61 protein-coding genes and 1 tRNA gene (2 of these 62 only partly in view) are annotated in these 54,980 nt (G+C 59.9%); 27 read left to right on the top strand and 35 right to left on the bottom strand.

Annotated elements, in window-relative coordinates; translation table 11 throughout:
• Positions 1–419: the final stretch of a dienelactone hydrolase family protein gene (locus CV013_RS10905; RefSeq protein ID WP_102155574.1), read on the top strand. The gene continues 484 nt to the left of window position 1, outside the view; 419 of the gene's 903 nt are visible here — the last part of the coding sequence; its start codon lies off the left edge, out of view; its stop codon occupies positions 417–419.
• Positions 420–432: 13 nt separating this feature from the next.
• Here CV013_RS10905 and CV013_RS10900 read toward each other — a convergent pair whose 3' ends face one another.
• From CV013_RS10900 to CV013_RS15715, 11 genes are all read right to left on the bottom strand, one after another.
• A complete protein-coding gene (locus CV013_RS10900) occupies positions 433–780 on the bottom strand; it encodes a YbaN family protein (RefSeq protein WP_102155572.1) in 348 nt (115 codons plus the stop codon).
• 1 nt (position 781) lies between these two features.
• Positions 782–1,189, bottom strand: coding sequence for a SufE family protein (locus CV013_RS10895; protein WP_102155570.1), 408 nt, complete (start codon positions 1,187–1,189; stop codon positions 782–784).
• 127 nt (positions 1,190–1,316) lie between these two features.
• Positions 1,317–1,493, bottom strand: a complete 177-nt coding sequence (locus CV013_RS15720) for a hypothetical protein (RefSeq protein ID WP_190276486.1) — start codon at positions 1,491–1,493, stop codon at positions 1,317–1,319.
• Positions 1,490–1,738 (bottom strand): hypothetical protein, encoded by a 249-nt coding sequence (locus CV013_RS10890; RefSeq protein WP_102155952.1) that lies wholly within the window; start codon positions 1,736–1,738, stop codon positions 1,490–1,492. Before CV013_RS10890 ends, CV013_RS15720 begins: the two co-directional genes overlap by 4 nt.
• Positions 1,739–1,764: 26 nt before the next feature.
• Positions 1,765–2,031, bottom strand: a complete 267-nt coding sequence (locus CV013_RS10885) for a hypothetical protein (RefSeq protein ID WP_102155566.1) — start codon at positions 2,029–2,031, stop codon at positions 1,765–1,767.
• Positions 2,028–2,354, bottom strand: a complete 327-nt coding sequence (locus tag CV013_RS10880; RefSeq protein WP_190276510.1) for a hypothetical protein — start codon at positions 2,352–2,354, stop codon at positions 2,028–2,030. Before CV013_RS10880 ends, CV013_RS10885 begins: the two co-directional genes overlap by 4 nt.
• On the bottom strand, positions 2,354–2,674 hold the full coding sequence (locus CV013_RS10875) for a hypothetical protein (protein ID WP_102155564.1): 321 nt from the start codon (positions 2,672–2,674) through the stop codon (positions 2,354–2,356). The genes CV013_RS10880 and CV013_RS10875 overlap by 1 nt, the downstream gene beginning before the upstream one ends.
• A 28-nt stretch (positions 2,675–2,702) precedes the next feature.
• The gene (gene pspC / locus CV013_RS10870) at positions 2,703–3,083 is read right to left on the bottom strand and encodes an envelope stress response membrane protein PspC (protein ID WP_102155562.1); all 381 of its coding nucleotides are present in this window, start codon (positions 3,081–3,083) and stop codon (positions 2,703–2,705) included.
• The gene (gene pspB, locus CV013_RS10865) at positions 3,080–3,382 is read right to left on the bottom strand and encodes an envelope stress response membrane protein PspB (RefSeq protein WP_190276487.1); all 303 of its coding nucleotides are present in this window, start codon (positions 3,380–3,382) and stop codon (positions 3,080–3,082) included. Before pspB ends, pspC begins: the two co-directional genes overlap by 4 nt.
• Before the next feature lie 3 nt (positions 3,383–3,385).
• Complete coding sequence (gene pspA, locus CV013_RS10860; protein ID WP_411848718.1) at positions 3,386–4,297, bottom strand: phage shock protein PspA; 912 nt, start codon at positions 4,295–4,297, stop codon at positions 3,386–3,388.
• The gene (locus tag CV013_RS15715; RefSeq protein WP_190276489.1) at positions 4,294–4,446 is read right to left on the bottom strand and encodes a hypothetical protein; all 153 of its coding nucleotides are present in this window, start codon (positions 4,444–4,446) and stop codon (positions 4,294–4,296) included. Before CV013_RS15715 ends, pspA begins: the two co-directional genes overlap by 4 nt.
• Before the next feature lie 152 nt (positions 4,447–4,598).
• On the opposite strand from CV013_RS15715, the gene pspF reads away from it, so the two are divergent.
• From pspF to CV013_RS10790, 14 genes are all read left to right on the top strand, one after another.
• Positions 4,599–5,624 carry a phage shock protein operon transcriptional activator gene (gene pspF / locus CV013_RS10855; RefSeq protein WP_102155558.1) on the top strand — a complete coding sequence of 342 codons (1,026 nt, stop codon included), beginning with the start codon at positions 4,599–4,601 and terminating at the stop codon, positions 5,622–5,624.
• A 171-nt stretch (positions 5,625–5,795) separates the two neighbouring features.
• Entirely contained in the window at positions 5,796–6,356 is a 561-nt protein-coding gene (gene rimP / locus CV013_RS10850) for a ribosome maturation protein RimP (RefSeq protein ID WP_102155555.1), read from the top strand.
• A 10-nt stretch (positions 6,357–6,366) separates the two neighbouring features.
• The gene (gene nusA / locus CV013_RS10845) at positions 6,367–8,031 is read left to right on the top strand and encodes a transcription termination factor NusA (RefSeq protein WP_102155553.1); all 1,665 of its coding nucleotides are present in this window, start codon (positions 6,367–6,369) and stop codon (positions 8,029–8,031) included.
• Positions 8,012–8,755 carry a DUF448 domain-containing protein gene (locus tag CV013_RS10840; protein WP_102155551.1) on the top strand — a complete coding sequence of 248 codons (744 nt, stop codon included), beginning with the start codon at positions 8,012–8,014 and terminating at the stop codon, positions 8,753–8,755. The genes nusA and CV013_RS10840 overlap by 20 nt, the downstream gene beginning before the upstream one ends.
• Before the next feature lie 23 nt (positions 8,756–8,778).
• Positions 8,779–11,340: a translation initiation factor IF-2 gene (gene infB / locus CV013_RS10835; protein WP_102155948.1), complete on the top strand. Its 2,562-nt coding sequence runs from the start codon at positions 8,779–8,781 to the stop codon at positions 11,338–11,340.
• A gap of 68 nt (positions 11,341–11,408) precedes the next feature.
• Positions 11,409–11,804 carry a 30S ribosome-binding factor RbfA gene (gene rbfA, locus CV013_RS10830; protein WP_102155549.1) on the top strand — a complete coding sequence of 132 codons (396 nt, stop codon included), beginning with the start codon at positions 11,409–11,411 and terminating at the stop codon, positions 11,802–11,804.
• Positions 11,805–11,928: 124 nt separating this feature from the next.
• Positions 11,929–12,507: a thymidine kinase gene (locus tag CV013_RS10825; protein WP_102155547.1), complete on the top strand. Its 579-nt coding sequence runs from the start codon at positions 11,929–11,931 to the stop codon at positions 12,505–12,507.
• On the top strand, positions 12,500–13,060 hold the full coding sequence (locus CV013_RS10820) for a GNAT family N-acetyltransferase (RefSeq protein ID WP_223805217.1): 561 nt from the start codon (positions 12,500–12,502) through the stop codon (positions 13,058–13,060). Before CV013_RS10825 ends, CV013_RS10820 begins: the two co-directional genes overlap by 8 nt.
• 31 nt (positions 13,061–13,091) lie before the next feature.
• Complete coding sequence (locus tag CV013_RS10815; protein ID WP_102155544.1) at positions 13,092–13,775, top strand: site-2 protease family protein; 684 nt, start codon at positions 13,092–13,094, stop codon at positions 13,773–13,775.
• A gap of 138 nt (positions 13,776–13,913) precedes the next feature.
• Entirely contained in the window at positions 13,914–14,330 is a 417-nt protein-coding gene (locus CV013_RS10810; protein WP_223805218.1) for a DUF6491 family protein, read from the top strand.
• Positions 14,331–14,384: 54 nt separating this feature from the next.
• On the top strand, positions 14,385–15,383 hold the full coding sequence (truB, locus tag CV013_RS10805; RefSeq protein ID WP_102155542.1) for a tRNA pseudouridine(55) synthase TruB: 999 nt from the start codon (positions 14,385–14,387) through the stop codon (positions 15,381–15,383).
• A 5-nt stretch (positions 15,384–15,388) separates the two neighbouring features.
• Positions 15,389–15,658, top strand: coding sequence for a 30S ribosomal protein S15 (gene rpsO / locus CV013_RS10800; RefSeq protein ID WP_102155540.1), 270 nt, complete (start codon positions 15,389–15,391; stop codon positions 15,656–15,658).
• A gap of 205 nt (positions 15,659–15,863) precedes the next feature.
• Positions 15,864–18,125: a polyribonucleotide nucleotidyltransferase gene (gene pnp / locus CV013_RS10795; protein ID WP_102155538.1), complete on the top strand. Its 2,262-nt coding sequence runs from the start codon at positions 15,864–15,866 to the stop codon at positions 18,123–18,125.
• Positions 18,126–18,241: 116 nt separating this feature from the next.
• On the top strand, positions 18,242–18,925 hold the full coding sequence (locus CV013_RS10790; protein WP_102155537.1) for a spermidine synthase family protein: 684 nt from the start codon (positions 18,242–18,244) through the stop codon (positions 18,923–18,925).
• A gap of 54 nt (positions 18,926–18,979) precedes the next feature.
• Here the strand turns inward: CV013_RS10790 and CV013_RS10785 are convergent, their stop codons facing one another.
• Both CV013_RS10785 and CV013_RS10780 read right to left on the bottom strand, forming a co-directional pair.
• Entirely contained in the window at positions 18,980–19,504 is a 525-nt protein-coding gene (locus tag CV013_RS10785) for a DUF1993 domain-containing protein (protein ID WP_102155535.1), read from the bottom strand.
• Positions 19,505–19,591: 87 nt separating this feature from the next.
• The gene (locus CV013_RS10780) at positions 19,592–20,296 is read right to left on the bottom strand and encodes a GcrA family cell cycle regulator (protein ID WP_102155534.1); all 705 of its coding nucleotides are present in this window, start codon (positions 20,294–20,296) and stop codon (positions 19,592–19,594) included.
• 75 nt (positions 20,297–20,371) lie between these two features.
• Between CV013_RS10780 and CV013_RS10775 the strand changes: the two genes are divergently transcribed.
• Positions 20,372–21,262 (top strand): ABC transporter permease, encoded by an 891-nt coding sequence (locus tag CV013_RS10775; protein WP_102155532.1) that lies wholly within the window; start codon positions 20,372–20,374, stop codon positions 21,260–21,262.
• 22 nt (positions 21,263–21,284) lie between these two features.
• On the opposite strand, the gene hspQ is transcribed toward CV013_RS10775, so the two are convergent.
• Positions 21,285–21,665 carry a heat shock protein HspQ gene (gene hspQ, locus CV013_RS10770; RefSeq protein ID WP_102155527.1) on the bottom strand — a complete coding sequence of 127 codons (381 nt, stop codon included), beginning with the start codon at positions 21,663–21,665 and terminating at the stop codon, positions 21,285–21,287.
• Positions 21,666–21,822: 157 nt separating this feature from the next.
• On the opposite strand from hspQ, the gene CV013_RS10765 reads away from it, so the two are divergent.
• The 3 genes from CV013_RS10765 (at position 21,823) to CV013_RS15710 (ending at position 22,612) form a co-directional block, all read left to right on the top strand.
• A tRNA-Ser gene (locus CV013_RS10765) sits at positions 21,823–21,912 on the top strand.
• Between the two features lie 159 nt (positions 21,913–22,071).
• Positions 22,072–22,467: an Arm DNA-binding domain-containing protein gene (locus CV013_RS16035; protein WP_102155525.1), complete on the top strand. Its 396-nt coding sequence runs from the start codon at positions 22,072–22,074 to the stop codon at positions 22,465–22,467.
• Positions 22,349–22,612 carry a phage integrase central domain-containing protein gene (locus tag CV013_RS15710; RefSeq protein WP_190276512.1) on the top strand — a complete coding sequence of 88 codons (264 nt, stop codon included), beginning with the start codon at positions 22,349–22,351 and terminating at the stop codon, positions 22,610–22,612. The genes CV013_RS16035 and CV013_RS15710 overlap by 119 nt, the downstream gene beginning before the upstream one ends.
• Here CV013_RS15710 and CV013_RS10755 read toward each other — a convergent pair.
• The 12 genes from CV013_RS10755 to CV013_RS10700 form a co-directional block, all read right to left on the bottom strand.
• Positions 22,609–22,902, bottom strand: coding sequence for a hypothetical protein (locus CV013_RS10755; RefSeq protein WP_102155521.1), 294 nt, complete (start codon positions 22,900–22,902; stop codon positions 22,609–22,611). The two genes, CV013_RS15710 and CV013_RS10755, sit on opposite strands and share 4 nt — an antisense overlap.
• A gap of 353 nt (positions 22,903–23,255) precedes the next feature.
• Positions 23,256–24,890 carry a spinster family MFS transporter gene (locus CV013_RS10750; RefSeq protein WP_102155519.1) on the bottom strand — a complete coding sequence of 545 codons (1,635 nt, stop codon included), beginning with the start codon at positions 24,888–24,890 and terminating at the stop codon, positions 23,256–23,258.
• A gap of 244 nt (positions 24,891–25,134) precedes the next feature.
• Positions 25,135–26,319: a dihydrolipoamide acetyltransferase family protein gene (locus tag CV013_RS10745; protein WP_102155518.1), complete on the bottom strand. Its 1,185-nt coding sequence runs from the start codon at positions 26,317–26,319 to the stop codon at positions 25,135–25,137.
• A gap of 21 nt (positions 26,320–26,340) precedes the next feature.
• Positions 26,341–27,321, bottom strand: a complete 981-nt coding sequence (locus CV013_RS10740; RefSeq protein ID WP_102155516.1) for an alpha-ketoacid dehydrogenase subunit beta — start codon at positions 27,319–27,321, stop codon at positions 26,341–26,343.
• Complete coding sequence (locus CV013_RS10735; RefSeq protein ID WP_102155514.1) at positions 27,309–28,328, bottom strand: thiamine pyrophosphate-dependent dehydrogenase E1 component subunit alpha; 1,020 nt, start codon at positions 28,326–28,328, stop codon at positions 27,309–27,311. The genes CV013_RS10740 and CV013_RS10735 overlap by 13 nt, the downstream gene beginning before the upstream one ends.
• Before the next feature lie 173 nt (positions 28,329–28,501).
• The gene (locus tag CV013_RS10730) at positions 28,502–29,464 is read right to left on the bottom strand and encodes a LysR family transcriptional regulator (protein ID WP_102155512.1); all 963 of its coding nucleotides are present in this window, start codon (positions 29,462–29,464) and stop codon (positions 28,502–28,504) included.
• Positions 29,465–29,583: 119 nt separating this feature from the next.
• Positions 29,584–30,861: an alpha/beta hydrolase gene (locus tag CV013_RS10725; protein ID WP_102155510.1), complete on the bottom strand. Its 1,278-nt coding sequence runs from the start codon at positions 30,859–30,861 to the stop codon at positions 29,584–29,586.
• 131 nt (positions 30,862–30,992) lie between these two features.
• Entirely contained in the window at positions 30,993–33,203 is a 2,211-nt protein-coding gene (locus CV013_RS10720; RefSeq protein ID WP_102155508.1) for a TonB-dependent receptor, read from the bottom strand.
• A gap of 416 nt (positions 33,204–33,619) precedes the next feature.
• Positions 33,620–34,741 (bottom strand): CaiB/BaiF CoA transferase family protein, encoded by a 1,122-nt coding sequence (locus tag CV013_RS10715; protein WP_102155506.1) that lies wholly within the window; start codon positions 34,739–34,741, stop codon positions 33,620–33,622.
• A complete protein-coding gene (locus CV013_RS10710; RefSeq protein WP_102155504.1) occupies positions 34,741–35,898 on the bottom strand; it encodes an acyl-CoA dehydrogenase family protein in 1,158 nt (385 codons plus the stop codon). Before CV013_RS10710 ends, CV013_RS10715 begins: the two co-directional genes overlap by 1 nt.
• Before the next feature lie 4 nt (positions 35,899–35,902).
• A complete protein-coding gene (locus CV013_RS10705; RefSeq protein ID WP_102155502.1) occupies positions 35,903–36,244 on the bottom strand; it encodes a hypothetical protein in 342 nt (113 codons plus the stop codon).
• Positions 36,245–36,252: 8 nt separating this feature from the next.
• Complete coding sequence (locus tag CV013_RS10700) at positions 36,253–36,555, bottom strand: hypothetical protein (RefSeq protein ID WP_102155500.1); 303 nt, start codon at positions 36,553–36,555, stop codon at positions 36,253–36,255.
• Between the two features lie 220 nt (positions 36,556–36,775).
• Here CV013_RS10700 and CV013_RS10695 point away from each other — a divergent pair, with 220 nt between their 5' ends.
• The 3 genes from CV013_RS10695 to CV013_RS10685 are packed head-to-tail and all read left to right on the top strand — an operon-like array spanning position 36,776 to position 39,273.
• Positions 36,776–37,729: an HpcH/HpaI aldolase/citrate lyase family protein gene (locus CV013_RS10695; RefSeq protein WP_198591860.1), complete on the top strand. Its 954-nt coding sequence runs from the start codon at positions 36,776–36,778 to the stop codon at positions 37,727–37,729.
• Positions 37,726–38,922, top strand: a complete 1,197-nt coding sequence (locus tag CV013_RS10690) for a CaiB/BaiF CoA transferase family protein (protein ID WP_102155498.1) — start codon at positions 37,726–37,728, stop codon at positions 38,920–38,922. The genes CV013_RS10695 and CV013_RS10690 overlap by 4 nt, the downstream gene beginning before the upstream one ends.
• Positions 38,923–38,976: 54 nt before the next feature.
• Positions 38,977–39,273 (top strand): antibiotic biosynthesis monooxygenase family protein, encoded by a 297-nt coding sequence (locus CV013_RS10685; protein WP_102155496.1) that lies wholly within the window; start codon positions 38,977–38,979, stop codon positions 39,271–39,273.
• Between the two features lie 386 nt (positions 39,274–39,659).
• Here the strand turns inward: CV013_RS10685 and CV013_RS10680 are convergent, their stop codons facing one another.
• The 6 genes from CV013_RS10680 to CV013_RS10655 form a co-directional block, all read right to left on the bottom strand.
• A complete protein-coding gene (locus CV013_RS10680) occupies positions 39,660–40,145 on the bottom strand; it encodes a MarR family winged helix-turn-helix transcriptional regulator (RefSeq protein WP_102155494.1) in 486 nt (161 codons plus the stop codon).
• 7 nt (positions 40,146–40,152) lie between these two features.
• A complete protein-coding gene (locus CV013_RS10675) occupies positions 40,153–40,578 on the bottom strand; it encodes an organic hydroperoxide resistance protein (protein WP_102155492.1) in 426 nt (141 codons plus the stop codon).
• Between the two features lie 566 nt (positions 40,579–41,144).
• Positions 41,145–42,062, bottom strand: a complete 918-nt coding sequence (gene prpB, locus CV013_RS10670) for a methylisocitrate lyase (protein WP_102155491.1) — start codon at positions 42,060–42,062, stop codon at positions 41,145–41,147.
• A gap of 10 nt (positions 42,063–42,072) precedes the next feature.
• On the bottom strand, positions 42,073–43,236 hold the full coding sequence (prpC, locus tag CV013_RS10665; RefSeq protein ID WP_102155489.1) for a bifunctional 2-methylcitrate synthase/citrate synthase: 1,164 nt from the start codon (positions 43,234–43,236) through the stop codon (positions 42,073–42,075).
• An 11-nt stretch (positions 43,237–43,247) separates the two neighbouring features.
• Positions 43,248–44,762 (bottom strand): MmgE/PrpD family protein, encoded by a 1,515-nt coding sequence (locus tag CV013_RS10660; protein ID WP_102155487.1) that lies wholly within the window; start codon positions 44,760–44,762, stop codon positions 43,248–43,250.
• Positions 44,759–45,064, bottom strand: a complete 306-nt coding sequence (locus tag CV013_RS10655; protein ID WP_102155483.1) for a hypothetical protein — start codon at positions 45,062–45,064, stop codon at positions 44,759–44,761. The genes CV013_RS10660 and CV013_RS10655 overlap by 4 nt, the downstream gene beginning before the upstream one ends.
• A gap of 229 nt (positions 45,065–45,293) precedes the next feature.
• On the opposite strand from CV013_RS10655, the gene CV013_RS10650 reads away from it, so the two are divergent.
• On the top strand, positions 45,294–46,673 hold the full coding sequence (locus CV013_RS10650) for a short-chain fatty acyl-CoA regulator family protein (RefSeq protein ID WP_232806597.1): 1,380 nt from the start codon (positions 45,294–45,296) through the stop codon (positions 46,671–46,673).
• A gap of 208 nt (positions 46,674–46,881) precedes the next feature.
• Here CV013_RS10650 and CV013_RS10645 read toward each other — a convergent pair whose 3' ends face one another.
• Positions 46,882–47,733 carry a LysR family transcriptional regulator gene (locus tag CV013_RS10645; protein WP_102155477.1) on the bottom strand — a complete coding sequence of 284 codons (852 nt, stop codon included), beginning with the start codon at positions 47,731–47,733 and terminating at the stop codon, positions 46,882–46,884.
• Positions 47,734–47,828: 95 nt separating this feature from the next.
• Between CV013_RS10645 and CV013_RS10640 the strand changes: the two genes are divergently transcribed.
• The 3 genes from CV013_RS10640 (at position 47,829) to CV013_RS10625 (ending at position 52,783) form a co-directional block, all read left to right on the top strand.
• Positions 47,829–48,998, top strand: coding sequence for an acyl-CoA dehydrogenase family protein (locus CV013_RS10640; RefSeq protein WP_102155475.1), 1,170 nt, complete (start codon positions 47,829–47,831; stop codon positions 48,996–48,998).
• A 258-nt stretch (positions 48,999–49,256) separates the two neighbouring features.
• A complete protein-coding gene (locus CV013_RS10630; RefSeq protein ID WP_102155945.1) occupies positions 49,257–50,864 on the top strand; it encodes a carboxyl transferase domain-containing protein in 1,608 nt (535 codons plus the stop codon).
• Positions 50,865–50,869: 5 nt separating this feature from the next.
• Positions 50,870–52,783 (top strand): acetyl-CoA carboxylase biotin carboxylase subunit, encoded by a 1,914-nt coding sequence (locus CV013_RS10625; protein WP_102155944.1) that lies wholly within the window; start codon positions 50,870–50,872, stop codon positions 52,781–52,783.
• A 10-nt stretch (positions 52,784–52,793) separates the two neighbouring features.
• On the opposite strand, the gene ribB is transcribed toward CV013_RS10625, so the two are convergent.
• Both ribB and CV013_RS10615 read right to left on the bottom strand, forming a co-directional pair.
• Positions 52,794–54,083, bottom strand: a complete 1,290-nt coding sequence (gene ribB / locus CV013_RS10620) for a 3,4-dihydroxy-2-butanone-4-phosphate synthase (protein WP_102155472.1) — start codon at positions 54,081–54,083, stop codon at positions 52,794–52,796.
• A gap of 89 nt (positions 54,084–54,172) precedes the next feature.
• Positions 54,173–54,625 (bottom strand): Lrp/AsnC family transcriptional regulator, encoded by a 453-nt coding sequence (locus CV013_RS10615; protein ID WP_102155943.1) that lies wholly within the window; start codon positions 54,623–54,625, stop codon positions 54,173–54,175.
• Positions 54,626–54,749: 124 nt separating this feature from the next.
• Here CV013_RS10615 and CV013_RS10610 point away from each other — a divergent pair, with 124 nt between their 5' ends.
• On the top strand, positions 54,750–54,980 hold the start of the coding sequence (locus CV013_RS10610) for a thiamine pyrophosphate-dependent enzyme (protein ID WP_102155471.1). Its footprint extends 999 nt past the window's final position; only the first 231 of its 1,230 coding nucleotides appear in the window; its start codon is at positions 54,750–54,752; its stop codon lies beyond the right edge, outside the window.

Here is a 54,980-nt window from a genome sequence, read left to right as displayed (position 1 = left end):
TGGCGTGGCTCGACAGTCAGGGGGCTGTGGATACCGATAAAGGTATCGGTACGCAGGGCTATTGCATGGGCGGCCCCTATACCGTGTGGAGCGCAGCAGCGGTTCCCGGCCGGGTCAAAGCTGCGGCCAGTTTCCACGGCGGGGGGCTGGTGCGCGAAGGAGGCCAGAGCCCGCATGCGATGTTGCAGGATACGCAGGCCGGTTTCCTGTTCGCCATCGCCCAGAACGACGATGCCAAACAACCTGAGGCCAAGACTATCCTGCGCCAGTCTGCCGATGCAGCGGGGCGTTCCGCGGAAATCGAAGTCTATCCTGCCGATCATGGTTGGACCGTGCCGGATTCGCCCGCATACAATCGTGAACAGGCCGAACGGGCATGGGGCAGGTTACTCGCGCTTTATCGCACGGCTCTTGGTTGATCGAAGAAGCGGGTTACTCGTTTCGGGTGGCGATCCAACTGCCGCAAATCACCAGAACAGCGATGGAAATGAAATACCACGGTTCGCCAAGGGTGAAGTAAGTGACCACAGCGCCTGTCGCCATCGCGCCGATGGCCATCGTTTTGGCGCGGCGGCTGATTGCGCGCCGTTCGGTCCAGTCGCGTACTTGCGGCCCCCAAGAGGGGTGATCGAGTATTTTCTTTTCCCACGCGGGGTTGGAACGGGCAAAGAAATAGACCGCCAGTAACAGAAACGGAACAGTCGGCATCAGCGGCAAAGCCGCGCCAATCGCCCCCAGCGCAACTGCGATCAGGCCAAGCGCGAGGTACAGGTGCCGCATATCATCCTGCTGCAATCCGCGCAGCGTGCTCTTTCACCAGCGCGATCATGTTGGGTACGCCTTGCGTGCGATTGGAACTGAGTTGATTTTTCAGATCGAACGGTTCGAGGGCTGCGGTCACATCCATTGCGGCGACTTCGCTTGCGGGCCGATCCTGCACGGCGGAGATAACCAGCGCGACGATACCCTTTGTAATCGCGGCGTTGCTGTCGGCCATGAAATGGAGCCGCGCCGCATCGCCTGTGGGGTAAACCCAGACCTGGGCCGAGCATCCGCGTACCAGTGTGGCATCGGTCTTCAGCGCATCGGGCATCGCTTCCAGTTCACGACCCAGTTCGATCAGCAGACGATAGCGTTCGTCTGCATCGAGGAAATCATATTCTTCGGCAATATCGCTGATTGAACGCATTGGAGTAAGGTAGGGGTGGGCGCGCCGGAAGGAAAGAGCCTTGTGTGGTGTCCCGCACCATCGGCCGGCCGGGCTACACGACGACAGCGATCAACGGGGCGGTTGCACTGTAAGCGTCCGTTCCTTGTCAGCCGCCCAGCCCGCTAGGCCGGGTGAAGGCGTAATAAATTACGTAGAACCAACTCAAAACCCCGTGGATCACCGCCCAGATAATCGATTTGTGCAGGCTCCACGAAATCGCGACGGCCAGTGCGCTGCCAAGGCCGATGCCAGCTTCTGTCGCGCGGGTGGTCGGTTTGCTCATAGATCTACTCCACTGGCAATCGCTTCGAGTTTACGAATTCGTTCTTTAAGGTCCGATAGTTCGATCCGGGCTGCACCCATAGCGCTGCCGCTCTCCGCATCGGAAGCTGGTCGAGAGATGGAAATACCTCGTTCCAGCTCTCGCTCTTTCAACGAAAGCCAGCCCTGCCATCCTTTCAATCCGACGAAAGCGATAATCGCGACGGAAAACAGCATAGCAGTGGAAACGATGATCTGTTCGGTCATTGTCGAAAAGCTCCCGGTGCGGGCGATCAACGGTCGCGCAGGGCCTCGATCTCGTCGGCAACCCGACGGGAATCGAGGGCATTGCTGGAATTGGCATCGGTAGCGATGCGTTCGAGGACGCGGACCCTTTCGCGCAGATCCTCAACCTCGTGGCGTAGTGCGATTTTCTCGGCATCGTTTGTCGGCGTGGCGCTGTCCCGGTGGCCGCGGTGTTCGGTGCTGTAGCGCACGATCCGCATCACCGAGAATGCGATGATTGCCACGATTGCGACAGCAGCGGAAAAGAAGCTCACTGAACCTTCTCCTTGCCATCGCGCAGTCGCTCGATTTCGTGGGTCAGGTGGTAGCTGCTGTCAGTCACGATCTTTTCGACATTGGCGAGCCGGTCTTTGACGGAACCGATTTCGGCCCGCAGCTGCGCGTTTTCCTGCGTCAGCAATTTCACACGCTCGACCGCTTCGCCATCCGTTTTCGGATAAACCGCCTGACCCCATGCTCCATCGAGCGGATAGCCGTTCTTGATCCGCATCCAGGTGGTAGCGACCCAGCCGACAACTCCGGCGACACCCACAATGACAACCAGCGGCGTAATGGTCTGTATCATTTCGAAGCCCATCACACTGCCTCCTTGTCACGATTATGACTGCTGTCGAGTTGCGCTCCGCTGGTGTCATCCACGCGTCGCTGATCGCGCAGCGCTTCGATCTGAGTGGCGACGTCGTATCCCTTTTCGGTCACGATGCGTTCGAGAACCCGCACTCTGTCCTCCAGCGCCTGTACTTTACTGGCGTATTGTGCGGCCTTTTCAGCGGTGGCGTCGGCTGTGGTGTGAACCTGAAGTTCTGCCATCTTGCGTTGGTGTCTGGTCCATATCGCGACGATGGGAATGGATAGCGCGATGATCGGAATGAAAACACCGATTGTACCTGCGTCCATGACTCATAAACTCCTTGTTTCTGTCCGTTCAGCGCAGGCGTTCGATCTCGGCTGACAGGCGCGGATTGCTGGTGACGTAATATGTTTCGACGTCGGCCAGGCGGCGATCGATGTCGCGGAAGCGTGAGCGGATTTCGCGAGCGGTCCGCTTGGGGCTCTGCCGCACGCGCTGCCAGTATTTGGTCTCTTCCTGATCGACGTAGAGATGCGGCGGCTTCTTGCTCAGCAGCATTCCGGTCACGAAATATGCGGGCAAGAGAATGGGGGCGACGGTGAACAGCAGTATGAGGAAACCCAGCCGGACCCACAGCGCATTGACGCCTGTGTAGTCGGCAATTCCGGCACAGACGCCCATCAGCTTGGCATTCTGCTTGTCGCGGTAAAGCGTGGTACGCGGGCTAGTGCTCACAGTTTGGCTCCCTTCTTTTCGGCCATCATGCGTTCGAGTTCGTCGAGCGGCTGGTTGTCGACTGCGCGATCGTGCATCAGCCGGGTGGGTTGGAAATCGGCGTGGTCGCTGGCGACCAATCGCTCGACGGTGTCCATCCGCTCATCAAGCCGTTTGGCGAGGCTGTAGAGCTCTTCCAGCAGCACTTCGTCGTCGGTGGTGATCGTAGCTGCGGTTTTCCACTTGGTGATATAGTGCAGCACGATCCACGGCAGGCCGATGAAGATAGCCACGATCGCCATGGCAGGTTCCAGATCCATTGCTTATTCCCCCTTGTCCTGTGCGCTGTCGTCGCTGCTGCTCATGCCGAGTGCGCGCTTCATTTCTTCCAGTTCGGCGTCGATCTTGTCGCCGCCCGCTAAGGCATTGATTTCATCCGCCAGTGTTGGCTTGCCGTTACCATCGGCGATGCTCAGCGCTTCGGCGCGACCTTCGGCATAATCGACCCGGCGTTCGAGCTGGTCGAACCGGGCAAGCGCTTCGTCTGCCCGTTCGTTGGTCATCAGGCTGCGGAGTTTGACGCGGTTTTCTGCGCTTTCCAGCCGCGCGGCGATGGCCGTCTGGCGGCTGCGGGCTTCGCGCAGGCGGACCTGCAGCTTGTCGATGTCCTGCTCGTAAGCGCGCAGAGCATCGTCGAGCACGGCGATTTCCGCTTTCAACTGCTCGCCCATATCGGCGGCTTTTTTCCTTTCAACCAGCGCGGCACGGGCGAGGTCTTCGCGATCCTTGCTGAGCGCGAGCTGTGCTTTCTCCGCCCAGTCGGCCTGCAACTTGTCGAGTTTGACCGTGTGGCGATGCATTTCCTTCTGATCCGCGATCGTGCGCGCGGCGCTGGCGCGAACTTCGACCAGGGTTTCCTCCATTTCGAGGATAATCATGCGGATCATTTTGGCCGGGTCATCAGCCTTGTCGAGCATGTCGTTGAAGTTGGCCGCGATAATATCTCGTGTGCGGCTGAAGATACCCATGAAGGCGACTCCGTAGTTGGCGATGTCCCGCTGTGCGCGGGAAGACTGGGTAGGGGTTGGGCTCTGGCGCAGGCGTTCGACTTCCTGCTCGATCCGGCTCAGGAAGGGGCGGGCCGGAGCGCCATCGACACGGGCGGATTCGCTCGCGGTCGAAGAGGGGGACGTGCGCTCCGGCCCAAGGGGATCATGAGAAGTGGGGCTGTTCATGCGAGGATCACCGTGTTGACAGGCGTGTCCGCAGCAAAAGCGGGGGTAGCCTGAATCTGACTGCTCAATGCCACGAACGCGGCCATCGTCGCTACGCTGGCGAGTGCGGCCTGGCCCAGCTTGGTGCGAAGGAAACGACGGTCGAACATTGCGGCAAACTCCCTGTTGGTTACGTTCACCTATCAGCAAGGGGTGTGCCAAACTGAATAAATTACGCAATTACAAGTGGTTGATAATTTTCGACGAACGACATGTTGGTTTCAATTGCTAATAATCGGGAATTTACACTATCTCTTGGCAAATGGAGCGGGAAAGTCAGTTTATTGGCCAGTCTGGTGCCTTCCTCGATGCGGTCGAGCGGGCCAGTCGTGCTGCGCCGATGCAGCGCCCGGTGCTGGTGATCGGGGAGCGCGGTACGGGCAAGGAACTGATTGCCGAACGTCTGCATCGTCTCTCCAACCGTTGGGACGAACCGCTTGTCACTATGAACTGCGCGGCTCTGCCGGAAACGCTGATCGAAGCCGAGTTGTTCGGCCACGAAGCGGGGGCTTTCACCGGCGCTACCAGAGCGCGCGCGGGTCGGTTCGAGGAAGCCGACAAGGGGACGTTATTTCTCGACGAACTGGGCACTTTGAGTATGGGCGCGCAGGAGCGGTTGCTGCGTGCGGTCGAATATGGCGAAGTGACCCGCATCGGATCGAGTCGCCCGCTGCGGGTCGATGTGCGAATCGTGGCTGCGACCAATGAGGATTTGCCGGCGCTGGCGGCGCAGGGGAAATTTCGTGCCGATCTGCTCGATCGGTTGAGTTTTGAGGTGATTACCCTGCCACCATTGCGGGTGCGGGAAGGGGACATCGGTGTGCTGGCGGAGTTTTTCGGGCGGCGTATGGCGTCCGAATTGCGATGGACCAACTGGCCCGGTTTTGCCGGGCATGTCTGGGATCAGATGGAGCAATACTCCTGGCCTGGTAATGTCCGCGAATTGCGTAATGTGGTGGAGCGGGCAGTCTATCGCTGGGACGATCCCGAGAGTCCGGTGGGGCATGTGGTGTTCGATCCCTTCGAAAGCCCGTGGAAGCCGCTGAGCGAACGTGCTGCACCAAAGTCGGAAGTTGGCGGGGGTGGGGTGCAATCCGCACCGCGCGCGCCCGATCTTGATGCTGTCGACGATCTGCGCGGCGCTGTGGAAGCGCACGAACGCCAGATTGTGGAGCACGCTCTCGGCCGCAATCGTTGGAACCAGCGCCAGACTGCCAAGGCATTGGGGCTCACGTACGATCAACTGCGTCACTGCATCAAGAAACACGGTCTGAGCGACGGAAGCTGAAGTTCTCCCCCGCGGAGAAAGTGATAACCGCTTGCCTTTTTGGGGACTCGCGCCTATCTCGCCATCCATCCCGACATTGTCGTGACACTGGAGGGCTGGCGCCGACAGGGGCCGGTCGCAAATGCCTTTGGCCATCCAGTTGTCGCAATTGTCGCGTAAAATGGAGATACGATGGCGGATATCGCGCGCCTTGCTGAACTGATCGAACCGGAGGCACAGGCCCTCGGTTTTGAACTCGTGCGCGTTAAGATGATGCCGTCCGAAGCTGGCGATGGCGGCATGGCCCTGCAGATCATGGCGGAAGATCCGGCAACCGGGCAACTGGTGATCGAACAATGCGCCGCGCTCAGCCGCCGCGTGTCGGAACTGCTCGATGCACGGGAAGAAGCCGGGGAGGTGCTGGTAGAAGGCGCGTACCACCTCGAAGTGTCCAGTCCTGGAATCGATCGCCCGCTGACTCGCCCGAAGGATTATGTCCAATGGGCAGGGCACGAGATCAAGATCAGCATGGACAAGGCTTGGGAAGGGCAGCGCAATTTGCGCGGTATTCTGCAGGGTATCGATGGTGAAACGGTCGTGATCGACGATCGTAAGGCCGGTGAAACCAGCCTTCCTTTGCCGATGATCCATTCGGCCAAGCTTGTCCTGACCGATGAACTGATTGCCGCCACCCGCCCGCTGGATACAGCGGGTGCGGACGAAGAAATTATCGAAACTGTCGAAGAAGAGTGAGATCTCGCTGATGTCCAGTTCCATTTCCGCCAACAAGGCCGAACTGCTCGCAATCGCGAATTCCGTTGCCTCGGAAAAGATGATCGACAAGGCCATCGTTATCGAAGCGATGGAAGAAGCGATCCAGAAGAGCGCGCGTAACCGTTATGGTGCGGAAAACGACATTCGCGCCAAGCTCGATCCGATGACCGGCGATCTGCGCTTGTGGCGTGTGGTCGAAGTGGTTGAAGAAGTTGAAGACTACTTCAAGCAGGTTAATCTGGAACAGGCGCAGAAACTGGAGCCGGGCTCGCAACTGGGTGACTTCATTGTCGATCCGCTGCCGCCGGTCGATCTGGGCCGCATCGACGCGCAAAGCGCGAAGCAGGTTATCTTCCAGAAGGTCCGTGATGCTGAGCGTGAACGTCAGTATAACGAATTCAAGGACCGCGCTGGCGAAGTCATCACCGGGGTGATCAAGTCGGTCGAATTCGGGCACGTGATCGTCAATCTCGGTCGCGCCGAAGGTGTCATCCGTCGTGATCAGCAGATCCCCCGCGAGGCTGCTCGTGTTGGCGAACGGGTGCGTGCGCTGATCACTAAGGTGGAGCGCAACAACCGCGGCCCGCAGATTTTCCTCAGTCGCGCGCATCCAGATTTCATGAAGAAGCTGTTCGCGCAGGAAGTGCCTGAAATTTACGATGGCATCATCGAAATCAAGGCAGCCGCGCGCGATCCGGGCAGCCGGGCCAAGATCGGCGTTATCAGCCACGACAGCAGCATCGATCCGGTTGGCGCCTGTGTCGGGATGAAGGGCAGCCGTGTGCAGGCCGTGGTTCAGGAACTGCAGGGCGAAAAAATCGATATTATCCCCTGGAGTGAAGACACTGCGACGTTCGTCGTCAACGGCCTTCAGCCCGCCACCGTCAGCCGTGTCGTTCTCGACGAAGAAGACGGTCGGATCGAAGTTGTCGTGCCCGACGATCAGCTTTCGCTTGCCATCGGTCGCCGCGGGCAGAACGTTCGCCTCGCCAGCCAGCTTACTGGCCACCAGATCGATATCATGACCGAGGAAGAGGCGTCGGAGAAGCGCAGCAAAGAATTTGCCGAGCGTTCCAAGATGTTTGAGGAAGAGCTCGACGTGGACGAAACGCTCAGCCAGCTTCTGGTCGCCGAAGGGTTCTCCGAACTGGAAGAAGTCGCTTACGTTCAGCTCGATGAACTCGCGACCATCGAAGGTTTCGACGAAGAACTGGCGGAAGAGCTGCAGAGCCGCGCGATCGAAGCGCTGGAACGGCACGAGGCTACCGCACGTACCGAACGGCAGGAACTGGGTGTCGAAGATGCTCTGGCTGAAATCCCGCACCTGACCGAAACGATGCTGGTTACGCTCGGCAAGGCCGGGATCAAGACGCTCGACGATCTCGCCGACCTCGCTACGGATGAACTGATCGCCAAGAAACGCGAAGCGCCGCGTCGCCGTCAGTCGAACGATGGCCCCCCGATGCGTCGCGACCGTGGTCGTGCGGATGATAAGGGCGGCGTACTGGGCGAATATGGCCTGAGCGAAGAACAGGGCAACGAAATCATTATGGCTGCCCGCGCCCACTGGTTCGAGGACGAGGAAGAAGCTCCCGCTGCTTCCGCCAACGAACCCGACACTCAGGAGGCCGCCGATGCGGACTCCACCCAATGAGCGCCTGACGCCCGACATCGCTGATGCCGCAGAAGGGCGGGCCGACAAGGCTCTGCCTGAGCGGCGGTGCATCCTCTCTGGGGAGCATGGCCCGCGCGCACGGCTGATCCGTCTGGCTATTTCGCCGGATGGGCTCGTGCTGCCCGATCCGCAGGCCAAGGCGCCAGGCCGCGGTGCATGGATCGGGGTATCCCGTGCCGAATTGGAAGCTGCAATGGCAGTCGGCAAAGGCGGTAGCCGCTTAAAAGGGGCGCTGGCGCGTGCGTTTAAGGGGGCGGCGCTGACACTGCCGGACGATCTGCCGCAGATGATTGCCGATGCGCTGACCCGAAGCCTGCTCGATAGACTGGGCCTCGAAATGCGCGCCGGGCACCTTATCTTGGGTTCTGACCGGATTGCCGAAGGATGCCGCGCCGGGGCAGTGGAGCTATTGCTCCACGCCTGCGATGCCAGCGTCGATGGCAGTCGCAAGCTGGATCAGGCATGGCGCGTCGGGCAAGAGCGTGAAGGCTCTGGGGAAACCGGATTGACCTTGCCACTGGACCGGATGGCGTTGTCTGTGGCATTGGGCCGCGACAATGTCGTTCACATGGCGATTGCCGAACCTGCTGCTGCGGCACGGGTGTCATTGGCGATAGAACGCCTGATGCATTTCCTGGGCGGTAAAGAAACCGCGCCGAATGGCGGAAGGCCGGAAACCTGGCGATCCGTAGCGACTGATTGATTTTGAAGGACGAAACGAGTTTTATGAGCGATAGCAACGACACCCCGCGCACCCGCAAACCGCTTGGCCTCAAGCGGTCTGTGGACGCTGGCGAGGTCAAGCAGACCTTCAGCCACGGCCGCACGAATAAGGTCGCCGTGGAAGTGAAGCGCCGCCGCAAGCTCGTCAAGCCGGGCGAAGAATCGGCCGCTCCGCCTCCTCCGCCGCCGCCTCCCCCACCTGCGGCTGTACAGCCTGCGCCTAAGCCTGCGCCCAAGAAGCCTGCTCCGCCAAAGGAAACGCCGCAGGAACGCGTCGCACGACTGCAGCGCGAGGCCGAGGAAGAGCGGCTGCGTCTGGCCGAAGAAGCCCGCAAACGTGACGAAGAAGAAGCCCGCAAGCGCGAGGAAGAAGAACGTCGCCGGGCTGAGGCCAATCGCGAAGCCGAAGAACAGGCTGAGCGCAAGGCGGCTGAAGAAGCGAAGAAAGCGGCGGAAACTCCTGTCGAACAGGAAGCAAAGTCGGAAGATGCGGGTGAAGAACCTGCGTCGAAATCAACGGAAACATCGGCTGTTGCTGCCACTGCTGCACCTGCGCCACGTCGCTTTACACCCGTCGCCCGGCCTGAGCCCAAGCGACCTGAAAAGGACGTGAAGAAGAAAGACGACAAACGTAATACCCGCAGCAGCACCAGCGACGATCGCGATGGTGACAAACGCCGTTCGGGCAAGCTGACCGTCACCAAGGCGCTGAACGAGGACGAAGGCCGTCGCGCCCGCAGCCTCGCCGCGCTCAAACGTGCTCGCGAACGCGAACGCCGCGCACAAGGTGGCCCGTCTAAGCCGCGCGAAAAGCAGGTGCGCGACGTGATCGTGCCAGAAGCGATTACGGTGCAGGAACTCGCCAATCGCATGGCCGAAAAGGGCGCCGATCTGGTGAAGGCCCTGTTCAACATGGGCATGATGGTCACCGTCAATCAGACGATCGATCAGGATACCGCCGAACTGCTGGTCGAAGAATTCGGCCACAACATCGAACGCGTTTCCGAAAGCGATGTCGATATCAACCGGACCGAAGATCAGGATCCGGAAGAAACGCTGCGTCCGCGCCCGCCGGTTGTCACGATCATGGGGCATGTCGATCACGGCAAAACTTCGCTGCTCGACGCGCTCCGCGGCACCGATGTGGTGAAGGGCGAAGCCGGCGGCATCACTCAGCATATCGGCGCGTATCAGATCACCACCAAGGGCGGCGAGAAGATCACCTTCCTCGACACGCCGGGCCACGCAGCATTTACCGAAATGCGTGCGCGCGGTGCGAATGTGACCGATATCGTTATTCTGGTGGTTGCCGGTGACGACGGGATCATGCCGCAGACGATTGAAGCCATCAATCATACCAAAGCGGCAGGCGTTCCGATGATCGTCGCGATCACCAAGAGCGACGCGGGCGAATACAACGCGCAGAAAATCCGCGAACGCCTGCTCGAACACGAAGTGATTGTCGAAGCGATGAGCGGCGACGTGCAGGATGTGGAGGTTTCCTCTAAAACCGGCGCGGGTCTGGACGAACTGATCGAGAAGATCGCGCTGCAGGCCGAACTGCTCGAACTCAAGGCGCGGCCCGATCGCGATGCCGATGCCACCGTTATCGAAGCGAAGCTCGACAAGGGACGCGGTCCCGTGGCGACCGTTCTGGTCACGCGCGGTACGCTGAAGCGGGGCGATACTTTCGTGGTGGGCACCGAGAGCGGTCGTGTACGCGCGCTGATCGATGACAAGGGCAAGCAGATCAAGGAAGCGGGTCCGTCGATGCCGGTCGAAGTGCTCGGCCTTGGCGGTGTGCCGCAGGCTGGCGATCAGCTCACCGTTGTCGAAAACGAACAGCGCGCCCGTGAAGTGGCCTCTTACCGTCAGGAAAAGGCGACTGAGAAGCGGACAGCTCTGGCTCCGACCAGTTTCGATACGATGTTCAACACGCTGAAATCGAACGTCATCGAATTCCCGCTGGTGGTGAAGGCAGACGTGCAGGGATCGGTCGAAGCGATCGTCAACGCACTGCACAATATCTCGAATGACGAGATTAAGGTGCGCGTGCTGCACGCCGGTGTCGGCGCGATTACTGAAAGCGACGTGACGCTGGCCGCGGCGAGCAAGGCGCCGATCATCGGCTTCAATGTGCGCCCCAATCCGAAAGCGCGTCAGTTGGTCGAACGCGATAAGGTGCGGATGATGTATTACGATGTCATCTATCACCTAACCGAAGAGATCGCGAAGGAAATGGCGGGCGAGCTTGGTCCCGAACGGATCGAACACGTTGTCGGTCGTGCCCAGGTCAAGCAGGTGTTCCCTGCCGGCAAGAAGGACAAGGCCGCTGGTCTGCTGGTGGAAGAAGGCGTCATCCGCAAGGGGCTCCATGCCCGCCTTACGCGTGCCGACGTTATCGTGTCCGCTACGACTATCGCGTCGCTGCGGCGCTTCAAGGACGACGTGGACGAAGTCCGTGCTGGCCTCGAATGCGGCGTCGTTCTGGAAGATACCAACGACATCAAGGCTGGCGATCAGCTCGAAGTGTTCGAGGTGGAGGAACGCGAGCGGGTTCTTTAATCGCGGCTGCCCGTTCAGGGCGGCTGCGTTGCCAATCCCCTCCCCATGCGGGAGGGGGGAGTTGATTTATGAGTCGCCATTCATCCACCCCCGAACAGCAATCGGTCCGCGTCCTCAAGGTTGGGGAGCGCGTTCGCCATATCCTGAGCGAACTGCTCGCGCGGGGTGAAGCGCATGACGATGTACTGACAGCGCACTCTGTTAGCGTGACCGAAGTGCGGATGACGCCGGACTTGCGGAACGCCCATGCCTACGTAAAACCCTTGCTCGGCAAAGATGAAGCCGAAGTGCTGAAGGCCTTGCGGACCAATACGGCGTTCTTCCAACGCGAAGTGGCCAAGAGGCTCGGCTTGAAATTTGCGCCGAAATTGCAGTTCAAGCCGGACGAGAGCTTCGACGAGGCTGACCGGATCGACAGATTGCTGCGCGATCCCAAGGTCGTGCGCGATCTGAGCGAGGATTGATCGCGCCCGTTCGGCAAATGGCCGATGCAATCACCGCCTCCGGGTTGGCAGGCGGTTGAAATCCCCAGCCTTGTTTGGCTCCGGCTTGTCCAGATGTCGCGTTTGGCCTTAGCTCATCGCGCATATGGCCAAACTCTATTTCTACTATGCCAGTATGAACGCCGGGAAGAGCAGCAACTTGTTGCAGGCCGCGTTCAATTATGGCGAACGCGATATGCGCGTGAGCCTCTGGACCGCTGCAATTGATGATCGCCCCGGCTTCGGTGCGATCAGCAGCAGGATCGGCCTGGCCAGCGATGCCCATCGTTTTGACGGAACCACGAACATTGCCGGGCGGGTGGAGGAAGACCATTCCAGAGAACCGCTGCATTGTGTGCTGGTGGATGAGGCACAGTTCCTGACCAAGGCGCAGGTTTGGCAACTCGCGCATCTTGCGGATGAGGTGGGCATTCCCGTGCTGTGCTATGGCTTGCGGACTGACTTTCAGGGTGAATTGTTCCCCGGCTCTGCCGCGCTGCTGGGCGTCGCGGATTCTCTGGTTGAATTGAAGGCGGTGTGTCACTGCGGGCGGAAGGCGACCATGAACTTGCGGGTTGATGCATCTGGCAACGCGGTAAAGTCGGGGGAGCAGACAGAAATCGGGGGCAATGACCGCTACCTTGCGCTTTGCCGCAAACATTTCAGCGAGGCGCGGGGTGAGTGACGGTGAGGAAGTGAATCTGGACGGGCTCTATATCCCGCTCCGTGATGGCGATTTCCGGCTTGATCCACTCAGGGATCATCACCGAGAGCCGCTCCGCAAGGCATGTGCGGAAGATGCCGAGATATGGGATATCTATCCCTACAACTATCTCGGTGATGCGTTCGACGAACAATTCAAAAGAATGCGTAATGGCGGTATCGCGCGCCGGATTTATGCGATCACCGCCAATGGCGAAGTGGTGGGGATGACGGGTTGGATCGCCAGTGGGGAACCGGGCTGGTCGGTGGAAATCGGTAACAGCTACATCGTTCCGCACTTGCGCGGTACGGGAATGAACCGCCGTATCAAGAAACTCATGCTCGACCATGCATTCGCATCGGGTTTGCACCGGGTGGGGTTCAAAGTCGATGCGGTGAACCGCCGATCGCGCGCGGCAGTGCTCAAACTCGGCTGCACAGAAGAAGGGCTGTTGCGCCGCGAGCGCAAAACCTGGACCGGGCGTGTGCGGGACACTGCGATCTTTTCGATTCTGGCTGACGAATGGGCTGGTTGAGTGGCATAAGTCACCCTATCTACCTACTACCATGACCGAAACGCTACAGCTCGCGCTGCTCCTGATTCCCTGTCTCATCGTCGCGATCGTGTTTCACGAAGTCGCGCATGGCTATGTCGCGATGTTGCTCGGCGATCCGACAGCGAAGGAGCAGCGGCGGTTGTCCCTCAATCCCATTCGCCATGTCGATCCGGTGGGCACTCTGTTGGTGCCCGGTGCGCTTGCCCTGTTTGGCGGGCCGGTGTTCGGCTGGGCGAAGCCCGTGCCAGTCAATTTCCGTCGTCTGAACAATCCGCGCCTTGGCATGATGCTGGTCGCTGCAGCAGGCCCCGCGACCAACTTCGCACTTGCCGCGATTGGGGCAGTCGCGTTGGGCCTCTATGCCGGATCGCTGACTGATGCACCCGCGGGGGCGGGCGAATGGTTCGCGTCGATGATGCAGTTGTTCATCATGATTAACGTGTTTCTCGGGTTGTTCAATCTGTTGCCGATCCCCCCATTTGACGGCTCTCATATTGTCGAAGGGTTGCTGCCACGTTCGCTCGCGCGGCAATATGGGCAATTGCGCCAGTTCGGGATGCTGTTGTTCGTGGTGCTGATCGCGGCGACATGGGCTTTCCCTCAGTGGGGGCTGGTTGAGAAAATCATTGGTCCGCCAGTCAACTGGATGATGACGCATTACCTCGCGCTGGCGCAGGCGGTAGCTGGGTTTTGACTTTTAAAGTCTCGCGCCTGATGCAATATTGATTGCATTGAATGCAATCCGGGGCGCGGACCTCAAGAATGGTTGGTGCGTTAATAGACCACTGGATTGCTACGAGACGGAAACCAATCGGCCAAGGAGGCCAGAGTTATGTTTCGCCGAAAATTTGTTCCATTCGCCGCTATCTTTGTCGTTGGGCTCGCTGGCGCCCCTGCGATCGCGCAAACCGATGGTGCCAAAACAGAACCTGTCGCCTCCGTCCCGGCGGAGCAAGAGGCAAAGATACCTTTTGCCAATACCACAGGTGTCCGCGACTGGCGGGCGGATGGCGATTCGACGATATATTTCCAGGACAACCGCCGTCAGTGGTATAAGGCGACGCTGTTCAGCCCGGCGCCCGATCTGCCTTTCGCCACTGCCGTTGGGATCGACACCGGTCCAATGGGTACACTCGACAGGTTCAGCAAAATCCGGATTCGCGGTGAAAGCTATGCGTTGCAGAGCTTCGTGAAGGTTGACGGGCCTCCGCCGAAGAAGACCGATAAGAAAGAAAAGAAGAGCGACTGACCCGGCTCTGACAGCGCGCATGACAGCGCGCATCGTGCAGGCTAGGGGCGGGGAATGGACAGAACATTGCCCGCTCCTAATGGTTGGCTGATACTCGATAAACCGCGCGGGCTCGGCTCGACTCAGGCGGTAGGCGCTGTGAAGCGCAACTTGCGTACGGGCGGCTACGCCAAGACCAAAGTTGGTCATGGCGGCACTCTTGATCCTCTGGCCGAAGGCGTTCTGCCGATCGCGCTGGGAGAAGCGACCAAGCTGGCCGGGCGAATGCTGGATGCCAGCAAAACCTATGAATTCACTATCCAGTTTGGCGAAGAGACCGATACGCTCGACGTGGAAGGGGACGTGATTGCCCGATCCGACCATCGCCCCCCCCTGGCCGCAGTGGCGGCGGTGCTGACGCATTTTACCGGAGATATCGAGCAGGTCCCTCCTGCTTACTCGGCGCTCAAAATCGATGGGAAGCGAGCTTACGATCGGGCGCGGGCAGGCGAAGAGGTGGCAATGAAATCGCGCGTCGTCACCGTGCATTCGCTGGCAATGGCGGGGGGTGGGGATCGCCAACCACCGGAATCGACCTTTGCAACAACTGCGGGCCGACCCGATCCTTACGATCCGGGAATGCCGCTCGAACTGGCGGACAGCGTGACGCTGGTGGCGAATGTTTCGAAGGGCACCTACATCCGTAGCTTGGCACGAGATATCGCACACGCCCTTGGAACGGTGGGGCACGTCACCTATTTACGGCGCATCAAGGCTGGCCCTTTTCATGAGAGTACGGCGATTTCGCTGGACTTGCTCAACGAAATCGGTAAGGGCGCGGCGCTTGAAGATCACCTCCTTCCGTTGGAGGCAGGGCTGGACGGTATCCCGGCCCATGATCTCGATCTGGAAAGTGCACAGGCGGTCCGACAGGGCCGGGTCCTTTTCGGAATGCCCTATCCCGACGGGCTGTTATTGGTGCGACATGGCGGTATGCCGGTTGCGCTGATGGAGGTTTCGCAGGGGGCGGCGAAAGTCGTCAGGGGGTTCAATTTCCCGGATACCGCGGAGTAAGAAAAATGTCGGTTACCGCCGAAAAGAAACAGGAAGTCATCAAGGACAACGCTCGTGATGCGAAAGACACGGGCAGCCCGGAAGTACAGGTCGCGATCCTGACGGAGCGTATTCGCAACCTGACCGAACACTTCAAGGATCACCACAAGGATAACCATTCCCGTCGTGGTCTGCTGATGATGGTCAACAAGCGCCGTAGCCTGCTCGCCTATCTCAAAAAGAAAGATGTCGAGCGGTATAACGCGCTGATCGCGAAGCTGGGCCTTCGCAAATAAGAGTTTCGGAAGCGGCCCCATTGCGGGCCGCTTCTTGTATGTGGGCCGTCGCAAGAGGCGTTCGGCTTACGCAAAAGGGCAAAGGTTGCAATTCGGCGACCATGGCCTTGGGGCCAGATCAGTGCCCCACACCGGACCGGGACGGCTTACCCGGAACTAGAGGCCCCGCGAGGCAATGTGGCACGCGGGTTCAGAAGGAAAATCAATGTTCGACACGAAAACCGTATCGGTGGAGTGGGGCGGAAAGACCCTCACTCTGGAAACCGGCCGTATTGCCCGTCAGGCTGACGGTGCCGTTCTGGCCACTTATGGCGAAACCGTGGTGCTCTGCGCCGTGACCGCCGCCAAGAATGTGAAGGAAGGGCAGGACTTCTTCCCGCTGACCGTTCACTATCAGGAAAAATTCTCTTCCGCCGGGCGCATCCCGGGTGGCTTCTTCAAGCGCGAACGTGGCGCGACGGAGAAGGAAACGCTGACCAGCCGCCTGATCGACCGTCCTGTGCGGCCGTTGTTCCCCGAAGGCTTCTATAACGAAATCAACGTTATCGCTCAGGTCTTCAGCTACGATGGCGAGTGCGAACCCGATGTGCTGGCGATGATCGCTGCATCGGCTGCGCTGACCATTTCAGGCGTGCCGTTCATGGGCCCGATCGGCGCTTGCCGTGTTGGCTATGTCGATGGCGAATACGTTCTCAATCCCAAGCAGAACACCGCACTGGCTGAAGATGGCCGCCTCGATCTTATCGTAGCTGCAACCCAAGACGCGGTGATGATGGTCGAATCCGAAGCGAAGGAACTGACCGAAGAAGAAATGCTCGGTGCGGTGATGTTCGCTCACGACAACATCAAGCCGGTGATCGGTGCGATCATCGATCTCGCTGAGCAGGCTGCTAACGAACCGTGGGAAATCGACGCATCGGACGATACCTCTGCGATCAAGGAAAAGCTGCGCGGCATCGTCGGCGACGATATCGCCGCTGCATACAAGCTGACCGACAAGTCGGCCCGTTCGGATGCACTCAACGCTGCCCGTGCCAAAGCGAAAGACGCGTTCGCAGACGAAGAACCGCAGACGCAGATGGTCGCCAACAAGGCGGTCAAGAAGCTGGAAGCGGAAATCGTTCGCGGTGCGATCATCAAGGATGGCACCCGTATCGACGGTCGTAAGCTCGATCAGGTTCGCCCGATCGAAGCGATGGTTGGCGTTCTGCCGCGCGCCCATGGCTCGTCGCTGTTCACCCGCGGTGAGACGCAGGCGCTGTGTTCGACCACGCTCGGCACCAAAGATGCCGAACAGATGATCGACGGACTCGAAGGCCTGTCTTACGAACGCTTCATGCTGCACTATAACTTCCCGCCGTATTCGGTCGGTGAGGTCGGTCGCTTCGGTGCGCCTTCGCGGCGTGACGTGGGTCATGGCAAGCTGGCATGGCGTGCGCTGCACAACGTGCTGCCCAGCCACGATGATTTTCCGTACACGATCCGCGTTCTGTCGGACATCACCGAATCCAACGGTTCCAGCTCGATGGCGACCGTTTGCGGTGGCTGCCTCAGCATGATGGACGCAGGCGTTCCGATCGAACGTCCGGTGTCGGGTATCGCGATGGGCCTGATCCTCGAAGGTTCGGACTTTGCCGTTCTGTCAGACATTCTGGGTGACGAAGATCACCTGGGCGACATGGACTTCAAGGTTGCCGGAACCGAAGCAGGCATCACCAGCCTGCAGATGGACATCAAGATCGCTGGTATCACCAAGGAAATCATGGAGAAGGCGCTGGAGCAGGCGAAGGCCGGTCGTGCGCACATCCTGGGTGAGATGACCAAGGCGCTGGGCACTGCCCGCACCGACGTGTCCAAGCACGCCCCGCGTATCGAAACGATGCAGATCGACAAGTCGAAGATCCGCGACGTGATCGGCACCGGCGGCAAGGTGATCCGCGAAATCGTGGCCGAAACCGGTGCGAAGGTGGACATCGACGATGAAGGCGTGATCAAAATCTCGTCTTCCGATCTCGATCAGATCGAAGCTGCGAAGAAGTGGATTCAGGGCATCGTTGAAGAGGCTGAAGTCGGCAAGATCTACAACGGCAAAGTCGTCAACATCGTCGATTTCGGGGCGTTCGTGAATTTCATGGGCGGCAAGGACGGTCTCGTCCACGTGTCCGAAATGAAGAACGAACGTGTTGAGAAGCCGACCGACGTCGTGTCCGAAGGGCAGGAAGTGAAGGTCAAGGTCCTCGAAATCGACAACCGCGGCAAAGTCCGTTTGTCGATGCGCGTTGTCGATCAGGAAACCGGCGAAGAGCTGGAAGACACCCGCCCGCCGCGCGAACCGCGCAGCGATCGCGGTGGTGATCGTGGTGGCCGTGGCGGTGATCGCCGTGGTGGTCGCGGTCCACGTGGTGATCGTGGCCCACGTCGCGATGGTGGTGGCGAAGGCCACGTGCCGGATTTCCTCAAGGACTAATCCTGTCGCGCTCCCCCGGATTTCAGGGGGGCAAAGAAATCAAAGGGCCGTGCGGAGCAATCCGTGCGGCCCTTTCTTTTTGACCTGATTGCGATTGCCGTTCACAGCATCGCGCCATGATACCCCGCGAACATATTGCCACGGCGCAAATCCCTGGCGGCGACACGCTCGAACTCGTCCGACATGGGCGCGATTTCATCGTTATGCTCGGCCGGAACGAGCTGATGGGCACGCGGATGCAGTTCAGCGAGGAGCAACTGGCCGAACTGACGCTGGAGCGCCTCCAAACCCCTAATCCGCGCCTTTTGGTAGGAGGCTATGGGCTCGGTTTCACATTGCGCGCGGCTCTGCGTCTGATGGGGCCGCAAGGAAGCGTAACGGTGGCCGAAATCGTGCCCGATATTCTTGACTGGGCGCGGGGACCGATGGTCGAACTGACCGGTGATAGCCTGGCGGATCCGCGTGCAAAGATCGAGCTATGCGATGTCGCGGCGCTGATCGACGATGCCGTGGACGGGACCAGCCCTTCGTATGACGCGATTCTTCTCGATGTCGATAACGGCCCGGATGGCATCGTGCGGGACGGCAACGAACGGCTCTATACCCGCACCGGCATTGGCCGTGCACGGGACGCGCTGGCTCCTGGCGGTGTTCTGGCCGTGTGGTCTGCCGCGCCCGATCACAAATTTGCCCGGCGGTTGAAGGATGCGGGGCTTGATGTCGAAGAGCGTACCGTTCGCGCACGGCCCAATAACAAGGGGCCACGCCATACGATCTGGTTCGCCCGCAAGGGGCTATAGCGCTCCCGATTTCTTGATGAGAACGCTGGTCCCTGTCCTATTCGGCCCGGTTTTCTATCCGCCTAAGCGCATCCGCCCCAGATAATCCTGTTTGCCGATCCGGGCGCCCTTCATCCGCAGAATGCCATATGCGGTCGATGCGTGGAAATAGAAGTTCGGCTGACTGAAGCTAAGCAGGAAATTGTCAGCTGTAAAATCGAGGCGGAATTTGTCCTTTATTGTGAAGACCATCGGTTTGCCGATGAAGCCTTCGAATTCCTCTTCACTCGCCGCCTCCAGGGTTTCGATCGCGGTATCGAGCTTCGCGCGCATCGCATCGAATTCGGTCGGGGAAGGACTCATATCCGGGCTGAACTGGCCTGCGCGCACACCTTCCAAAGCGAGCGCAGTGTGGGTCGCAACGCTTTTGACCTGATAGGCAAAAGGCAGCATATCCTCACGCAAACATGCGCCGACCAGCTCCGCAGGAGCCGTGCCGCTTTCGGCACACCATTCTTCCGCTTTGTCTACGATATGGCGGGTCGCGCCAAGCATTTGCAGGGCACTGGGCACAAATGCGGCATGAAGCGATAGTGGCATGTAAATGTCCTCTCCGGCGAAAATAAAAAAGGCCCGACAGCGGTGTGCCGTCGGGCCTGTCGAATTGGTGTGTTGGCCCACAGTTCTTTACCGCACTCTTGGGCCACCGAAAGGCAGCGGGGGCGGGGGGCGGCGTGCGCCACGCGGCAACTGTGCCTGATAGGCCCGTCCGCAGTGTTCAACGCAGTATGGGAAGCCGGGGTTCACCGCTTCACCGCAGAAATGGAAATCAGGTTCGCCGGGGTGTCCCATCGGCCAGCGGCAGACACGGTCGCTCAGATCGAGCAGGCTGGTCTTGTCCGCGATTTCAGGGCTGGGCTTGGCCGGGACCAGGCGGCGCGGTGGAGCCGGCGGAATGGGTGCCTGCTGATCGCCAGGCCCCTGACGGAGGAAGCCGCCCGGCCCAACCGAGACGATCTTGGGCAAATCCGATGACGGATTGGGCATCGGCTGCGACGGTGCGGAACTGGCTGCCTTTGGTGCAGGGGGCGGGGCTTGCGTCGGCGCAGGTGGCGTGACTGGCTGACGCGGGGCGACAGGTGCCGCGGGCGTTGCCGCCGCTGGTGCAGCCTTCTTCGGTACAGGTTTTGGTGCCGCAGACGTTGGCTTCTTGGCTGCCTTGCTTTCGCTCGCTTTCACGGGGGAAGGCCGCGATTTAAGACCAAGGCGGTGCGCCTTACCGATAACGGCATTGCGGCTGACGCCGCCCAATTCGTCAGCGATCTGGCTAGCGGTCGAGCCGCTCTCCCACATCTTTTTCAATGTCGCGATACGTTCGTCGGTCCAGCTCATCGAATGCCATCAATTCCTGTTCGTGGGCCAGCGCACGCTTGCCAGCCGAAGTGCTTGGCCCTAGTCGCCGTACCCATGCCCGATCAAGTCCATAGTATCGAGTCCGACGCTTCCGCTCTGGTCGAAAACGGCCCCTCTGACAGGGCGCACTTTTCACCGCGTGGGAAGCCGGTCATCCTCGGCATTAACGGGATCGGGCTGTGGAGTCTCTATATTAAGGAGGTTCGCCGGTTTCTCAAGGTCCAGACTCAGACTGTGTGGGCCCCTGCTGTCACGACTTTGCTGTTTTTGGTGATTTTCACTGTCGCGATGGGGCGTTCGGACCGGATGATTCTGGGCGTCAATTTCGCAACCTTCGTCGCCCCCGGGCTGATCGTAATGGGGATGATGCAAAATTCGTTCGCCAACTCCAGCTTCAGCCTGCTGGCAGGTAAGATTCAAGGCACGATCATCGATTTGCTGATGCCGCCGCTTTCATATGGAGAACTGATGGCAGGCATCGTTGCGGCTGCTGTCACCCGTGCTGTGATGGTCGGGCTTGCTGTGGGTTTGGCAATGGCCTTCTATCCCGGCGTCAGCCTAGCGATGGCACATCCGTGGGCGGTGATATGGTTCGGTCTGATGGGTGCCGTAATGCTGGCTCTGCTGGGTCTGGTTACTTCTATCTGGGCGGAAAAGTTCGATCATGCCGCCGCAGTCACCAATTTCGTGATTGCTCCGCTTAGCCTGCTGTCCGGCACGTTTTACGTAATCAGCAATCTTGCCCCTCACTTTCAGACGATCAGTCGCGCCAATCCGTTCTTCTATGTGATTTCCGGATTCCGATTCGGTTTTCTGGGCGAGAGCGACATCGGCAACACCAATACGGCGGTGTTCCATTCTGCTATCGGTCTGGGCATTTTCAATGTGGCGCTCGCGCTGATCGTTTATGCGATTCTGCGGTCAGGCTGGAAGCTAAAAAGCTGACGCTCGCCGATTGGCGCGTTGCTTAGTGCGTCAGCCCACGCCGCATACGATATCGTCCGTCTGCGTAGTCTTCGAAGAGTTCACTTACCTGCGGATGATCGACAGGGCCCCCATCGATGTCAGCCAGCAGGTTTTGCTGGCTGACATAGGCCAGATATGACGATTCGTCGTTCTCTGCTAGCAGGTGATAGTATGGCTGTTCCCTGCGCGGACGAACAGCTTCTGGTATCGATTGATACCATTCTTCCGAGTTGGCGAACACGGGATCAATATCGAACACAACCCCCCGTACATCGAACGTCCGATGCCGCACGACCTGCCCAATGGAAAAGCGCGCACTGGAATGGCGGGGCATTTCGATTGTTCGCCCTGCCTGCAGAGAGAAGAACTGGGTTCGCTCCATATTGCTAGGATATAAGGACGGTATAATCCCACGCAAGCGATGTATTCCGCTGATCCCCTGCAAAGGTGCTCAAGGGGACTTGGCAACTGCCTTTCGCTCAGCTACGCGGCGCCTTCGCTTCGGCCGGGCAATGAGCCCAACCACCGGCATCTTGCGCGGAGAGGTGGCAGAGTGGTCGAATGCGCCGCACTCGAAATGCGGTATACGGGCAACCGTATCGAGGGTTCGAATCCCTCCCTCTCCGCCACCGGCCTCTTTAAGCCGATCCAATCTCATCCAAAAGTGCGCGAAAAGCTTCACAATTCCGCGATTTGCGACTCCTATGCCATCCGAATCCACCTGCCCCTAACCGAACGCAAGTGGGTGTAAATTGGGGGTAACGAATCAGCCTGCATAGGGGTATTGGATGCTGACGGACAAGGCGGTGCGTGCGGCTGCGGCGAAAGACAAGGCATACAATCTGACCGGCAGCCGAGGTCTCCACCTGCACGTAACAGCGAGCGGGCATAAGAGGTGGCGCTACAAATATCGGCTCGAGAAGAAGGAGCGATTGCTCACACTCGGAGCATACTCCGAGGTCTCGCTGGCTGATGCACGCGAGATACGGGACGATGCTAAGAAGATTTTGCGTGAGCCCCCCCCGGCATGGCGCCAAGCGCGGACGCCTGATCGGGAGCGACGATTTGGCAAAGTCTTTCGAAGAGGTAGCTCGCGAATGGCATGCGCTTCAGAACGAACGCTGGAAGCCAGTTCACGCAAACGATGCGATTATCAGCCTGGAGAGCGATGCCTTTCCCGATAATGGGGCGATCCTACGCAAGATCGAAAGCCGCAGCGTGATAGAGACCGCCCGCCGGATCAAGCAGCGCGTGGCTGCGATCTATCGCTATGCAAACGCCGAAGACGCGAAGATTGAAAACCCCGCGGCGATATCAACGATACGCTAAAGCCGCTGCCACTTGCTTGGCGTTATCCTGTCTTGCTTGAGGTTGGCTCCATCCGCACCATGATCTGAGAGATCGATCGCGCCGGTGCCTCGCCTGTAAATCGCCTCGCCGCCCGGTTTCTCGCCTTGACTACACAGCGATCCGGCATGGCTTGTTTCGTTGAATGGGATGACATCACCGGCATTGATTGGGCTGATGCTGATGCGGAGGATGAAGACGCTCTCTGGAAAGTACCAGCCGACAAGATCAAATAGGAGTTGCACCTTCGAAGCGACGAGGCATTCGAACACCCCGTCCCCCTCTCACGACAAGCGGTCGAGACTTTGCGCGCCGTTCGCTGGTAACAGGCCGCTCCCCTTTCATATTCCCGGGCGCACGCTCTGGCCTCAAGCTTATCAGCGAGAATGCCTTCGGCCAGATTACTCCACTGGACCGACCATGTAGCATCTTTGAGGGTGTCTCGATTTGTCTCCGCGGGGCCCTCGAAATTGCTCACCCACTGCTTCACCGTCGGCCATCGTATGTCCGGATGACGTCTCTCCAAAGCTCAGCTTTGCGCTATTCCCGCCCAAGGTAGATGCGCGCCACGCGCAGTATGCACAGGCGTCTCAAATCGTCATCAAGCGGCATGTGACGGGGCACGTCAGGTTTGCTCCTGAATACGGGCTGTATCCCGATCAACGAACCTGAGTGCGATCACAAGGGCAAGGATACCAACCACCGGCATTGTCAGGCCCCATAGCATTCCTCGCCGAAGTGCTTCGGCGCTATCAACACCAGTTGAGGCAATCGCATCGCTCACCAAGCCAATGACATAAGGTCCGAGCGCAGTGCCTATCAGGGAGGTCGCCATGATATAGAATGCAACAGCTGTTCCGCGTACCCGTGGAATCGCGAGATCAGCGGCAGTCGAAACCGCAGGCCCCATCGCCATCGCACCGAACATATAGATAGAAAGTGCGGCAATGTAGGCGATGAGGACGTTGCTTGTCAGGAGCAGGATTGCAGCAGCCAGAACTGCCGATCCAAGTCCTCCTATCATTACGTAGAGTTTGCCGCGTACGCTCTTTAGGCGAAGTCTGTCGGCGAGAATCCCACCCAGGATCAATCCTGTCAGGCCTAAAACCATTCCCCCCAGGCCCAATGTCGTGCCGACCTCCGAGGCTTCGAGGCCAAAAGCACGTTGAAAGTAGGGAACGCACCAAAAGGTTATGACCGTTTTGAACACAATTGCGGAGCCGCCTATGTAAAGGCAAAGGAGCGTTGGACATCGAAATATCGTCTCAAAGGCCTGGCGGTCCCTCAGGGAAAGAACCTGCGTCCAGGTTGAGACGCAATAAAGGCCAATGCCAACCGTAATCCATTGAAGTTTATCACCGGTGAGCCAGGTCGCTCCGATTCCAGCGGCTGTGATCATGAGGGCGATGAGAGTATTGAGCGCAATTGACTTCCAGCCGCCCCCGCGTTTTGCCATGATGAACCAGCTGCAAAACGGGATCATGCTCAACAAGGTTTCCCTAACCTCGGTAGCCAGTTGCGTAGGTGACTCATCATCCGGTTTCTTTTCGGTTTGCGTGTCGAACCGTCCGCGCACAGGTTCTCTCAAAGTCGAGACCAATAGCGCTACTAATACGCCAGGCAGGCCTACTAGCATGAATGTCGCCTGCCAGCCCCGCAGCCCAAACGGCGCCAATGATGGATCTGGCCACGTGGAATTCCAGGCATCGAGAACCATTCCGCCAAGAAAGATCCCGAGGCCCCCACCAACGAAATTTCCGCACTGATAGATAGAAAATACTGTAGTTCGCACCCTTGGTGGAAAATAGTCGTAGAGTAGCGAACCCGCAGCGGGCGTAGCGCTTGCTTCGCCCAATCCGACTCCAAAACGACAGATGGCAAGCGGTGTGAAGCCTCTAGCCATGCCAGAGAGCGCCGTCATAACGCTCCAGAAAGTAACGCCCACCGATATGAGATTCTTGCGGTTCCAGATATCCGCAAGGCGCCCCAGAGGGATTCCGAAGATCGCGTAAAAGACGGCAAACGCTGTCCCGTATAGAAACCCCAGATCAGCGTCCGATATGTTGAGGTCTGCCTTGACGTCTTCGGCGACGATGGCCAGCAGCTGCCTGTCGAGATAATTGAGCAGGTAGACAAAGGTCAGTACGCAAAGGACGTAAACCGCATACTTTCGGTCGCCCGGCCTTTCGGAATCACCGTATTGCTGTGGATCGGGCAGGGGTGCGTCCGTCTCGTTATCTTGCGATGATGTTTGGCGCATAATTCCCGATCTCCGAACTTGCCATTCGAGCTGCCTGAATGGATGCTATTGCCTCAGCAGCAAAGCCAATCGCGCACCGCATGAGAAGTGAATTCAGCGCCATCCTGTTACGGGAGCGAGCGGGTGGACCATGGCGCTGGAACAGCCCGGCGAATAGTCGCACTTGGATTCTTCCTCGGTGACAGCCGGACCCCGGACGCTCGCGGTGCTCCGGTAATCTGCTCTGGCGTGTAGCGAAGTGCGGTCACAGAAGGCCATCCGGCGCCTGCAGTCTAGTCCCAAACGCTGCCAATAGATTGGCGCCGGTCACCCCGTCCACCACTCTGTGATCTGCGGACAGCGTGACGGTCATTTGGCTGACGAACTGGACGCTACCGTCGTCGGCCTCTCGTGGCCGCCGCTCGGAGGCGCCGAGTGCCAGGATCAGTGCCTGGGGAGGATTGATGATCGCCTGGAACCGGCCCACCCCGTGCATGCCGAGGTTCGAGATGCTGGCGACGCCGCCCTCGTAATCGGCGGGCTGGAGTCGGCCTTGCCGCGCCCTCGTGGCAAGATCCTTCAACTCGGCCGAGATCGACGACGGCGTCTTTCCGCCGGCATCGCGTATGACCGGCGTCAGCAGCCCGTCATCCAGAGCGACGGCGACCGCAATGTCTGCGCGTTCGAACTGCAGGATGCTGTCTCCCGCCCACACGACGTTCGCTTCGGGCACCGCGCGCAGCGCCTCTGCCAAGGCCTTGATGGCGAAGGCGGTCACTGTCGGGCACTCGCCGACTTTGCTGCGTAGTTCGTTTCGCAGCTGCTCCAAGGGGCCCAGATCGATTTCCGCTGACATATAGAAGTGAGGGATAGTCTGCTTGGCCTCGGTCAAGCGTCTGGCGATCGTACCGCGCATCGAGCTAATCGTGTGCCGTTGATGCGGCGTGTCGGCATACATCAGGCTTACGTCAGCCGCAGGAACCGCGTTGCTTTTGGCCAATATGTCCGCACCCGTCACAGGCGCGCCGGTGTCGGCGAGCTGCGTGAGATCGATACCCTTCTCGGCGGCCAGTTTCCGGGCGCGCGGTGAAATCTGGGATCGACCGCGGACAGGCGGCGGGGCCGGGTCGCCAGGGACATCCTCGGTGCTCGGAGGCTCTGCGGTTGGAGAAGCTGGGGGAGGGGCGGGGGCCTCGACCGTCTCCGCAGGCTGCTCGTCAGCCCCAGCGAGAATACAGATGATCTCGCCGACAGGCGCGATATCGTCTTCGGCAACGCGAATTTCCGACAATGTGCCGCTCGCCGGCGCTTCTATTTCGAGCGACGTCTTGTCGCTTTCCACCTCGAGCAACGGCTCGCCTGCGGCGACCTCGTCGCCGACGGCTTTGAACCACTGGACGATTTTGCCTTCGGAGACGCTTGCCCCGAGGGACGGCATTACAATATTCATGGTCGCTTCCAGGTTGGAGGATCAGGCAGCAAGCGATTGCCGAACAGCTTCGACGATGCGCTCTACGCTCGGGATCACGAGCGCCTCGAGATGGGGCGGGGTGGAAATTGGCACGTGCGGCGCGGTGATCCGTACCGGCGGGCCGTCCAGGTCGAAGAACGCCTCGTCCGCGATGATCGAAACGATTTCCGCCCCCCAACCCAGCACTCGTGGATTCTCCTCCACAGTGAACACCCGATGGGTGCGCCCGACGGAGGCCAGCAGGGTTCGGGTGTCCAGCGGCATCAGCGAACGCAGGTCGATCACTTCGGCGTCGATGCCGAAGTCGGCTTTGAGTTGTTCCGCTGCCGCTAGCGAACGTGGCACCATCATGCCGACTGCGATGAGGGTGCAGTCGGTGCCGGGACGCAGAATTTTGGCCGTGCCCAGGGTGTCGACGATTTCGCCATCTGGCACCTCGCCTCGCGTGCCGTAGAGACCCTTGTGTTCGAGGAAGATCACCGGATCCGGGTCGCGCACCGCAGCCGCCAGCAGGCCGACAACGTCGGCGGGGGAGGAGGGGGCCACGACCTTCAGCCCCGGGAACTGCATACACCAGTTCTCGACGGACTGGCTGTGCTGCGCGCCGAAGGCAACGCCGCCGCCGTTGGCCATTCGCACCACCAGCGGGCACTTCACCTGGCCGTCGGTCATGTAGCGGGTTTTGCCGAATTCGTTGGCGATGAAGTCGTAGCAGACGGCTACGAAGTCGCCGAACATGATCTCGGCAATCGGTTTGAGTCCGGTCATCGCGGCCCCCATCGCGGACCCGAGGATCGCCTGCTCCGAGATTGGAGTGTCCAGCGCCCGGCGCGGCCCGAACCGCTCCAGGATGCCATCGGTGGCCTTGAAGACGCCGCCGGCCTTGGCCACGTCCTCTCCGAGTAGCACGACGTCCTCGTCACGCGCCATCTCTTGGGCGATGCCACGGGCGACCGCCTCGCGGTAAGTCAGTTGCGCCATGCACAGCTCCCATCTGCCCAAAGGTTGGACATAATTAGGTCGGGCGAGCTGAGCGGAGCCAGCTTGCACGCCTCTGTTGCCTCATTCACCGCATCGCGGGATTGCGCCTCGACTTCCGCAATCCTGTCGTCCTCGATGCCCAGTTCGCGCAGCCGTGCTTTGTAGAGCTTCAGCGGATCGCGTTCCTTCCACAGGTCCAGTTCGCCTGCCGGGCGGTACTTCGCCGGGTCGGCGCGCGAATGCCCCGACTGGCGGTAGGTCATCGCTTCGATGATCGCGGGGCCGCCCCCGGATCGTGCAGTTTCGATGGCCGCCGAAACCGCCCGGAAGACGACATCGGCGTCATTGCCGTCGATGACGATCCTCTCCAGGCCGTAGGATCCGGCCCGATCTGCCGACGGATGCTCGACCGCCGACATTTCGGCGATGCGGCTATATTCCTGGTAAAGATTGTTCTCGCACAGGAAGACCACCGGAAGCTTCCACAGTGCCGCCAGGTTCAGCGCCTCGTGAAAGGCGCCGATATTCGATGCACCGTCCCCGTAAACGCAGACGGTGACGTCGTCCTGGCCTTTGTAGCGGGCGCGCCATGCTGCACCGCAAGCTAAGACCAGATGGCTTCCAATGACCGCGAAAGACCCCATCACTCCATGCTCGACCGAGGTCAGGTGCATTGAGCCTGCCTTGCCGCGCATGAGACCGTTGTCCCTGCCCATGATCTCGCCCAGCACCTTGTCAGCGGGCGCGCCGCGCGCCAGCACGTGACCATGCCCGCGATAGGTGCAGAACATCAGATCGCCGTCTCGCATAGCCGCACTGGTTCCTGCCGAGACAGCCTCCTGCCCAATCATCAGGTGAGTGGTGCCCGTAATTAGGTTCTCGAGGTAGAGTCCCTGCACCCGCTCCTCAAAGAGGCGGATAAGCACCTGCATGCGGTACATTTCCAGACGACGGACCTCGCCAATGTCGTCGTTAGCCCTGTCGGGCGAGCCTTCCTCACCCTTCATGACGTAACGTCCCTGGGGCTGGCCGAGCAGCCAGCCTCCGCTTGTAGCCGCGTACCGGAGGAGTGCCTCAGGTACGCCGCGCGTTGTTCGCTTCTGATCATTGGTCGATCATCGCCAGCGCCGACCGCGAGGTCTATTGCTTTGTCGGGAAACGACCTTTCCCGGCTCGGTGGTCAGGCGGCGGACCGGCGCAGCGTGCTCTCCAGCAGATGATCGATCAGCAGTTGGCCAGCGGCGGTGAGCTTCTCGTTGCGGCGAACGCAGATCATCAAGCGGCGGCGGGCCCAATCTTCCGAAAGGGCGCGTACCTCGATCTTCAACTCTTTGACATAAGGCCAGGCGTAGGACGACGGGACCAGGGCGACGCCCAGCCCGGCCGCTACCATGGCGCGAGCATTTTCGTAGCTGTTGGTGTGGACTCGTTCGTTGAGAACGACCCCATGTTTGCGTGCCTGCTCATCTAGCAGGTCGTGAAAGTTGTTGGCGCAACGCATGGCGACGATCGGATGCTCGCAGATGTCCGCGAGCGAAAGTGCGCTCTTCTCGCAGAGGACATGCCCTCTGGGCAATATCACCCGGAGCTCATCCTCTCTCCAGGGGATGAGTTCGAGTTTCTCGGGCAGTGGGGAAGCAAAGGACGTGATCACGCCAACATCCGCCTCACCGATCCGTACCGCGTTCAATGTCTCGTCCAGAGTGCATTCGTCGACCCGAACGTCGACACCGGGGTTTGCCTCAAGGAAGTCGGCCAGCATCGTTCCAAGCATGCTGGAAGCCGCCCACATGTGGCACAGGCGGACATAGCCGCTTTCGCCGCCCCTCTGGGCGTCGAGATCTCTCGCCAGCGATTGCAGCTCTGCGAAGATCGTAACCACATGTTCGGCCAAGGCGTGGCCGGCGGACGTGAGTTTCATCCCCCGGTCACGGCGATCGAACAGGACTACTCCCGTGCGCGCCTCCATTTCGGAGATGCGGCGGCTGACGGCGGAGAGCGCGATGTTCTCGCGTTCTGCCGCCCGAACCAGACTGCCTTCGCTCACGATCGAGAGGAAGACCCGCAGGGTCACCAAGTCCAACCCGAGCGATGTCCAGTTCCGCGGATTCCGGCTAACCAATTGCTTGCTTCTACAAGCCATTATCGACACTCCCTCTCCTTGGGGCGCCGATGACCGCTGTTCCCGCGTCTAACGCCAGCCCGTCCGGTACTTTATAAACTCCATGCGGAATAGCAATGCCACCTGGGCTGACCCGTAGGTCAGACCGGGAAGCGGGCTTGTAGCCATTCGATGATCTTATCCATGCCTTCCCAGTTGCGCCCGGTACCGGGAGCGTCGGGTAAGAACATGCCAAAGTGCCCAGTGTGGCGAACGAGGTGCAACGTCTTGTCGGCTGCGCCGCCCGCCTCGATAATGGCCTTGGCGTGACTCATCCGCGTGCCGCAGTCGCCCGCATAATGGACGAACAGCGTCGGCACCTTTACCTTCGCCAGGTTATGCGCCGTCTTCGCATTGCTCGTATTCGCGCTCCAGGTGCTCAGCCATGCACGCGGCGTGAGATAGCGCCCGAACCCTTCGCTCCCGTAGTTTTCAAGATCGGGGCGATCGCTGAAGTAAGAATGGACCGGCCGATCATCAGGGTCGATGGTCAGGTCGACATAAGCAGGATCTGCCGCCGTCCTGTAGATGATCATATGGGTTTCAGTGTTGGCCTGGCGGATGAGGTCGAGGGGCGCCTCGGGCCCTAACTTCGCAACCAGAGCCGCCGCCTCACGCTGGCGATTGACCAGGCTGCGAGCCTTGGCGTCGATGCGCCTGACCCGTGCCTTCTGGGCGGCGCGATAGCGAGCGAGGAACTCCTGGCTGTAGACCGAGGGAGTTGGCGGAATAGCGAAACCATTGGCTGGGTTGTACATATCCAGATCCGGATCGCTGGCGAGGGGATCGTCCTCGTCGATGACCGCTGCATCGATCATCTGTTCCATGCACAGCCCCTCGCCGAGATGACCGGCGATGATGGTGATGCCGTCGATTTCCGGGAGATCGTATTTGTTCAGATCCAAGGGGTCGCCGGCGGGCGTCTCGGTGAGGCGTTCACCCGGCTCGGCCGAGGCCTGGGCCTGGTAGAAGGCTGCCAGCGAGGCACCGCCGCTGGCGCCCAGCAGGATGACGGTTTCGCAGCCCTGTTCCTTGAGGAACCGGACCCCGGCCGCCAGATCAAGAAGCACGTTCTCGTGGACAGTCGAGACATCGTTGTTGGGTGAGCGCGAGCCGCGAGCCAAGACGGCGTAACCGGCTTTGGAGAGTGCCCCGTTATAGTAGCTCGTGCTGACGTCCGAACGCGGGTGCATGATATGCACGCCGACTTTCGGCGTACTGTTCTTGCGCTTGTAGAGCAGTCCGCGTGACGGCGCGCCGTCTTCCGAGGTCAGCTGAATGGGCGTTACCTGAATATCGCTCGGAAGGTCTGCGAGATTTTCGATTCCGAAGGTTGGACTTTGGACGCTACCGCCAGCCCTGACCAGTGTCTGAGACATGCTTTATTTTCCTACTAGAGTTCACAAGAATGAAGTGTTCTGGAGTGAACCACTGCTGGGTCAGTGCGTAATTCGGGCCCGGTCGCGGTTCACCTAACCTAATTTGTTTTGGATGGATCTTTCAGGATCGGTCAGTATTCCCAGCGGAGCTCTACCCCCACCGTTCGTCCGCGCACGATTGCACAAGCACAACCCGAACCGACCGCAGTATTCGTTTCCAGTGCAAACTTGTCTGCCAGGTTTTTCCCGTAGATACTGAGAGTCAGTTGGGTCGTCGGCGAATAGTTGAGGCTGGCATCCCACAGACCGAGAGATGGCAAGGGCGAGGCATTGGCAACGTCGTACATCTGGGAGCTGCGGTAATGATTGTTCACGCGTGCCTCGATGAGGCCGAAAGAGAACTCTTTCGAATATTCCGCCGAGATATTGTAGGTCCATTCCGGCGCCAGCGGCAGCTTTAGAGCCTTATCCGCCGCATTGATCACGCCGTCGCGGTTCAGGTCGGCGTCGACCTTTTTGTACTTCGCGTCGAGGTACCCCACCGAACCGCTGACGATCAGCCCGGGCAGCACCTGCTGGACCAGTTCCGCCTCGGCGCCTGCGAACGTTGCCTCGCCTGCGTTGAAGGTTTGGGTAACATTATACCCCAGGGCGGGATAATAGACGGAAGACGCCCGCTGCAGATCCTTTTTATCACTGTAGAAGACCGCTAGATTCAACCGGGTGCGGTGGTCAAACCACTCGGACTTCAGTCCGGCTTCGTAGGTCCAGGTCGATTCCGGATTGAACGACGCCGGCGGCACAGCGGTGTTGCTATATGAGAGCGGATAGCCTCCACTGCGTTGCGCCTTTTGGACGGTCGCATAGAGGATGGCGTTGTCGCTCAGCTTGTAGTTGAGGCCGAACTTCGGAACGAATGCCTCGAAGCTGACCTCTGGGTTCAGCCACTGATAGGTGCAGTCCAGAGTGACGAGGTCACATTGCCCGTTGTTGGCATTCTTTGTGCGCTTGCGTTCATAGTTATACCGCCCGCCTACGGTCACCGTCAGCGAGTCGGTCAGGTCGTAATCGCCCTGCAGGAATACACCGAATGCGTCGGCTTCCAGTTCACTGCCGCGCATCAGATTTGTGCTAGGGGCTATTACCTCCACGCGGTATTTGACGTTCTGGTGGAAGGCGTAAACACCGGTTGTCAGATTCAGTTTTCCGAAGGTTCCATTGTACCGCAGTTCGTTGCTGATCTGATTCTGGCGCAGTCTGGTGTTGACCCCCGAAATTGGGTCCGACGTGCCATCGTTGTCGTACAATGAGCCGTTTTTCAGTTTGCGCCAGCCAAGGACGTTGGTGATGACGCCGTCTCCCAATCCGACGTGTAAATCGGTTGTCAGCGTCGCTGAATACCAGTCAATCAGCGTGTCGCCGTTGAGGTTTAGCGAGACGCGTCGCGGGTCGGTACCGGCGGTCGTCACCGTACCATCGCCGGTGACGCGCCCATGTTCGAGCACCAGGACGGCGTCGAGTGCGCCATTTTGAAATCGCAAGGACGGCCGGACGACCAGCGATTCTTCTTTGCCCAGGTCCGTGTTCAGGAATTCGTTGTAATAGTATCCCTCGTCCTTGCGGTACTGAACGGCCAGCCGTCCTGAGAAACCGCCGCCGAGCGATCCGCCTCCCGCGGCTTGCGCTGTATAGGCAGGGCCGCTCTCCACCCCGACTTTGGCGTTGAGGGAAGTTGCTTCGGTTGGCTTGCGAGTGTTGATGAGCGCTGCGCCGCCGACTACGTTGCGTCCGAAGAGGATACCCTGTGGACCACGTAGGATCTCCACCGACTCCAGATCGAACATCGAGGTCATCTGGCCCTGAATAACGCCGAGGTAGACACCGTTCACAAACGTGCCGACCTCGGGTTCGATTCCAGGGTCCGAGGACACCACACCCGATCCGCGGATCGCGAAGTTGGCGGATTTGGCGTTGACAGCGGCGGTGAAGACCACATTCGGCGTCGCCGACATGAACGACCGAAGATCCTCCACGTGCATGTTTTCCACCTGATTTGCCGAGAAGGCCGAGACTGCCGCCGGTACATCCTGAGCACGCTCGCCACCTGCTCGTTTCGTGGCGGTGACGACAATTTCCGTCAGTTGGGCGGAGCCACTGTCGTTCTGCTGGGCAGAGGTCTTGTCCTCCTGCGCTGCGGAGGTTTTGTCCTGCTGAGCGGGTTGCGCGTCAGTGGCAGCGGGTGCGATCTCAGCGGCGGAGGCGACACTTCCAGCGCCTGCCAAGCCCAGAAAAATGCCGAGCGCAGTGACACATTGATACTTAAGTCCTGATTGAAAACTCATAAGTTCCCCTCCTGTTTGCGGAGTTCATGCTCGCAAACTTTGAGGTAAGACTGACCCCGGTCGCCACCTTCGTCTATTGCTGAATCAAGAAACGTCTTTCTCTAGGCGGCGAACACAATGCCTTGGACGCCGGGTTCCTGGCTCACTTGATCGCGTCCCGAGATTGCGCGCACGCGCTGAAACGAACGTCACGCTTGGCAAAGGACGCCCTGACCAGCCCATCAGGCCAGCCTATCTGGGCTGCCCGCCCTCTTCCGATACCAGATGGCGTAACGAGAATTTGCCGAAAGCTCGCTTGTGGTTTCGCTTGCTCTCGGACCCGGCGTACGCGGGCCGATCGATGGGGTGCGACCCAGCATGAATGATGGAGAGCTTGGCGGCTGCCCTTCTCTTTGCACCAGTAATGGATCCTGAGCCTAGAGGCCTAGCTCCTTCAGGATGCGTTCGGTGTGCTCTCCAATCGCAGGCACCGGGTCCATGCGTGCCTCGTCCAGGCCAGGCGGGAGCAGAGATGGCACCGGGCCGACCGGTGTCTCGACGTGTCGCCATCGGTTCCGCGCGGCGAGTTGGTCGTGGCGCCAAAGCCGCGCCATGTCATTGACTGCAGCATTCGCAATGTCTGCCGCGTCCAGTTTTGCGGTGACCTCGACGACGGTCAGAGCCGCGAAGGCGGCGGCGATGATCTCGCGCAGCGCCGTTCGGTTTTCCGAACGTCTGGAGACAGCATCGAAGCGAGGGTCGCGGGCCAGAGGCGCGTTCTCCAGCACCTCCGCGCAGAAGACCGTCCACTCCCGATCATTCTGGATACCGAGCATAACCTCGCCGTCGGAGGCGGGGAATGGCCCATATGGATAGATGGTGGCGTGCTCGGCACCGACCCTGCGTGGCGCTGGCGCGCCGTCGAATGCGTAGTAGAGCGGAAAGCTCATCCACTCTGTCAGGCTTTCGAGCATGGAAATGTCGAGTCGCTGGCCGTGGCCGGTTTGATCGCGCTCGATCAAGGCCGCCAGGATAGTGGAGTAGGCATACATGCCGGCCGCGATGTCGCCGACCGAGATGCCCGCCTTCGCCGGGTTGGGGCCATCCCCGGTCACGGACAGGAAGCCGGCCTCGCTCTGGATAAGGAGGTCGTAGGCTTTCCGCGCCTCGTCCGGACCGCCGCTGCCGTAGCCCGAAATGTCGCAGACGATCAGCCGCGGATGCGCCGATTTCAGCGTGGCGTAGTCGAAGCCCATCCGCGCCGCAGAACCGGGCGCCAGATTCTGCACGAGAACGTCCGCTCGCGCCACCAGACGCATGAGTGCCTCGGCGCCCTCGGGTGTCTTCAAGTCGAGGACGATGCTCTCTTTCGAACGGTTGCACCATACGAAGTAAGACGCCAGTCCGCGCACTCGTTCATCATAACCTCGCGCAAAATCCCCCTCTGGACGCTCGACCTTGATTACGCGGGCGCCAAGGTCCGCGAGCTGGCGCGTCGCGAAGGGGGCGGCGACTGCCTGCTCCAGCGAAACAACGGTGATTCCTGCCAGCGGTTGCATCAGAACGACCTCGGCAGGCCCAGGACATGTTCGGCGACGTAGGACAGGATCAGGTTCGTGCTGATCGGGGCCACCTGATAGAGCCGTGTCTCGCGGAACTTACGCTCCACATCGTATTCGTTGGCGAAACCGAAACCGCCATGGGTTTGCAGGCACACGTTCGCCGCTTCCCAGGATGCCTTGGCCGCCAGATGCTTGGCCATATTCGCCTCGGCTCCGCACGGCTGGTGGGCGTCAAACAATTCCGCCGCACGGAACCGCATGAGGTCAGCGGCCCGAATCTCCATATAGGCGTCGGCGATGGGAAACTGGACGCCCTGATTCTGGCCGATAGGGCGACCGAACACGATGCGGTCCTTGGCGTAGGCGCTCGACCGGTCGATGAACCAGTAGCCGTCCCCGATACACTCGGCGGCGATCAACGTTCGCTCGGCGTTGAGGCCGTCCAGAATGTACTTGAACCCTTTGCCTTCCTCGCCAATCAGGTTCTCAGCGGGTATCTTCAGTTCCTCGAAGAACACCTCGTTGGTTTCGTGGTTTACCATATTATCGATCGGCCGGATCGACATGCCGTTCGCCAGGGCGTCGGCTACGTCGACGATGAAGAGCGACAAGCCCTCGGAACGCTTCCTGACTTCGCCCAGAGGCGTTGTCCGCGCCAACAGGATCATGAGGTCAGAATGCTGGATTCGGCTGATCCAGACCTTTTGGCCGGTGACCACATAGTGATCGCCGCAAAGCACGGCGCGGGTTTTCAGCTGGGTGGTGTCGGTGCCGGTCGTCGGTTCGGTCACCGCCATTGACTGCAACCGCAACTCTCCACTGGCGATCTTCGGCAGATAGCGCTGCTTCTGCGCGTCGGAGCCGTGCCGCATGAGCGTATTCATGTTATACATCTGGCCGTGGCAAGCTCCGGAATTGCCTCCGGCCCGGTTGATCTCCTCCATGATAACCGAGGCCTCGACTAGGCTTAGCCCCGAGCCGCCGTAGGCTTCAGGGATCAGCGCCGCCATCCAGCCCGCGCGGGTAAGGGCTTCGACGAAGGCCTCCGGATAGGCGCGCTCGGCATCGACCTCTCGGAAATACGCATCCGGGAACTGCGCGCAGAGGGCGCGAACGGCGTCCCTGATCTCTTCGTGGGAATGTGGATTCGACATGAGGCTAGTAATCCTTCCTGCGCGGATCCGCGCTGGTTTGCATGCGAAGCTCCCCGCGCTCGTCACAGGCGAACGCCGTCGCCGTCGAGCCGCGGACAGAACCGCAGATGAGGAGGGGGTGATGGGCGAAGGTCGGGCTCACAGCGCGGAACTTGAAGTGCTCGATGTCACGGTCCGGGCATCGGCTGATGAGCTCGTCGAAGAGCGCAGCTCCGTCTGCCGGCAGTCTGACCTCGTCCCGATCCAGAGTCGGCTGCAGGCCAAGGACAGGTGTGTCCCGGACCACATCATGGCGCAGGGTTTCCCACCCGCCACAGACGCTGAGCGCATCATGAATCGTTTCCATGGGCCGACTTATGCGATGACCGGCAGACGCCGTGCACGCGCTTTGTGGTCAAACCTGATTTCGCGAAATTCGATGCCATGCTCGCAGCCGGTTGCGATGACGTCGCAAGGCGCCCTGCAAAAGCGGAAACGGTTCTGCCAGAGCCGCACAGTACCATCGCAGAGGCTGGAACACCGCTCGAGCAGCAGGTCATCAACCTCTCTCAGCGGCAGCGCAGAGTGCACAAATCGGTCCGGAAAAGGTCGTTTCCTGACAAAGCAATAGACCTTGAGTTCAGCGCTGACGATGATCGACGAATGAAAAGAAGTCACCTGCTCTCGCCGTACCCGAGGCCACTCTTTCGTGACATGACAGCAACTGGAGCCTGCCGGACCAGCGGCAGCGGTTATTGGTCGGAGTATCCGATCGCCCCCGCCCATGCGGATGCAGGCATTCCTCGCGTCCTGGCGCGTTCGAGCGAAACTATCGTTCGAGCGAAACCATGAAGAAACCGATTACCGGGTCGTTTTGCGCGGCGGACAGGAGATGGTGTTGAGCGGAGAAAGCAAGGGCAGAGTGCAACGGCTCCAGCGGTCAGAGCTGGCAGTGCCCGCCAGCTCTGAGAGCTTGTTCGACAAGGCGGCGCGCGGGCCAGCGGATTCGCTGTTTCTGGATCTGGAGGATGCTGTCGCGCCCGATCAGCGGGTTGCTGCGCGGGCGACCGCGGCGATGGCGCTGCAGGACATCGACTGGGGCGACAAGACAGTTTCGGTGCGGGTCAATGGCCTCGGCACGATCTGGGGCCTGGATGACTTGTTGGCGGTCGCACGGTGTCCCCGGCTCGACATGGTGCTGATCCCGAAGGTCGAGACGCCCGATGATGTGATCTTCGTCGACCGGCTGCTAGGCGAAATGGAGCTGGCGGTCCCGCGCGAAACGCCGCTGGGCATCGAGATTTTGATTGAGACGACCAAGGGCCTCGCCAATGTCGAGGCGATTGCCGCGTGTTCGAAGCGGCTCGAAGGGATTGTCTTCGGCGTTGGCGATTACTCGGTTGAGCTGCAGAATTTCGACTTGGAGTTCGGTTCGCCAAGCGAGGACTATGCCGTGCGTACGCCCGATGGTGCGCTGCACTGGAACGACCAGTGGCATTTCGCGCTGGCGCGTATCGCCAATGCCTGCCGAGCCTATGGCCTGAGGCCGATCGACGGTCCTTACGTCAATTACGCAGATGTGGACGGCTACCGCGCCAGTTGCCGCCGGGCGCGGGCGCTCGGCTTCGAAGGGAAATGGGCGATTCACCCCTCGCAGGTATCGTTGGCGAATGAAGAGTTCGCGCCTCGCCCGGAGCATGTACGCTGGGCGCGGGATATCCAGGCGAAGATGGCGCAGGCCGACGCGGAGGGGAGGGGGGCGATCGGACTGGGCGGCGTCCTGATCGACCGCGCGCATGTCAAGCTGGCCGAGCGTATCCTTTGCCGCGCGGCGCTGGCGGAACAGAGATGAGCGGCCCTCTTGCCGGCATCCGCGTCCTCGACATAGCGACTTTCCTCGCGGCACCTTTCTGCGGCACAATCCTGGCCGATTTCGGCGCGGAGGTGTTCAAGATCGAGAACCCCAGTGGAGGGGATTCGCTCCGCCGCTTCGGATCGCGCAGTGACGCCGGCGACACCTTCATGTGGATGAGCGAGGCGCGCAACAAGAAGTCGGCGACGCTCGACCTGCGCACCCCCGAGGGCGCTGAACTGTTCCGCAAACTCGTCGCCCAGTCCGATGTCGTTCTTGAGAATTTCCGGCCTGGCACGTTGGAGAAATGGGGTCTCGGGTACGAGGCCCTGGCCGAGATCAATCCGCGGCTGGTGATGCTCAGGGTCAGCGCCTACGGCCAGACCGGGCCGTACTCCGCGCGCCCCGGCTTCGCACGCATCGCGCATGCTTTCAGCGGGCTTGCCTATCTGGCGGGAGAGCCTGGTCGCGTGCCGGTCGTGCCCGGATCGACCTCGCTGGCGGATTACATGTCAGGCCTCTTCGGCGCGATCGGCGTGCTGATCGCGTTGCGCCATGCCGAGAAGACCGGGCAGGGGCAGGAGGTCGATGTCGGACTGTATGAGTCGATGTTCCGCGTGCTGGACGAGCTTGCCCCCGCTTATGCCGCGAAGGGCGTGCAGCGCGAACGGATGGGGGCCGACGTGATCAACATCGTGCCGCACAGCCATTATCCGACCGCCGATGGGCATTATGTCGCGCTCGCCTGCTCGAATGACCGGATGTGGGGGCGATTGTCTGCGGCGATGGGGCGGGCTGAACTGGCGCAGGACCCACGCTATCAAACGATTCCGACGCGGGATGCACACCGCGACGAGATCAACGCGATTGTGCGCAACTGGACCTCCGCCCTGTCGCTGAGTGACATAGTGACGCGCTGCGACGCGGAGCAGGTGCCGGTTAGCAAGCTGATGTCTGTCTCCGACATCTTCGAGGATCCGCAATATGCGGCACGCGAGAACCTGCAGACAATTGAGGACCCGCGCGCGGGGCCCCTGACGCTGCCGGGATCGGTGCCGCGAATGTCGCGAACGCCGCCTCGGCTCAGACATGCCGGGCCTGCACTTGGTGACGCCAATGAAGAACTGTTTCAGACCATTCTGGGGGTCAGCGAGGAGAGATGTCGCGATCTTCGGGCCCGCCGCATTATATAGCGGGAAGCTACCGTCGGCAGAGGCAACAGCCGCACATCGAACAGGATACAGGTGATGATTACGGAAATAGTGGAAATTCGGATTAAGCCCAAAATGCAGGATGAATTCATCGCCGGAGTCGAGAAGTCGAAGGAGCTTTTTGAACGCTCGCCGGGCTTCCAGAATTTGGAGCTGCACAGGCAAATAGAAGATCCGGAAATATTTCTTCTGTTTATCAATTGGGATTCGGTTTCCCATCACATGGACATGTTCCGGAAGTCGCCGGAATATCAGGAGTGGCGCGGCAATGTGGGGCACTTTTTCGCCGACACGCCGCGTTTGCAGCATTCCGAAACGCAACTTGCTTACTGACCGGGAAACCCGGTTTGACGGGCGCTGTCAGAGCGAATGCACCTGATTGACGAGATGAGATGAGATGAGATGAGATGAGTTTGGGGGTGACTATATGCTGGCACCGAACCCGGTGTGCTGGATTGAAGCATGCGAATTCCCGATGCGTGGCGCTTGGACGGGGTAGTTTGAGCTTCGATCTCTGCAATTCGAGCCTTCAAGCCATAATAATCTAGCAAAATGTCGAGTAAGATATGTATTTAATATCAATGCGATAAACTTCCAATGGTTGCATGGTGAACTGCGTTATCGCACTCTAATGGGTAGCGTAGATTTCTGCTGTCATCGGCTATAATGCGTTGGGCGTCCTAGCGATTGCAGTTCTGACCAAAGCGAGCGCGATCGTGTTATTGAACTGCCGCGCTGTCCTTGGCTTCCTTTTTTCTGGCGATGTCATCGGCCAGAAGATGCACCAACAACACCACGGAATTGCGCAAGGTCTCGGTTTCCTCCGGCGCCAGGGCAATGTCCCGGGCAAGCTCGTCAGGTATTTTGAGCGCTTGCTCGCGAAGCCCCTGGCCGTGAGGTGTTGGTGCGATCAGTACGCGACGCTCGTCATGCGGGTCGCGGCTGCGTGTGATGAAGCCGCCTCGTTCCATGCGCTTCAGGAGCGGCGTCAGCGTACCGTTGTCGAGATGCAGGCACGAGCCGATTTCGCCAACGGTCACCGGCGCGCGCTCCCACAGGATCAGCATCACCAGATATTGCGAATAGGTGAGTCCCAATGGCGTGAGCAACGGGCGATAAAGCCGCTGCAAGAGGTTGGTCGCCGCATAAAGCGGAAAGCAGACCTGATTATCCAGTCGCAGGGGGTCGTCGCTCAATTCGGCCATGGAAGTTCTACCTGGTCTTCACGGACAGTTCGACATCGATGTTCCCCTTGACCGCGTTGGAATAGGGGCAGGCCTTGTGGGCATCGGCAACGATTTCTTCGGCGCTGGCCTGATCGACACCGGCGATGGTGACGTCAAGCGCAACCGTCAAGCTGAATCCGCCGCTTGCGTTTGGCGCCATGCCGACCGTGGCGATCACCACGACATCGTCATCCTTGATCTTGTTTGCCTTGTTGCGCGTCACGTGGATGACGGCATTGCCGAAACAGGCGGCATAGCCGGCCGCGAACAATTGCTCGGGGTTGGTGGCGTCTTCCGTGCCACCGAGTTTCTTAGGCAGGCTGAGGTTCAGTTCCAGCAGCCCATCGTCGCTTGTGACCGTGCCCGCGCGTCCGCCAATTGCGGTCACTTTCGTGGAATAGATCGTGCTCATCTTCGTCTCCGTTGGATGAAGTAATATTTTAAGCCATAATATGGCTAGAAATATAAATAGGTGTCTCAAGCCCCTGACGCAAGTGCCGATCCATTGCGGAGTTCTCGGATTGAAGGACTGGCCGCTGATTCCAACTACCTGAACTCCGCGATGAGCGACCGGCGGATGTCTGACGGTTACCAGCTAGCCCTATGCCAATTTTGGAGGAGCATAGAGGGTTATGGAGTAGAGATAGTTCTCATTGGTATCCCGCATTTTCCGCCACTGCCCTTTCCCTCATCGTCCGCCGATGGTCAGAAAAGTCCGTCATTTGCGTGGGTTATAAGGTGTTCGGGCTCCATGCCGTCCTTGCTTGTCCATCGGTGTCCGATTGGATTTGTGGGATAAATGCGGGAGAATTTGCAGCCATGGGAGAGCTTTCGGCGACAGAGGTTAAGGCCGCCACGAGGCCCGGCAGGTTCCCTCGCCTGAACATGGCGCGCACCAGGAATGCAGCAGCAGCTTCTTGTGGCCGGCTGGAGGCGTGAGGATATCAGTCATAGGGCGAGCCGGTTTGCGATCTGGCGTCAGCTATCCGGCATCACGGGCACGATTGTCTTTACAATCGAGGCGTCGAGAGCTTCGTAAGCATCAAGGCCGATAGTGTCGTAGAGTTCCTGGCGCGTCTGCATCCGGTCGAGCATCTCACGCGTGCCGCCATGTTCCCGGATCGAGGCATAAAGTTCGGCTTGAGCCTTGTTGGCGACCCGAAGCGAAGACACTGGCCAGATCACCATCTTGTAGCCCATTTCCTCGAATTCTGAGGCAGTGAAGAACGGTGTCTTGCCGAACTCGGTCATGTTGGCGAGAAGTGGTGTATCGGGCAGCGCCGTCTTGAACTTCTCGAACATATCACGACTGGTCAGGCCTTCGGGGAAGATCGCTTCCGCGCCCGACTCGACATAGAGCTTCGCGCGATCCACCGCTGCATCGAAGCCGTCGACGCCGACCGCATCGGTCCGCGCGACGATGACCATTTCGCGCGCGGCCTTGGCAGCGGCGGCGACCTTCGCTGCCATTTCGGTCGGGCTGACCAGGCTCTTGCCGTTCAGATGCCCGCACTTCTTGGGCAGCACCTGGTCTTCCAGATGGACCGCACCCGCGCCAGCATCCTCGAAAGTTCGGACCATGTGCATGACGTTGAGCGCCTCGCCATAGCCGGTGTCGCCGTCCACCAGTAGGGGCAGGCCGCTCGCACGCGCGATCTGGCGGATGAAGAAGGCGACCTCGTCCACCGTAATGATGCCGAGATCGGGCAGCCCCATCGAAGCGGTCATTGCCGCACCGGAGAGATAGAGCCCGTCGAACCCGGCGTTGCCCGCCTGGATGGCCGCCTGCCCGTTATGCGCGCCTGGCAGCTGGTATATACCGGGGCGGTTCAGCGCAGCACGGAATCGCTTGCCGGCGGGCTCGGTCGGAAGGTTGTTGGCTGTTAGGTAAGGCAAATTGATCTCCTCAGGCCGCTTGAGCTTGATCGCGTTGAGCGAGCGGCACGAATGGCAGGTTTTCCGGGCCGATATAATTGGCCGAAGGGCGGATGATCTTGTTGTCTTGCCGCTGTTCGATCACATGCGCTGCCCAGCCGGTGGTGCGCGCGATGACGAAGAGCGGAGTGAACATGACGGTCGGAACGCCCATCAAATTGTAGGAGACGGCCGAGAACCAGTCGAGGTTCGGGAACATGTTCTTGGCGTCCATCATCACGCTCTCGATCCGCTCGGCGACCGCGAACTGGCGCGTCGCGCCTGCTTCGTCGGCAAGCGATTTCGCGACCCGCTTGATCACCACGTTACGCGGGTCGGATACGGTATAGACCGGATGACCGAAGCCGATCACCACTTCCTTGCTCTCCACCCTATGGCGAATATCAGCTTCCGCTTCGTCGGGAGTCGCGTAGCGCTTCTGGATTTCGTAGGCGACCTCGTTCGCACCACCGTGCTTTGGCCCGCGAAGTGCGCCGATTGCTCCGGCTATACACGAATACATATCGCTCTGAGTGCCTGCGATGACCCGGGCCGTAAAGGTGGAGGCGTTGAACTCGTGCTCGGCATAAAGAATGAGCGAAGTGTGCATTGCGCGCACCCAGCTCTCACTTGCCGGTTTTCCATGGAGCAAGTGGAGGAAGTGGCCGCCGATACTCTCGTCATCGGTTTCCACTTCGATCCGCCGACCGTGATGTGCAAAGTGATACCAGTAGAGCAGGATCGAGCCGAGCGAGGCCAGCAGCCGGTCGGCGATGTCCCGCGCATCGGGCGCATTGTGATCGTGCGGCTCAGGCAGCACACAGCCCAGCGCCGAAACGCCCGAGCGCAGCACGTCCATCGGGTGTGCAGCCGCGGGAATGGCTTCGAGCGATTCCTTGACCGATTGCGGCAGCCCACGAAACCCTTTCAGCTTCGATTTATAGGCGGCGAGCTGTGCTGCGGTCGGCAATTCGCCGTGCACTAGCAAGTGCGCGATTTCTTCGAACTCGGCCGTTTCAGCGAAATCGAGGATGTCGTAGCCGCGATAATGCAGATCGTTGCCCGTCCTGCCGACGGTGCAAAGCGCGGTGTTGCCTGCGGTCACACCCGAGAGCGCGACTGATTTTTTGGGCTTGAAGGTGGGTGTGTCGTTCATCGCGGCCTCCCTCAAAAGATGCCTGCCGGAGCGTCGGCCCCGAGCTTCTCGGCGGATACGGTAAAATTGAGCTGCCCGACCTCGTCGGCGGTGAGGTTCGGCAGGCGTTCGACCAGGTCGAGGAAGCGGTTCTGCTCACGCTGCTCGATAATGCCTTCGGCCAGTGTGCGGAACTTCTCGATGTATTGCGTGCGGGAGAATGGGCGTGCACCCAACGGGTGCGCGTCGGCGATCGCCAGTTCGTCCTCGATCACGGTGCCGTCTTCCAGCGTGACGACCACCTGACCGCCGAACGCCTTGTCCTGACCCGGCGCGTGATAGCGCTCGGTCCACCTGGGGTCCTCGACCGTCTCGATCTTGTGCCACAGCTTGACCGTCTCTGGCCGCTGTGCACGTTCGGGGGCATAGCTGTTCACATGGTGCCAGCCGCCGTCTTCCAGTGCGACCGCGAAGATATACATGATCGAATGGTCGAGCGTCTCGCGGCTCGCCTTCGGATCCATCTTCTGCGGATCGTTGGCGCCGGTGCCGATCACGTAATGCGTGTGATGGCTCGTCTTGATCAGGATCGACTTTACCTTCGACAGGTCGCCAATCTTCGGCCCCATACGCCTCGCGAGATCGATCAGCGCCTGGCTCTGATATTCGGCCGAATATTCCTTTGTATAGGTGTCGAGAATCGCGCGCTTGCTCTCGCCCTTCTCGGGCAGCGGGACGTGATACACATGGCCGGAGCCCGAGAGCAGCCAGGCGATGAAGCCGTCCTCGCCCTCCCATGCGGGCGAGGGCGCGCCTTCGCCGCGCATCGCGCGATCCACCGCCTCGATCGCCATCTTGCCTGCAAAGGCTGGTGCATAGGCCTTCCAGGTCGAAATCTCGCCCTTGCGCGACTGGCGCGTGGTGGTGGTGGTGTGCAGTGCCTGCTGGATCGCCTGAAAGGTGATCTCGGTCGAGAGGCCCAGCAGCGTGCCGATGCCCGCCGCCGCGCTCGGGCCAAGATGCGCGATATGGTCGATTTTGTGTTCGTGCAGGCAGACACCCTTCACCAGATCGACCTGGATCTCATAACCCGTCGCGAGCCCGCGGACGAGCGCGGCACCGTCCTTACCCATCGCCTGCGCGACCGCGAGCACCGGCGGGATATTGTCGCCGGGGTGGCTGTAGTCGGCAGCAAGAAAGGTGTCATGGAAGTCGAGTTCGCGCACGGCAACGCTGTTGGCCCATGCGGCCCATTCGGGGCTAACGCGAGTGTCGCTGTCGAGCCCGAAGATTGCGCCGCCCTGGTTGCGGCTGTCGCGACCAATTGGATGCCCCAATGCCTGTGCGCGGGCCGAACGGACCGGGCCGCGTGCCACCGAGGCGGCGGCGACGGCAGCATTATCGATCACGCGATTGCCGATCATCTCGGTCACGTCGTCATCCACCGCTACCGGATCGGTCGCCACCTGAGCGAATTTCCAAGCCAGTTGGTCTTCGCGTGCAAGTGGTTCGGCGGATTTGAAGGTGCGGACGTCATGCGTTTTCATGCGTGGTATTTCCCTGTGGAATGGAGATAGGTGGAGAAGGTGAAGCGGCCCTGTGCGGCCATCCGCTCGCCTTCGGCGTGGCCCGACATTGCGTAGACTCCGATAGTCACATCGGTATCGTTGGCACGAACTGCCCAGGTCTCGAGCCGCAGATCGTCGAGATCGATCGCGGTGAGCAGTTGGACATCGTCGCAGGCGGAAAAGCGTAGAGGCCGACCGAAACTCTTGTCGGCATGCAAGGCCGCAGCTCTCGCCATTTCGGCAAGCAGGCCAAGACCACTGGATTGCGTATTCGCGAGCATGGATTGGATTAAGCCTGACTCAGTTGCAGACCGCATCCCCTGAAAAGGTGGAAAATTGCGAAGCTGGATTTGCAATTCTGCAAATATTGCGAATGTCATCCCCGATGGGCCCTTAATCCCAGTATCCTTGTGGAATTTCGTCCTATCGGATATGCCTTACTCTCTACCGCAGCATGTATTTGCTAATTTTGCGAATAGTGGAGGCTCCATGCGAAAAGCTTTTATGGGAGTGCGATTGAAGAGGCTGCGCGAAGAGCGGCAGATGAAGCAGGTTGAGCTGGCCGCGGCTCTCGAGATTTCGCCTAGCTACCTCAACCAGATCGAACGCAATCAGCGTCCGCTGACTGTGCCGATCCTGCTCAAGCTTAACTCGCTTTTCGACATCGACGTGCAACTCTTCTCCGAGGATGAAGAAGGCCAGCTGATTGCGGAGTTGCGCGACGCTCTTGTCGATGCCTCCGATGAATCCATTTCTTTCGCGGAGATTCGCGAACTTGCCGCCAACATGCCTGCGGTGGGGCGCACGCTCGTCGCACTGCATCGCCGCTACCGTGAGGTGACTGAGCGCGCCGAAGCGATGGCGGGACAGCTCGGGGACGATTGGACCCGCAATGCTCCGGCGAGAATGCCGTTCGAGCAGGTGCGCGATTTCTTCTACGCGCAGCGCAATCATATCGAGCCGTTGGACGCGGCTGCCGAGCAGATTTACCGTGAAGCTGGACTCGGTCCGAGGACGGTTTACCGTGGTCTGGTCGAACGGTTACGTGACACGCACGGTATTGCCATCGCACTTGCCGAAAGCGGAGAGGTTCAGCGACGCTTCGATCCGGCCGGTCTAACGCTATATCTGTCGCCCGAACTGCACCAAGGGCAGCAGGCGTTTCAAATCGCGACCCAGCTTGCCTTTCTCGAACTTGGCGAAATGATTGGCAAAATTGTCGAAAGCGACCTGCTCAAAAGCGAGGAGGCACGGCATCTAGCGCGCGTCGGATTGGCGAATTATTTCGCTGGTGCGCTGATCTTGCCGTACGCTGACTTTCTCACCCAGGCAGAGGAGGAAGCATACGATATCGAGCGACTAAGCCGACATTTCGGGGTGGGATTCGAGACCATTTGTCACCGGCTCTCCACCCTCCAGCGCTCGCAGTCACGCGGCATCCCTTTCTTTTTCGTGCGTGTCGACCGGGCGGGGAACATCTCGAAGCGTCAATCCGCAACCGATTTTCACTTCTCTCGTGTGGGCGGGTCTTGCCCGCTGTGGACCGTGCATCAGGCATTCGATCGGCCGGGCCATATCTTCACGCAGGTTGCACAGATGCCAGATGGCCGGACCTATCTCTGGATCGCCCGCACGGTGGGGCATGGTGGTGCAGGATATGGCCTGCCAGGTAAGTCATTCGCTATTGGACTCGGTTGCGACATCCGTCATGCCGCGCGCCTCGTTTACGCAAAAGGCCTCGATCTCGATGCGGCCAGCGCTACGCCGATTGGTCCCGGTTGCAAGGTGTGTGACCGGGTAGCCTGCCCTCAGCGCGCCTTCCCTGCTATCGGACGACCCGTAAACGTCAATCCCGATTTGCAAACCAGGATTCCCTATCCCATTGCTTGATTGGCATCGCGCCATACGGCGATGGCTGACGCATCCTCAGCCAAAGCCTGAATACGGCAAATTGAATAGGTGGGAGCGGATGTGACTTGTGCTCGCTGGGTGTATTCCTCTTCGTCGACCGCAAACAACGGGGAAGTTAAGAGGATCGCTCTGTCTTTTTCGGAAAGATCGCCCCGGCTCAAACCCGCCTTCAAAAGACAGTTTTGAATCAACCCGGCATCGCAACGGCTGCCATTTCTTTGCTTATCTGAGTTTCATTAAAGTGTGCAGAAAAAATCATGGCTATACTTCGGTTAAAATCGTATCCGCGTACAGAGATGGGTGTGGTTTTTAGCACTTGCAGCGACAATGGCGCGGTCGTAATCCCGACGCCAACAGCCACTAATTTCATACACCAATCGTCGTTTTCGCTCCTCATAGCGAATTTGGGGCGAACCCCGTGTCTGGTAAAAAACTGACTGGTCTCCCTGAGGATTTCGCAACTTCGCCGAGCGATCATTATTTCTCCGGCGAGGTTTTCGGGATCGACCTCTGTCCTTCCCGCTAGAGGGTGATCATCGGAGACGAACATTCTGTAAGGTTCGCGAATAATCGATATCATCCTGTTTTCGTCATCTGTTTCTCGTTTTATAGTAACGATAGCATCGAGCCGACCTTTGTTTGCCATGCTACGCAATTCTGCATCTGAGCCTTCAGTTATCTCGATCGAAAAGCGCGATGAAAGTGGTCGTACCAGTTCCTCCACCATCGCGCTGCTGAGCGTCTTTAGCAGTCCGAGGCGAATATCGGGCCATTGTTCGGGTACTATTCCGCTAAACCGATCTGCCTTTTTGAAGTTCTGATCGATTTCGCGCGCAATTGCCAAAAAGCGCTGGCCAGCGTCAGACAGCTTCACGCGGCGTTTGCTGCGTAGAAACAACTTTGTTCCGAGTATGCGCTCAAGATCCGCAATGCCTGCCGAAAGGGTGGGCTGCGTTACATGGATGCGGCTTGCACCAAGGGTGAACGATTCTGCTTCAACCAGTGCCAAGAATTGCCGAATATGCGATCTTTTAATCATAGATTTTATCTATATAACATCTCGTAACATATCAATTTCAAATTCCATGCGCGATTGTTTAGACCATTTGAAACTCTCAAAGGGATGCTCTGAAAATGCGCGCGACCCCCCAGCTCGATTTCCAGCTCGGCGAAAGTGCCGAGATGATCCGCGAGGCTACGGCCCGCTTTGCCGACGAACAGATTGCCCCGCTCGCCGAAAAGATCGATCGCGAAGACTGGTTTCCGCGCGACGAGCTCTGGAAACAGATGGGCGAACTCGGTTTGCATGGCATTACCGTATCCCAGGAAGACGGCGGCTTGGGCCTCGGCTACCTGGAACATGTCATCGCCGTGGAAGAAGTGAGCCGCGCCAGTGCCTCGCTCGGCCTTTCTTATGGTGCCCATTCCAATCTTTGCGTCAACCAGATCCGGCGGTGGGGTAACGAGGAGCAGAAGGCCAAATATCTTCCGGGGCTGATCAGTGGCGAACACGTCGGCTCGCTCGCTATGTCCGAAGTGAGCGCAGGCTCCGACGTCGTCTCGATGAAGCTGAAGGCGGAGGCGGTCGATGGCGGCTACGTTCTCAATGGCACCAAGTTCTGGATTACCAACGCGCCCTATGCGGATACGCTGGTCGTGTACGCCAAGACCGACAGCGAGGCCGGATCGCGCGGTATTACTGCTTTCCTGATCGAGAAGGGCGACGAAGGCTTCTCCATCGGTCAGAAGATCGAGAAGGTCGGCATGCGCGGTTCGCCGACGAGCGAGCTGGTGTTCGACGACTGCCGTATCCCAGGGGACCGCGTGATGGGCCCGGTCGGTGGCGGCGTGGGCGTGTTGATGAGCGGGCTCGATTACGAGCGCGTGGTGCTCTCCGGCATCCAGCTGGGTATCATGCAGGCGTGCCTCGACACGGTGATCCCCTATCTTCGCGAGCGCACCCAGTTCGGTAAACCCATCGGTAGCTTCCAGCTTATGCAGGCGAAGGTAGCGGACATGTATGTCGCGCTGCAATCGGCCCGCGCTTACACCTATGCGGTGGCCAAGGCCTGCGATGCGGGCCAGACCACGCGCTTTGATGCAGCCGGCGCGATCCTGCTGTCCTCGGAGAACGCCTTCCGGGTTGCGGCGGAAAGCGTGCAGGCGCTGGGCGGGGCAGGCTACACGCTCGACTGGCCGGTGGAACGCTATATGCGCGATGCCAAGCTGCTCGACATTGGTGCGGGGACCAACGAAATCCGTCGGATGCTGATCGGTCGTGAACTGATCGTGGCGGCGGGATGAGTGACGATCGAAAACCTTACTTTCGGTTCAATCCATTCAAATGACCTGTGTCGGCAGGCGTCCCGCTGGCTTTCCTTCTTTACGGCGAAGAGGAATCGAGTCTCTGGAAGAATCCGAAAGTGCGCGCTGAAATCGACAGGGAATATGGAGATTGGCCCTGGGACGGTAAGAAGCCAGGTTCGTACGTATTGTTGTTTAGGCAACTCGACAGTGATGAATATCGCGTCGTGATTGACCCCGATTGAGGCTGTTTCGCAAATGACCGCACCAACGCTCACCTCGAAGCTCGACCGCGAAGCGCCTGATGCGAAGGCGCGGTTCGAGCATAACAAGGCGCTGGCCGGCGAGCTGCGCGAGAAGGTCGCCGAAGCGGCGCTTGGCGGGAGCGAGAAGCACCGTGAGCGGCATGTCTCGCGCGGGAAGCTGTTGCCGCGTGAGCGGGTCGAGCGGCTGCTCGATCCCGGCTCGCCGTTCCTTGAAGTCGGGCAGTTGGCGGCCCACGGCATGTACGAGGGCGACGTCAACGGCGCCTCGATGATCTGCGGCGTCGGACGCGTCAACGGGCGGCAGGTGATGATCGTGTGCAACGATCCGACCGTGAAGGGTGGCTCCTACTACCCGATGACGGTTAAGAAGCACCTGCGCGCGCAGGAAATCGCGCAGGAAAACCGCCTGCCATGCATCTATCTGGTCGATAGCGGCGGGGCGAACCTGCCGTATCAGGCCGAAGTCTTTCCGGACAAGGAGCATTTCGGGCGCATCTTCTTCAATCAGGCGCAGATGAGCAGCCTTGGCATTCCGCAGATCGCCTGCGTAATGGGCAGCTGCACCGCAGGCGGAGCCTATGTGCCCGCGATGAGCGACGAGAGCGTTATCGTACGTAATCAGGGTACGATTTTTCTCGCCGGTCCGCCGCTGGTAAAGGCCGCGACGGGTGAGGAGATCAGCGCCGAGGACTTGGGTGGCGGCGATCTCCACGCGAAGAAGTCCGGCGTGGTCGATCACTTGGCGGAGAACGACGAGCACGCGCTGACCATCGTGCGCGATATCGTCAGCCATCTCGGCGCAAACACCGACGCGGCCACCAACATAAAGCTGCAAGACCCGCGCCCGCCGAAATTCGACGCGGAAGACCTCTACGCGCTGATCCCCGAGGATGTCCGCGCGCCTTACGACGTGCACGAGGTGATCGCGCGGCTGGTCGACGGCAGCGAATTCCATGAGTTCAAGAAGGACTATGGCTCCACGCTGGTCTGTGGCTTCGCGCATATCTGGGGGATGCCGGTCGCGGTACTCGCGAACAACGGCGTTCTGTTCTCCGAAAGTGCAGTGAAAGGCGCGCACTTCATCGAGCTAGCCTGCCAGCGGCGCATCCCGCTGCTGTTCCTCCAGAACATCTCCGGCTTCATGGTCGGCGGGAAGTACGAGGCGGAAGGCATCGCCAAGCATGGCGCGAAGCTGGTGACGGCGGTCGCTACTGCAACGGTGCCCAAGGTCACGATCCTGATCGGCGGCAGCTTCGGCGCAGGCAATTACGGCATGGCCGGCCGCGCCTATTCGCCCCGCTTCCTGTTCAGCTGGCCCAATGCCCGCATCAGCGTGATGGGCGGCGAACAGGCGGCATCGGTTCTTGCCACCGTGCACCGCGATGCCGACAGCTGGACGGCGGAGCAGGCGGAAGAATTCAAGGCCCCGATCCGGCAAAAATATGAAGACGAAGGCAATCCCTATTACGCCACCGCACGCCTCTGGGATGACGGCGTCATCGACCCAGCGCAAACCCGCGACGTGCTGGGGTTGGCCTTCGCCGCAACGCTCGAAGCGCCGATAGAGGATCGCCCGAAATTCGGCGTGTTCAGGATGTAATGCCCATGATCCAGAAGCTCTTGATCGCCAATCGCGGCGAAATCGCCTGCCGCATCATCCGCACCGCGCGCGAGATGGGGATCGCCACCGTCGCGGTCTATTCCGATGCCGATGCTAAGGCGCTGCATGTGCGCCAGGCTGACGAGGCGGTTCACATCGGTCCTTCGTCTGCTGTCGAAAGCTATCTCGTGGGCGAAAAGATTATTGCCGCCGCGACGCAGACGGGCGCAGAGGCGATCCATCCGGGCTACGGCTTCCTTAGCGAAAATGCAGGCTTTGCACAGGCAGTCATCGATGCCGGCCTGGTCTGGGTCGGCCCGAAGCCTTCTTCCATCGAAGCGATGGGGCTGAAGGATGCCGCAAAGAAGCTGATGCGTGCAGCAGGCGTGCCGGTTACGCCGGGCTACGAGGGTGAGGATCAGTCGGTGGAACGCCTCAGGCAGGAAGCCGATGCCATCGGCTACCCCGTACTGATCAAGGCCGTTGCCGGCGGTGGCGGGAAGGGGATGCGTAAGGTCGATGCCGCAGCGGATTTCGAAGCCGCGCTGGAAAGCTGCCGCCGCGAAGCCAAGGCCAGCTTCTCCAATGACGAAGTGTTGTTGGAAAAATGGATCACCTCGCCTCGCCATATCGAGGTGCAGGTGTTCGGTGACAGCCACGGCAATGTCGTCCACCTGTTCGAACGCGACTGTTCCTTGCAGCGCCGCCACCAGAAGGTGATCGAGGAAGCGCCCGCGCCGGGCATGGATGAGGCGACGCGCGAAGAAATCTGCGCCGCCGCCGTGCGCGCCGCCAAGGCGGTGAATTACGAGGGCGCGGGCACGATCGAGTTCATCGCTGACGCCAGCGAAGGCCTGCGCGCCGACCGCATTTTCTTTATGGAAATGAACACCCGCCTGCAGGTCGAACATCCGGTGACCGAGGAGATAACCGGGGTCGATCTGGTCGAATGGCAGCTGCGCGTTGCGAGCGGCGAAGAACTGCCGATGCGGCAGGACGAGCTCGCGATCCAGGGCTGGGCGATCGAAGCACGGCTCTATGCGGAGGATCCGGCGACGGGATTCCTGCCCTCGACCGGCAGGATCGGGTCGATGGCTTTTCCCGGCGAGATCGGCGGGCGGAGGATCGAAACCGGGGTCGAGGAGGGCGACACCATCTCGCCCTTCTATGACCCGATGATCGCCAAGCTGATCAACCATGGCGACGACCGCGCCGCGGCAATCGAAGGACTGATGGAACTGATCGAGAAGACGTATGTCTGGCCGGTCAAGACCAATGGCGGCTTCCTGTTCAAGTGCCTCGAGAGTGCGCGCTTCCAGTTGGGCGACGTTGCGACCGGCTTCATCGCCGAGGCGGGCGATGAACTGATTCCTCCCGCGATGCCGTCCGATGCGCTGTGGCAGGAAGCGGCGCCGAAGGTGTTCGCCGAAGCGCGCTGGCGCCTGGAGATGGGCGGGGAAGCCCCGGCCGCATGGCGCGAGCTGGGCGGCTTCCGCCTCAACTCGTCGCCCCGCCGCCGCGAGATCGAGCTGCGCTCGGGGGGCGAGACGCGGCGCGTTCCGATCGAAAAAGAACGCTATCCGCTGCTGGCGCAGGAGCGGCTCGAGGACGGCACGGTGCTCATCATGTTCGGCGGCCGGGTCTACGGATTCAGTCTCGCGCGGCATGATGCCGCCGCGGGCGGCGCCGCGGGCGACGGCGCGATCCTTGCGCCGATGCCGGGCAAGGTCATCGCGGTCGATGTGGCCGAGGGTGACAGCGTCACCGCAGGGCAGCGGCTGATGGTGCTCGAAGCGATGAAGATGGAGCACGCGCTCACCGCTCCGTTCGACGGGACCGTGACCGACCTGGCCGCCAGCGAAGGAGGGCAGGTGCAGGTCGATGCGGTGCTGTGCGTGGTGGAGCCTGTCGCGGAATAACGCTCGTGCGCTAGCCGGTAATCTCTCGCTGGCCGACGATCGACAGATCGTAGCCATCGAGCCCGACGAGCGAGTGCTGGCTGTTGGTCAGCAGGATCATGTCATGCACCCCGAGTTCGGCCAGGATTTGCGCGCCGACGCCGTAGTCGCGTTGTTCGGGCGGAATTTTCGGGTCGCTCTGGTCCTCCGGTTTCCGCATGGCGAAGCCGAGGCTGACATAGTCCTGCGTCGGGCGGCTGATCAGCACCACCACACCGGCACCTTCCTCGCCAATCAGGCGCATTGACTGTTCAAGCAGGCAGCCGCGCTCGCCTTCTTCGGCGAAGATGTCCGAGAACAGCGACAGGGAATGCATGCGCACCAGTGTCGGCTTGGCCGGATCGATGCGGCCTTTTACCAGCGCCGCGCTCTCTGCCTTGGTAGCGCGGTTGTAGAAGCTGTAGGCCGTCCAGTCGCCGCCCCAGCGGCTTTTGAAGCTGGTTTCGCTGCGCTTCTCGACCAGATGATCGTGCTTGCGGCGATAGGCGATCAAGTCGCGGATGGTGCCAATCTTCAGATTGTGAACGCGGGCAAAGTCGATCAAATCTCCGAGCCGGGCCATCGATCCATCATCTTTCATTATCTCGCAGATAACGCCGGAGGGATTGAGGCCCGCCAGGCGGGAAATATCGACCGAAGCCTCGGTGTGACCCGCACGGACTAAAACGCCGCCGTCGCGCGCGATCAGTGGAAAGACGTGTCCCGGCGTGGCGATATCTTGGCTGTCACATGAATTGTCGATGGCGACAGAGATCGTCCGGGCGCGATCCGCGGCGCTGATTCCGGTGGTTACACCCTCGCGAGCCTCGATAGAGGTGGTGAAGGCAGTCTCGTGACGAGTGCGGTTGTCGCGGCTCATCATATCGAGGCCCAGCGTCGCCACGCGATCCGCCGTAAGCGACAAACAGATGAGGCCGCGACCGTGGGTCGCCATGAAATTGATCGCGTCTGGAGTGGCCATCTGTGCCGGGATAATGAGATCGCCTTCATTTTCGCGGTCCTCGTCGTCGACCAGGATGTACATTCGCCCATTACGCGCTTCGTCGATGATCTCCTCAATCGAGACAAGCACGGGCTTTTCATCGTTCGCCGCAAGAAAGCGTTCGAGCTTAGCCAAGGTATCCGGACACGGGTTCCATTGAGGCTCAGCACAGTCGCGCAGTGTGCTGGAATCCAGCCCGGCAGCGCGGGCTAACCCTGACAGGGAGAATTTGCCTTCGACGATAGTCGAGCGAACCTTGTTGATTATATTGGATTTCATCTGCCATCTCTCCCCAAAAATTGATTGGTATGTTAATTATATAATGGCATTTACAGATACGTCCTAGCTGAGTCCACTCATGCAGCGGTTCAGACCGGAAGCACCGTCGTCATCTTGATCGTTTTCAGCGCAAAGCTTGAGTTAATCGAGCTAACACCCGGGAGGTGAAGCAGTACTTTCTTGAGGAAGCGCTCATAATCCTCGACGCTCTTGGCGACGACGCGGAGAACATAGTCGCTCGACCCGCTCATCGAAAAGCCTTCGATGATCTCCGGATGGATGTGGATTGCCTGTTCCAATGCATCGAGAGTTTCCTCATCGTGCTGCTTTAACTGCAAATTTGCGAACACGTTGATAACGAGGCCAAGCCTCTTGGGATCTAACAGAACAGCACGGCCTGAGATGATCCCCGTCTCCTCAAGCTTCTTAAGGCGGCGCCAGCAGGGCGTGTGCGAGAGGCCCGCCTTTTCAGCGAGCTCTGCAATCGCGAGATCGGGATGAGCCTGCGCTGCACGCAGAATTCGTCGGTCCGTCTCGTCCATCTGTGAATTCATCCTCAAAAATCGCATTTATCGAAATTATCATCCTAGTGAATTCATGACTTCAAGGAAATAGGAAAATTCTCTCCTCCAGCTCATCGGGTAGTCACGGTTTGGAGGAGAGACGATGTCAAACCGTGCTAAGCTGAGTCTGTATGTGCCGGAACCCAACGCGCGGCCGGGCGAGCAACCCAGTTTCGATCATCTCGAGATACCGGCTGCTGGCGCGGTGCGGTGCCCCGATATTGGAGCGCCGGAGCACGAATTGCGCGATCTGCCCTACACGTTGATCCGGGTGCTCGACGAACAGGATGCCGCCGTCGGGCCGTGGAATCCGAAGCTATCGACGGACAGAATG

It is taken from the genome of Tsuneonella flava, assembly GCF_002870965.1.
GTDB lineage: Bacteria > Pseudomonadota > Alphaproteobacteria > Sphingomonadales > Sphingomonadaceae > Tsuneonella > Tsuneonella flava.
The sequence above is the reverse complement of the archived record's forward strand: the minus strand, read 5'-3'. Positions and strand labels throughout refer to the sequence as shown.

What these genes read in the sequence shown, in the direction of transcription:
- CV013_RS10900 (WP_102155572.1), bottom strand. Translation starts at nt 780, where the DNA reads ATGCGGCACCTGTACCTCGCGCTTGGCCTGATCGCAGTTGCGCTGGGG.
- CV013_RS10895 (WP_102155570.1), bottom strand. Translation starts at nt 1,189, where the DNA reads ATGCGTTCAATCAGCGATATTGCCGAAGAATATGATTTCCTCGATGCA.
- CV013_RS15720 (WP_190276486.1), bottom strand. Translation starts at nt 1,493, where the DNA reads ATGAGCAAACCGACCACCCGCGCGACAGAAGCTGGCATCGGCCTTGGC.
- CV013_RS10890 (WP_102155952.1), bottom strand. Translation starts at nt 1,738, where the DNA reads ATGACCGAACAGATCATCGTTTCCACTGCTATGCTGTTTTCCGTCGCG.
- CV013_RS10880 (WP_190276510.1), bottom strand. Translation starts at nt 2,354, where the DNA reads ATGGGCTTCGAAATGATACAGACCATTACGCCGCTGGTTGTCATTGTG.
- CV013_RS10875 (WP_102155564.1), bottom strand. Translation starts at nt 2,674, where the DNA reads ATGGACGCAGGTACAATCGGTGTTTTCATTCCGATCATCGCGCTATCC.
- pspB (WP_190276487.1), bottom strand. Translation starts at nt 3,382, where the DNA reads ATGGATCTGGAACCTGCCATGGCGATCGTGGCTATCTTCATCGGCCTG.
- pspA (WP_411848718.1), bottom strand. Translation starts at nt 4,297, where the DNA reads ATGAACAGCCCCACTTCTCATGATCCCCTTGGGCCGGAGCGCACGTCC.
- CV013_RS15715 (WP_190276489.1), bottom strand. Translation starts at nt 4,446, where the DNA reads ATGTTCGACCGTCGTTTCCTTCGCACCAAGCTGGGCCAGGCCGCACTC.
- pspF (WP_102155558.1), top strand. Translation starts at nt 4,599, where the DNA reads ATGGAGCGGGAAAGTCAGTTTATTGGCCAGTCTGGTGCCTTCCTCGAT.
- rimP (WP_102155555.1), top strand. Translation starts at nt 5,796, where the DNA reads ATGGCGGATATCGCGCGCCTTGCTGAACTGATCGAACCGGAGGCACAG.
- nusA (WP_102155553.1), top strand. Translation starts at nt 6,367, where the DNA reads ATGTCCAGTTCCATTTCCGCCAACAAGGCCGAACTGCTCGCAATCGCG.
- CV013_RS10840 (WP_102155551.1), top strand. Translation starts at nt 8,012, where the DNA reads ATGCGGACTCCACCCAATGAGCGCCTGACGCCCGACATCGCTGATGCC.
- infB (WP_102155948.1), top strand. Translation starts at nt 8,779, where the DNA reads ATGAGCGATAGCAACGACACCCCGCGCACCCGCAAACCGCTTGGCCTC.
- rbfA (WP_102155549.1), top strand. Translation starts at nt 11,409, where the DNA reads ATGAGTCGCCATTCATCCACCCCCGAACAGCAATCGGTCCGCGTCCTC.
- CV013_RS10825 (WP_102155547.1), top strand. Translation starts at nt 11,929, where the DNA reads ATGGCCAAACTCTATTTCTACTATGCCAGTATGAACGCCGGGAAGAGC.
- CV013_RS10815 (WP_102155544.1), top strand. Translation starts at nt 13,092, where the DNA reads ATGACCGAAACGCTACAGCTCGCGCTGCTCCTGATTCCCTGTCTCATC.
- CV013_RS10810 (WP_223805218.1), top strand. Translation starts at nt 13,914, where the DNA reads ATGTTTCGCCGAAAATTTGTTCCATTCGCCGCTATCTTTGTCGTTGGG.
- truB (WP_102155542.1), top strand. Translation starts at nt 14,385, where the DNA reads ATGGACAGAACATTGCCCGCTCCTAATGGTTGGCTGATACTCGATAAA.
- rpsO (WP_102155540.1), top strand. Translation starts at nt 15,389, where the DNA reads ATGTCGGTTACCGCCGAAAAGAAACAGGAAGTCATCAAGGACAACGCT.
- pnp (WP_102155538.1), top strand. Translation starts at nt 15,864, where the DNA reads ATGTTCGACACGAAAACCGTATCGGTGGAGTGGGGCGGAAAGACCCTC.
- CV013_RS10790 (WP_102155537.1), top strand. Translation starts at nt 18,242, where the DNA reads ATGATACCCCGCGAACATATTGCCACGGCGCAAATCCCTGGCGGCGAC.
- CV013_RS10785 (WP_102155535.1), bottom strand. Translation starts at nt 19,504, where the DNA reads ATGCCACTATCGCTTCATGCCGCATTTGTGCCCAGTGCCCTGCAAATG.
- CV013_RS10780 (WP_102155534.1), bottom strand. Translation starts at nt 20,296, where the DNA reads ATGAGCTGGACCGACGAACGTATCGCGACATTGAAAAAGATGTGGGAG.
- CV013_RS10775 (WP_102155532.1), top strand. Translation starts at nt 20,372, where the DNA reads ATGCCCGATCAAGTCCATAGTATCGAGTCCGACGCTTCCGCTCTGGTC.
- hspQ (WP_102155527.1), bottom strand. Translation starts at nt 21,665, where the DNA reads ATGGAGCGAACCCAGTTCTTCTCTCTGCAGGCAGGGCGAACAATCGAA.
- CV013_RS16035 (WP_102155525.1), top strand. Translation starts at nt 22,072, where the DNA reads ATGCTGACGGACAAGGCGGTGCGTGCGGCTGCGGCGAAAGACAAGGCA.
- CV013_RS10750 (WP_102155519.1), bottom strand. Translation starts at nt 24,890, where the DNA reads ATGCGCCAAACATCATCGCAAGATAACGAGACGGACGCACCCCTGCCC.
- CV013_RS10745 (WP_102155518.1), bottom strand. Translation starts at nt 26,319, where the DNA reads ATGAATATTGTAATGCCGTCCCTCGGGGCAAGCGTCTCCGAAGGCAAA.
- CV013_RS10740 (WP_102155516.1), bottom strand. Translation starts at nt 27,321, where the DNA reads ATGGCGCAACTGACTTACCGCGAGGCGGTCGCCCGTGGCATCGCCCAA.
- CV013_RS10735 (WP_102155514.1), bottom strand. Translation starts at nt 28,328, where the DNA reads ATGAAGGGTGAGGAAGGCTCGCCCGACAGGGCTAACGACGACATTGGC.
- CV013_RS10730 (WP_102155512.1), bottom strand. Translation starts at nt 29,464, where the DNA reads ATGGCTTGTAGAAGCAAGCAATTGGTTAGCCGGAATCCGCGGAACTGG.
- CV013_RS10725 (WP_102155510.1), bottom strand. Translation starts at nt 30,861, where the DNA reads ATGTCTCAGACACTGGTCAGGGCTGGCGGTAGCGTCCAAAGTCCAACC.
- CV013_RS10720 (WP_102155508.1), bottom strand. Translation starts at nt 33,203, where the DNA reads ATGAGTTTTCAATCAGGACTTAAGTATCAATGTGTCACTGCGCTCGGC.
- CV013_RS10715 (WP_102155506.1), bottom strand. Translation starts at nt 34,741, where the DNA reads ATGCAACCGCTGGCAGGAATCACCGTTGTTTCGCTGGAGCAGGCAGTC.
- CV013_RS10710 (WP_102155504.1), bottom strand. Translation starts at nt 35,898, where the DNA reads ATGTCGAATCCACATTCCCACGAAGAGATCAGGGACGCCGTTCGCGCC.
- CV013_RS10705 (WP_102155502.1), bottom strand. Translation starts at nt 36,244, where the DNA reads ATGGAAACGATTCATGATGCGCTCAGCGTCTGTGGCGGGTGGGAAACC.
- CV013_RS10690 (WP_102155498.1), top strand. Translation starts at nt 37,726, where the DNA reads ATGAGCGGCCCTCTTGCCGGCATCCGCGTCCTCGACATAGCGACTTTC.
- CV013_RS10685 (WP_102155496.1), top strand. Translation starts at nt 38,977, where the DNA reads ATGATTACGGAAATAGTGGAAATTCGGATTAAGCCCAAAATGCAGGAT.
- CV013_RS10680 (WP_102155494.1), bottom strand. Translation starts at nt 40,145, where the DNA reads ATGGCCGAATTGAGCGACGACCCCCTGCGACTGGATAATCAGGTCTGC.
- CV013_RS10675 (WP_102155492.1), bottom strand. Translation starts at nt 40,578, where the DNA reads ATGAGCACGATCTATTCCACGAAAGTGACCGCAATTGGCGGACGCGCG.
- prpC (WP_102155489.1), bottom strand. Translation starts at nt 43,236, where the DNA reads ATGAACGACACACCCACCTTCAAGCCCAAAAAATCAGTCGCGCTCTCG.
- CV013_RS10660 (WP_102155487.1), bottom strand. Translation starts at nt 44,762, where the DNA reads ATGAAAACGCATGACGTCCGCACCTTCAAATCCGCCGAACCACTTGCA.
- CV013_RS10655 (WP_102155483.1), bottom strand. Translation starts at nt 45,064, where the DNA reads ATGCTCGCGAATACGCAATCCAGTGGTCTTGGCCTGCTTGCCGAAATG.
- CV013_RS10645 (WP_102155477.1), bottom strand. Translation starts at nt 47,733, where the DNA reads ATGATTAAAAGATCGCATATTCGGCAATTCTTGGCACTGGTTGAAGCA.
- CV013_RS10640 (WP_102155475.1), top strand. Translation starts at nt 47,829, where the DNA reads ATGCGCGCGACCCCCCAGCTCGATTTCCAGCTCGGCGAAAGTGCCGAG.
- CV013_RS10630 (WP_102155945.1), top strand. Translation starts at nt 49,257, where the DNA reads ATGACCGCACCAACGCTCACCTCGAAGCTCGACCGCGAAGCGCCTGAT.
- CV013_RS10625 (WP_102155944.1), top strand. Translation starts at nt 50,870, where the DNA reads ATGATCCAGAAGCTCTTGATCGCCAATCGCGGCGAAATCGCCTGCCGC.
- ribB (WP_102155472.1), bottom strand. Translation starts at nt 54,083, where the DNA reads ATGAAATCCAATATAATCAACAAGGTTCGCTCGACTATCGTCGAAGGC.
- CV013_RS10615 (WP_102155943.1), bottom strand. Translation starts at nt 54,625, where the DNA reads ATGGACGAGACGGACCGACGAATTCTGCGTGCAGCGCAGGCTCATCCC.